Here is a 56,164-nt window from a genome sequence, read left to right on the forward strand (position 1 = left end):
TGATGATTCCTGATTCTCGCCCTACGTCACACGGCGGACTTGCTGTTAGCTACTGGCCTCACCCAACCCTGGCACGTAGGGAAGCACCGATCGAAGTGCCGATGAAACATGCATCGAAGCGCCGAAATCTCGGCGGTCAGACGTCGATCGAGTAGACCAGTTCTTCCTGCAACATGCCCAGCCAGTCGTACAGTTCGCGCAGGAACGGAGTGTCTTCGGTGGCGAGGTGCACCACGCCATCGGGGGAGATCTGCAGTCGGTCGGCCAGCGTCAGCCGCAGGTCGGTGAGGCTGCGCAGCCAGGCTTGCACGGCGTCCGGGGCGAGCCTGATCGTGATCGGCTGGCGATGCTCGGTGTCGGTAGCGGCGGTATCCGTTTCGGCAGCGGCATCTTCTTCGCCAGAACTGAGGCCGAGGGTGTTGATCACGATTTGCGCGTTGAGCGCCTTGCGCTCGAGCAGGTTGACCGAGGTATACCGGCGAAACTCGGCCGCCGCTTCGTCATCGTCGCGGTAGGCGTCAGGCAGCAGCCGGGCGAAGATTCCGTCACTTTCAGCGAGCTCGGGGTCGGCGCTGCCGGAGTCGAGCATTTCCAGAAGCTGTTTGGTGGCCAGGCGCAGCAGGTCGGCCTCGATCGGTTCGAACCGGCCAAGCAGGGCGCCGTCCTCCTGCGCGGTGAACCGCCGCACGGCGTTCATTCCTCGGCCTTGGAAAGCGTGGCCCAGAGGCCGTAGCCGTGCATGGCTTCGACGTGGCGCTCCATCGATTCGCGGTTGCCGGTCGCCACGACGGCCCGCCCGTTGTTGTGTACCTGCAGCATGAGCCGCTCGGCTTCTTCGGGCGTGACGCCGAAGTAGCTGCGAAAAACGTAGGCGACATAGGACATGAGGTTGACCGGGTCGTCCCAGACCAGGGTCACCCAGGGGCGGTCGAGTGCGACCGACTCGCGCAGCTCGGTTTGTTCGGCAGTCTTGGTCACCCGCTAAGCCTCACACGCTCCCAACGCGTTTTCCACCGTTTGGTCACACTTGCACCGCGCGGCGCCCGCGTTCGGGTCGAGGGAATATCCTTGGTGTATGACGTTTATCGCTCCATCGTCCGCAAGCTCCACTGCACAGCACCGCGAAACTGCCCCGCACCGCGAAACTGCCCCGCTGACCAACACCGCAGTGGAGCGCATTCGCAACGATTTTCCGGTGCTGCATCAAAGCGTGAACGGGCATCCGCTCACCTATCTGGATTCCGGCGCGACCTCGCAGAACCCGATCAGCGTGATGGAAGCGGAGCAGGAGTACTACGAGCAGCGCAACGCTGCCGTGCACCGTGGAGCCCACACGCTGGCCGTCGACGCGACCGAGGTGTTCGAAGCGGCCCGCGAGACGGTCGCCGCGTTCGTCGGCGCCCGGGGAGACGAGATCGTCTGGACCTCCAACGCCACCGAGGGCATCAACCTGCTGGCCTACAGCTTCTCCAACGCCTCGCTCGGCCTCGGCGGCCGGGCGGCCCGGCGATTCAGCCTTGGCGCTGGCGACGAGATCGTGGTCACCGAGATGGAACACCACGCCAACCTCATTCCCTGGCAGCAACTCGCGCTGCGCACCGGCGCCACGCTGCGCTTCATTCCCGTTCTCGATGACGGCACTCTCGACCTGCTTTCCGCAGCGGATGTTGTCGGCCCCCACACCAGACTGCTCGCCTTCACGCATGGCTCGAACGTCACCGGAACCCTGAACCCGGTGGCCGAACTCGTCGCCCTGGCCCGTAAGGTCGGCGCGCTTGTCGTGCTCGACGCCTGCCAGACCGTGCCGCACCTGCCGGTCGACGTCAAGGCGCTCGACGTGGACTTCGCGGTCTTCTCGGGTCATAAGATGCTCGGTCCGACCGGTATCGGCGCGCTCTATGGCAAGGCCGACCTGCTCGCCGACATGCCGCCGTTTTTGACCGGGGGGTCGATGATCACGACCGTGAACATGCAGACGGCCGAATTTCTGGCGCCGCCGCAGCGCTTCGAAGCCGGCACCCAGCGCATCTCCCAGGCGATCGCCCTAGCGGCGGCCGTCGACTACCTGCGCGAAACCGGTATGGATCGGGTCGCCGCCTGGGAGGCCCAGCTCGGCCAGCGCCTGGTCGCCGGCCTCGCGGAGATTGACGGCGTACGCCTGCTCGGCCCCGGACTCGGCGTGGAGCGCCTGGGACTTACCGCCGTCGATGTCGCCGGTGTGCACGCCCACGATGTCGGCCAGTTTCTCGACGACGCCGGCATCGCCGTTCGCGTCGGCCACCACTGCGCCCAACCCCTGCACCGCCGACTGGGCGTGACCGCCTCGACCCGGGCTAGCACGTACCTGTACAACACGACCGACGAGGTCGACCTGTTCCTGGCCACCCTCGCCGAGGTCGCGCCGTTCTTCGGCGTGAACGGGGCAGTCAAGCGATGAGCGACCTGCAGACTCTCTACCAGACCATTATTCTGGAGCACTCCAAAGCCAGGCACGGAGCCGTCGACCTCGTGCCGCTGGCCGACGCCGTATCCCGCGGCGCCGCGAGCGGCCTGCGCGTGGCCGAATCGCACCAGATCAACACGACCTGTGGCGACGAGGTGACGCTGCGCGTCTCGCTCGGCGCTGATGCTTCTACCGAGACGGATGCCGTTGACTCGGCCGCTGGCGCTTCAACGGATACCTCGGTGTTCGATCTGGTCTGGGCCGGGGAGGGCTGCTCGATCTCGCAGGCATCCGCTTCGATCCTGACGGATACGCTGCGCGGCCTAAGTGTGACCGAGGCCCGCGCTCTGCTGGACAACTTTCGTGAGATGCTGCGCTCGCGCGGCAAGATCGAGCCCGACGAAGAGATTCTCGGCGACGCCGCGGCCTTTGGGGGAGTCTCGCGCTACCCGGCCAGGGTCAAGTGCGCCATGCTGCCGTGGGTAGCCTTCGAGGCTGCGCTGATCGAGGCGGAGTCGCGCTAGCTGACATCACTACCTAGAAGATGGCATCTCACGCAGAAAGCTCGGCGTGTGGAGCAATTAGGCGGCGAGGGCCCCGAGCTCGGCGCGCAGGGGCCAGTCCTGGCTGTCAAGAATGACCTGGGCGCAGATGCCGGTCAGCGCGTTGACTACGATCGGAGCCATGAGATTCACCGTCGTCGTCTCTTCACCGGGGTTGACCACGACGAGCACGATCGCATCGGCCGGGGCCACGATCGCGAGGGCGTCGGACTGCTCGCTCGAGATCACGGGGGAGTAGTCGGGCAGGTACACTCCGGCGTCGAGCACGAACATGCGCGTCTCGGGCTCGGCTTCCGCCTGCAGTGAGTACAGCCCGGTAGCGCCCTCGATCTCGCTCAGTCGAAAGTCCGTGTGCGGATCGAGCCCGGGCGGCGGAGTGACGAAGCTCAGCAGCGGGCTGACCAACGCAACGCTCGGCGACTCTGTACTTGGCGACACGGGGGGCATCGGAGAAGTGCTCATCGGAGAAAGTCCATCAGTGTGGGCTGCAGCACCTTGGCGGTGACAGCGAGGGCGGATTGGTAGGAAACCTGTTGCAATTGCAGTTCGAGCACAATCTGGGTGAGGTCGACGTCTTCGAGTCCGACGCGTTGGGTCTCAAGCGCTCCGGTCTTGCTCAGCAGATTCTCCTGCGCGCGTTCAATCTGCACCTGGCGGGCACCGATGGTGGCCCACTCGCTCGTCATCTTGCCCATTCGGGTGTCAATGTTCCCGAGGTAGCTGCTGACGTCAGTGCCGTCGCCGCGCAGGCTCGCGATGACATCGTCGAGCAGATCGAAAACGGATTCCCCGGCGCTCCCACCGAAAATCGCCGCACCATCGCCATCCACTCGAACTGTCGTGTCAGCGCTGATGCGCCGTTCGACGGTTCCGGCGACGCCGTTGTAGGTCAGGTTACCGCTCGTGTCGGTGGTAAATGCTGCCCGGGCATTCGAATTGCCCGCGAACACGCTGCGCCCCACATAGGTGGTGTTCGCTTGGGTGAGCAGCTCGGCCTTGAGCCCTTCGAGCTCAACCGCGATGGCTTCCTTGGCGGTGGCGCTGACCGCGCCGTTGGCACCCTGCACCGTGAGGTCGCGCACCCGAATCATAATGTCGCTCGTGGCCGACATGGCGGAGTCGATGGTCGTGAGCCAGTTGTCGCCGTCGTTGGCGTTGCGGCTGTACTGGCCGGTCGCGGCCTGCTCGGCCCGCACCGCGAGAGCGGATGCCGCGGCCGTTGGGTCGTCGGACGACCGGTTGATGCCCTTGAGCGTGCTGGCTTGTTCCTGCAGCTTGGACAACTGCGCCATGTTTTCTTGCAGGTTGCGCTGGGCCGCGCGCATCTGGGTCTGGCCGGTGACACGGGTGATCATGATTTACCTTCCTACCAGTCCGGTGCGGTTGATCAGGGTATCGAGCATTTCGTCTACGGCCGTCAACACCCGGGCGGCGCCCTGGTAAGCGGTCTGGAACATGAGCAGGTTCACGTTCTCCTCATCGAGGTCGACCGAGGAATTGGCGAGCTGCTGGCTGGAAGCGTAGGTGGCGGTGGTGCTGGCCAGGTTGGCCTGCTGCAGCTCGGACTGGGTCGCGACAGCAATGGTCGAGACGAAGTCTGACCACTTGGTATTGGGGGAGGCGACGCTCCCATCAGCGTTGGTAGCCTGGCCAGCGCCCAGCTGGGCGATGGCATCCGCTACGGAACCGTCGTAGGCGCCACCGTTTTCGATGTCGCCAGCGACGACCTCAGAACCTTTCGTGGGAACGACATAGAGGCCGAGGGCGGCAGGCTTACTCGTGTCAGACAAGAAGAACTCGCTCGACGGCGCTCCCGTTGAAGACTTGCCAGTCGTATAGATCTCGTTGACCTTATTCTTAAGGTCCGTCGCGAAATTGTTGTAGCCGGTCGCGGCCGTGACCAGATCGCCACTCGGAGCCAACAACGTCAACGCCCCGGCAATCTCGCCTCCGTCAATCGTCACAGCAGCCGTCCGCGCGAGATCCGCCCAGGCAAGGGTGACCGTGCCGCCGCCCATGGCATCGTCCAGCGTTTCAGCGTCAGAAACCGCGAGCGCACTAGCCGTCCCGCCACTCACGAGCGCATTGCCGCCGATCAGTACGTTGACCGTTCCGTCACTCTGCGCCACAACGGATGCCCCGGTGAGAGCCGAAATCGTCGTCGTGAGCAGTTCGCGCTGGTCGAGCAGTTCGTTGGCGCTGCCGCCGGTGGCGAGGGTCGTGCGAATCTGCACGTTGAGGGCGGCCACCTGGCTCGCCGCGGTGTTGAGCTCGGTGACCATGCTTCCAAGGTCGCCACGCACCGAGGAATACTCGTCACTGACGACCTGGTAGCCCTGCGCGATCATGGTGGTGAATTCTCCGGCGGTAGAGAGGAGCAATGCTGCGGGAGTGGCCGAGTCCGATCCGTTGGCGAGTTCCTGCCAGCCGGCCCAAAACTCGTCGAGCTTGGCCGAGATGCCGTTCTCGCCGGGCTCGTTGAGCGAGGTCTCAATGCTGCTCAGGGAATTGGCGCGCACGGCGGTGTAGCCGGCGGCCGCTGCGGAGTTGCGCACGTGGGCATCCAGCTGGGCATTGCCGAGGCGGGCGATGCCGTCGACGGAGACGCCCTCGCCCACGCGCAGGCCGCTCGTGAGCTGGCCGGTTTCGGCCAGGCTGCCCACGGCCGACGTGGTCACCCGTTGACGGGTATAACCGACCGTGTTGGCGTTGGAGATGTTCTGTCCGACAACGTCAAGACCTTTTCTGGCCGCGACGAGTCCTGAGTAGGCCGTGTTCAGGCCGCTGAAAGTACTCATCGCAACGTCCTCACAGGTTTCGGTCGAAGATGCGGGCGTTCGTCACCGGGGCGCCGGTCGCTCCGCTCGCGTCGTAAGTTTTGGCGCCGATGTTCGCGCTGGCCATGGTCTCCTGGGTAGACCGGGCGGCGTTGCGGATGAAGCGCTCGTTGGAGTCGCGCAGTTCTTTGATCTGTGTAGTGAGATCGCCCATGGCCTTGAGGTGGGCGGCGAAGATTTCACCCCACGGACCGGTCGGGGCGTTGGCGACGAGCTCGCGCAGGGTTGAATCGTCCTGCGTTCCCCACAGGGTAGCCAGGGCGGCCACTTCGACCGAGCGGCCGAGGCCAGCTTCGCGCACCAGGTTCAAGACCTGTTCGACCTCGCGGGTGGCGTGCTGGAGCCAGCGTGACTTGCCGCCCTGCAGCAGTAGTTGCTCTTCTTCGAGCTTGAACACCAGCAGTTCCAGGAGTTCTCGTTCGCGCCAGAGCAACGCTGAGAGTTCATTGGCGCCCAAGAGTCCTCCAACCACCTTTATCGGCCTAGTTCGGCAGCTACCCATGTAGATGCATCGATTCCGTCAATCCCACTCTCGGTCGGTCACCCAAAAGCGTTAGAAAAAGACTTCGCAATTCACGAAAACTCCAACACTTTGCCGCCGCGATGTTGCCTGAATGCCAGACAACAACCTCCGGAACGTGCCAATCCCCCCTTCGAGGGACAGGAAATTGGTCAAATGGGTAAAAAGATACTACCCATTTACCCTTTTCTGGGGTAGATTGGCGGTAACAGGCCGTCGGGTCTATTGCGTGTGGCGCATGAGCGGGCACATTTTGACAGGTAGTGAAATAATTCTGGGGGGCCGGCTTGTGAATAGGACTGAGCGCAATGCCCTCGTTGTCGAGAACCTTCCGCTCGTTGGATACCTTGTGTCCGAGGTCTGGGCCAAGGCTCGTCACCTGTCTCGCGATGATCTCGCTTCCGCTGGCGCCGTCGCCCTCATCACTTCAGCGGATGCCTTCAATCCCGATCTCGGCGTTCCCTTCGGTGCCTTCGCCCGCCGTCGCATCATCGGTGCTTTTGCCGACGAGATGCGTTCCAACGACTGGGCCACCCGCACTGCGCGCCGCCGCATCAAGGAAACGCTCTCCGTGCAGGACACGTTGTCCGCAGCTCTGGGTCGCACGCCCAACGTCGAAGAAGTTGCCGCCGCGCTCGGTGTCGATCGCGAGACCGCCGCTGCTGGCCTCTCCGATGCCGCCCGCACGCTGACCACCCTCGACGACACCACCGCCGAATTTCTCGTGGCTGACACGGCCATGCCCGAATCTTCGTTGCTCTCAGATGAGCGACTGGTCTACCTGCGCGCTGCTATCGCGGCCCTGCCGGAGAAAATGCGCGAGATCGTCAAGCAGGTTTACTTCGACGACCGATCGGTTAAAGAGATTGCAGCCGACCTGGGAACCACCCACTCGGCCGTGTCTCAGACCCGAGCCGAGGCCATCCGCTTGTTGCGTGATGGCCTCAGCACCCACTATGCCGATGACACCGAGGCTGTGTACCAGCCGGAGTCGCGCATTGCACCAGCCCGTCGCAGCGCTTACCTCGCTCGACTCGCCGACCTGGCAGCCGTGGGTATGACCCGCACGGTGCGAGGACCACTCCTAGAAGATGCCATACCCGAGGTCGCCCGCATCGCGTCCTGACCCCCGCAGTACCAATTCACTGCCTAGTTTCACCTCACCAAACAGCATCGGCCCACGGACGGGCCGGCGTGACAATCACATCTCACGGAAGAAAAAATCATGAGCATTCAGGTCAACACTTCGCACTCCGCTTCGACAGCCCTGCGCAACCTGGCAGCGTCGCAAAGCGGTCTCGCTCAGCCAACCGTCGCCCTCTCGGGCGGAATTCGAGACCGCGTCGTCGCCGACACCGTCGAATTCGATGGCAAGCTCTCCCAAGTTGCAACCGAGAACAAGATCGCCGCAAGCACTCCGCTGCGCGACAGCGAGATGGCCGCCGAGATGTCCAAGCACACGCAGGAGAATATTCTCGCGCAGCCGGGCGTCGCCATGTCCGCCCAGGCCAATCAGTCGAACTCTGACGTGCTGCAGCTCCTCGAGCCCGCACGTAAGTAGTCGTCGCAGCCGCTCCAGCGACTGCGGTGTGTTCCCTGCCACTACCCCGTCGACTTCGGTCGGCGGGGTAGTGGTGTTCCTAGGCGAGGTATTTCTGCGTGCTACCGATCGCTGTCGTCTACGCTAAATAATATGGCCGACCTGTCGAAATACCTTCCGCTCAGCCAGCGACGTGTCGGTGACGAATCCGGCGCGAACTCGAACTGGCGCGACTATCTCGCCACCACGCTCACGGCGAGCGCCAATCTGCTCGCGGGGCTCACTGCCGAGCAGTGGGAGTCGTCGAGCCTCTGCAAGGGCTGGCGGGTTCGGGACGTCGCCGGCCACATCGTGTGGCGGGTTGGCAGCTCCAACCGCGAGCTGGTCAGCACTGCGACACGCGCTTATTTTGGTCACTTCATCAATCCCAACCGGGCGATCGATGTGCTCAGTCGTGCCGCAGCAGAAGCGACGCCGGCCGAACTCGTCGCGCAGATCAGGCAGATCGCCGCAAGCAAGGCGGCCGGCTACGGGCGCCACGGCATTACCGAACTCACCGAGGCCGTAGTGCACGGTCTCGACCTGGCGCATCCGCTCGGTCTCACACTGCCGGTGGCGCCGACGGTATCCGGCGCGGTAGCCCTGCGTCAGAGCTTGATCGCGCCGACAGCGATCAAGGCCATACTCCGCGTTCGCACGCTGGTGGCGACGGATGCTGACTGGTGCGTCGGCCGCGGCCCCGAACTCCTCGGAACGGCAGAGGCGCACCTGCTGTTCCTGTTCGGCCGCCCCGGTGGGTTACTTGCAAGGTCGCTCTAGAAGGGTGTTCTGGCCCAGTCGTGGTTGGGGTCAGCGAGTTCGGCCCAGACATCGACCGGTCGCTTCGGGATCTGCTCCGCTGGTGCGCGTTCGCTCGCGGCGGCAGCAGAGTTCGGGCCGAGCCGGGTGGCGGGGTGGGTCGCGTAGTGTTTGCCGGCGGGGCTGGTCCAGTGCATCACCCCGTCGGTGCTTTGCTCGGCGGTCCAGCCGGACTCGGTTTTGAGGCGGTGCCCGCGTTTGCAGAGGTGGGCGAGGTTGTCCCAGCGGGTTTCGCCGTTGTATTGCCAGTCGTGGGTGTGGTCGACTTCGCTGTGTCGGGCTTGCCGGGTGCAGCCGGGGAATCGGCAGGTGCCGTCGCGAATCTCCAGCCACTTCTTCAGGTCGGCTGGGACCTTGTAGCGGGTCTTGCCGACGCTGAGCACTGCGCTGGTCTCCGGGTGGATCAGGATGCGGGTGAAGCTTTTCGCTGTGGCGGCGACTCGGCGGGCGGTCTCGGCGTCGATGGGTCCGAATCCGTCGAGGGTTCCGGGTTCGTCGCTGAGGCCCATGAGGGTCAGCACCGGCACGGTCACGTTTACCAAGCCCTGCACTCCGGCGCCCAGGCCCGTCTCGGTCACTCCGGTCAGCAGGAGGTCGACGGCGACGTCGAGGCGTTGCTGGCCGAGGGTGCGGGTATCGACGGGTTCTTGCTCGGCGGCGTTGTGCAGGCTGCGTGCTAGGGAGTCGACGCGGTCGGTGATCGCGGCGGCGTCTTCTTGCGTGAGGATCATCTCGAGACAGGCCATGCCGTCCTGGGCAGGAATGACGGAGAACCACCGCTCGCTCAGTGCCTTCTTATGGCGTTTCACGATCGACTCGGGGTGGGAAAGTTCCCGCACGGTGATCGCCCGCTTCTTGAGCTGCCCGACCGTGAGGTCTTCCACCCCGGTGAGGGCTTCAACTTCGAAGGCGGCCCAGGCATCATCGGGCAGCGACAGAGCATTGTTGACGATGATCTCCGCGTGGCGGTAGCTGATCGTGCCGTCGGCGAGCTTGGCGCGGGTCGCCGGCAGTTCGTGCTGCAGCATCTTGCTCATGCAGAGCAGATTGCGGGCGGTATTGTCATGCACCCGGAGCAGACAAGCGAGCTCCGCGACGAGGCCTTCCTCGGCGGCCTTCTTCTCCGACCAGCGCTGCAACGGGCGACCAGTCTCGCCAGCGTCTTGCGCTTCGCGTGTCAGCAACATTGCCGGCAGCGGTCGACCAGTCTCCGCCGTGCCAGCCACCCATACGGCGACCCGATCGATTGCGGCCGCGCGGGCGGCGTGGGCACGGTTGATGGCCAGATCGCACTCTCGAACCTCGTCAAGTAGCCGCACCTGTTCCTCGTCGACCGGCCGCGTCCGCCAGTCTTGCAGCGCACCTGCGATCACGTAGTCCAAGGTATCCACTGTGGATCTGCGCTTCGTCTTCGGTTGATTGGGCCTCCGCTGGCCGTTCCCTTCATGCGTCGCTGCAGCTATCTCCTCAGTACCCTGCTGCCCGACGCGAAACGCTCTTGCCAGCGTGGCCGGCGCCGGTTTCGGCGGTGGATCGTCGTTGATCTCCATACATTCATTATCTCACCCATCGAACAAAAAAGCGAGATTTACTCAGATTATAGCTCGGTTTTCGAGCATGAGTCTCGTTCGTAAGTTCGATGCGACTTTCATTCTGCGCGACACTGTTCCGCTGTGAACGTCTCTGACGCCGATGTTGTCATGGCTGTGCAGGCTGACCTGCACTTTGCAAGGGAGATCGGGTCTGATGACGATGCGGTGCGCAGTGATTGGCGCATCCACCGCGCGGCTGCCCTGCAGCGGATGGCTGTGGCTGAGGCTTCTCCCCAGCGCGCGTAGCTGGCCGCCAAGGCTGGCCGCTAGGGCTGGCCGCCTTGGCGTCGCGGCACGTTGTTGAGCTCGTGGCACTTGATCAAACCAGGGCCATGTTTTCAAAGGCGTGCCGCGGCATTTCAGCTGTAGTTGCTGCGCCAAAGAATTTGTCGCGCCCGGCGGATGCTGCCGGGAACCTTCTCAGCGCGCCTGGTTGGCATCGCCAGACGGTAGACAAGGTGTGCCCCGGAGTGGGGCGCGACCGAAACCGCGTAAAACCGGGGATGTGGCGTGTTGCTACATTGCGCGCGGATGATTCTCGAATATTGGGGTAGACAGTGAGTACCCCAGAGTGGGGGCACGCGAATTCGCTCGTAAATGATCATGCGGCGTGTCGTTTTGTTTATCGGAGATTTCTGGCCTCATCTGGCCTTTTATGGGTGGCACCCACTCGGGGGAGGCCACGTCAACCACCAGCGCTACGGGGGAATCGACGTGTCCCGCAAGCGGGGGGTGGGCTGTTTTCGGGGCCGAAGGCCTGGGAAAGGCGGGTCGGTGCGCAGGGCGCGAGAGGCAACATCCGCATAAATACGCGGTTATATCGGGGGTGGACAGGTAAATATGCCGTCGAGTGCGACTCGCGAGCTGTCATATATATAGACGAAAAGCGGCGAAATTAAAGTTAATGAGTTTTAATCGCCGCACTGCTTACCCCCATAGGGGGGCGACCGATAGATGTAGATACTGGCCCATGGATGGGCCAGTGTAACAACACCCACTCACGGAGGAATCATCATGGGCATGCAGGTCAACACAAACATCGCGGCAAACAACGCATACCGCAACCTCGCAACAACGCAGAACGACCTGTCGAAGTCGCTGGAGAAACTTTCCAGTGGCCTGCGCATCAACCGCGCCGCGGATGACGCAGCTGGTCTCGCAATCTCGGAAGGACTGAAGTCCCAGGTCGGTGGCCTCACGGTTGCCGCTCGTAACGCTCAGGACGGCATCTCGGTCATCCAGACCGCTGAAGGTTCGCTCAACGAGGTCACCTCGATCCTTCAGCGCATGCGCGACCTGGCTGTTCAGGCCGGTAACGACTCGAACAACGTGGCATCTCGTGGTGCGATCACCACTGAGGTGAGCTCCCTGCGCCAAGAGCTCACGCGTATCTCAGACGCCACTAACTTCAACGGCACGAAGTTGCTCGGTGGCGACGTAGATTCGGTTACGGCAGGCAACCAGACGTCGTTGTCGTTTCAGGTCGGTGCAAACGGCGATGCCAGCAGCAAGATTTCTGTGAACCTCGCTGGCGCGAACGTAAGTTCTATTGTCACCGCGCTGACCTTCGGCACGACGGCGGTCAAGTCGGCCTCAGCAGCAACCGTCAACTACGCCAAGGGCTACGAGTTCACCCAGGGAAGCACCGTTGTTACGGTTGCTGCTCCGGGAACCGCTCCGACCAGCAACGCGGGCGTTGCCACCAACCTCAACGCCGATGCCGGGTTTGCTCAGAACTTCACCGCATCGACCGATGAGGCCGGCAAGTTGGTCGTAACGTCCAAGTCGGGCAGCGCGTCCGCCATCACCATCGACCAGGACGTCACGACTGCCGGTACCTACGCACAGGCGGTCACGGTCGTTGCCGGATCAACCACCCTGGGATTTGACTCGTCCGCGGCTGCTCAGGCATCCATCACGGCGATCGACGCCCAGATTCAGAACGTTTCAACGGCTCGCGCTGAACTCGGTGCAAACCAGAACCGCTTCGAAAGCGTCATCAAGAACCTGGCCGTCTCGAAGGAGAACCTCACCGCTGCCGGTTCGCGTATTCGCGACACCGACATGGCCGAAGAAATGGTCAAGTACACCCGGGCGAACATCCTGTCGCAGGCCGGTACCGCCATGCTCGCGCAGGCCAACCAGAGCAACTCGGGGGTGCTGCAGCTGCTCCAGTAACACCTGAAGTAGGCGTCACCAGCGAGATCGACCGCTGATCTAAGCCAGGTGGCATCCGCTCATGAATGCAAATTTGTGAAGCGGATGCCGCCGGGCTTATTCGTCGTGCCACAAAGTTTTTCGTGATTTCTTCTAACCCCGTTGTCTACCCCCGCCGATAGCTCTGGGTGCTGGCCCATGGATGGGCCGGTGAAGTTAGACCCAATCACGGAGGATTACTCATGGGCATGCAGGTAAACACAAACATTGCGGCGAACAACGCGTACCGCAACCTCGCAACAACGCAGAATGACCTGTCCAAGTCGCTGGAAAAGCTCTCCAGTGGCTTGCGCATCAACCGCGCCGCGGATGACGCAGCTGGTCTCGCAATCTCCGAAGGCCTGAAGTCGCAGGTCGGTGGCCTCACGGTCGCCGCCCGCAACGCTCAGGATGCGGTCAGCGTTCTCCAGACCGCAGAAGGTTCACTCAACGAGGTGCAGTCAATTCTGCAGCGCGTTCGTGACCTCGCCGTTCAGGCCGGTAACGACTCGAACAACAAGGAATCACGCCAGGCTATCCAGACTGAAGTTACGGCACTGAGCAAGGAACTAACTCGCATCAGCGAGTCGACAAACTTCAACGGCACCCAGCTTCTCGACGGCACTAAGTCGATGCTGAGCTTCCAGATCGGCGCCAACGCCGAGGCCAGCAGCCGCATTGAGGTTGACCTCGGCAAGTCCAACGTTGCTACGGTCGCCAACGCCATCGGCGGCGGTACGAACGTCAAGGCAGTGACCACCATCGCCGATGGAGCCGTTCAGCTCAGCGGCGTCGCCTTTGACGCCACGACTGTGACCGGCGACGTCAACATCAAGCAGGCCGGCGGGCTCAGCTTCACAGCGAGCTTCGGTGCGGCCGACAGCACTCGTACGGATGCCGATGTGCTCGCCAAGCTGAAGTTAGCTGCAACGTCGTCCGGGGGCAATTTCACCGTGACGGCAAATGCCACCGACCCCAGCAAGTACACCATCCAGTCGCAGGATGCTTCGCTCGCCAGCGGCGCGACGAACGCGATCACGGTCTCCACCACAAGCGCCGGCACGGTGTCGACCTCAGGCGTGGCCATCAACAAAGCCACCGTATCCGGCATTGTGACAATTACGCAGGCAAACGGCGATTCGATTAGCCATGACTTTGGCGGGGCAACTAGCACGCTCACTAATGCTCAAATCGTGACTGCGTTCAACACCGACACCAGCAACGGTGGCAACGCTAGCAAGTTCACGATCAGTGAGCACGCAACAACGGCCGGTTTGTTCACCATCACCTCGGCGAACAAGACTCTCACGGACCCGACGAACGATGGCATCACGGTTTCTGGAAACACGGCTGGTGCGGTGTCGACCAAGGGTTCGACGTACACAATCGCGACTGGCAACAAGTTGACCTTCGCCCAGGGTGGCGGACAAACTGCGGAGTTCACCATCACCGCTGACGAGACTGACATTGACACGCTTGTGATTGCGTTGAACAAGACCACCGGTACTGGTATCGGAGCAACGTTCCTTGCCAGCAATGATGGCGGAGCGTTGAAGATCACGTCGGTGGATGCCACCAAGAACAATGCAACGACTAACGCGATTACCGTTAGTGCTACGACTGCGACCGGTGGAACGGCCGTGTCTTCTGTGGCGCTAACGGCTTTCAGCGCAGCAGGCACAGCCGTGGGCTCTGCAGGCCCCGAGGTCGCCTCGACCGGTGTGACCGATGGTACCGACGCCTATGAGCAGGTTTCGACGACGGCCAACGTTACGACCGTCGTTGCGGCCCTGGACTTCTCGTCTGCGGCCAACGCGGCACTTGCGCTGACGGAAATCGACGCCCAGATCACCCAGGTGTCGAGCGCCCGCGCCGAGCTCGGTGCCAACCAGAACCGGTTCGAGAGCGTCATCAAGAACCTGGCCGTCTCGAAGGAGAACCTCACCGCTGCCGGTTCGCGTATTCGCGACACCGACATGGCCGAGGAAATGGTCAAATACACCCGGGCGAACATCCTGTCGCAGGCCGGAACCGCCATGCTCGCGCAGGCCAACCAGTCCAACTCGGGCGTTCTGCAACTGCTCCAGTAACACCGGTACAACCAAACAAACAGGTCGATCCTGACCTGAGCCTGGCCGCAGTCAAAGAGCGAATTGGACGTCGCTCTTCAGCTGCGGCCAGGCTATTTTCATGTCGTGACCTCCGTTTCGTAGGCCTGGTCGCGTAGGTCAATGGCGATCTCGGCGGGCTCGATCAGCGGATTGGTCGGGCTGCAGAGGTAAGCGCGAGCCAGTCTCGGATACGTCCCCATCCCGTTGGTCGAGCCTGCCGAGACCCGCGTGGACTGGCGGGGTCGGTGTCGGGAAGCCAGCCATTCCGCATCCGCTACCCGGCCTGTGGGTAACTTTTACGGGCTGGGCGGCACGGTGCCACTCTGGTGGCCATGCCGTATACATACATGGTGAAGTGCTTCGACGGGTCGTTCTATATTGGCAGTACGTGGAGCCTGGAGCGGCGGATCTGGCAGCACAATCACGGCAAGGAGGAGGGCGGTTCCAGCTACACGGCCGCCCGCCGGCCCGTCGTACTCGTCTACTTCGTGGAGTACGAGCTCATGATCGATGCCTACGGACGCGAGAAGCAGCTGCAGAACTGGGGCCGAAAGAAGCGGGTCGCGCTCATGGAAGGGCGGATTGCGGATCTGGTCAAGCGGATGCCCCCGGGCGGTGGCGTGGACGGCGTCGGCGACGCGGCTACCTGAGACGGGTCGCGTTGGTCGATGGAGATCTCGGCGAGTTCGATCAACGGCAAGGGGGATTGTCGAACAGGGTGGGGACGGCAGAATGCACGTGCACCCCGTTGCCTCATGTCAATACCTCTGGCAAGGTTTTTCATTGCCTCAAATGAGAACCTCCGCGGACTTAGCGATTGAACGAGTGGTTGACGGCCGGTTTGGACGGCGCGGGCTTCTTGGCCCAGTGACAAGGTCTCGAGTTCGCCGGTGAGGGCCAGGATTTTCCTGGATAGGGCCGCGGGCTTGAGCTGTTTGAACTGCGCATTCATATGAATGATCGGTCGCTTCCGCACCGTCTCGTCCTTGATCGCGCGTTGGTGCGGGGTCGTCGCCGTGTCGTACTTCTTGGTCACCTTCGCCCCGTGCCGCTGCTTGAACACCAGCTTCTGTTGGGGCAGGAGGTAATTGGTGAAGATGCGGTCCAGTTCCCAAATCTCGTTGAGTTTGGCCAACTCGGACGGAGTGTCGTAACGGAGGTAACCCACCAATTCACGGACATGGGTCCAGTTCTTTTGCTCAACGTGCGCCCCGTCGTTGCTGTGCTGCGACCGGGACCTCGTGAAGGTGATCTCATGGTCGAGGCAGTACCGGTAGAGATGCTCGTTGATAAATTCCGAGCCGTTGTCCGAGTCGATCCCGATGATCGGGAAAGGGAACACCTCCATCACATGCTGCAACGCTTCAAACACCCACCTCGATGCCTTGTTTTTCACGGACCGGTTTACTGTCCACCCGGTCGAGATGTCAGTGACAGTCAGGGTGAAACAGAATTCGCCGGACGCGTTGCCACCCTCATGACCGACTAGATCGATCTCCACAAAACCCGGAACAGCGTCATCCCAATCGGCCCAGGTTCGGATCGGGATCTGCGACTTCAACAACGTCCCTGGCTTCGTATGCGAGCGCCCGCGTGACATCATCTTTGCCCGCTCCGGCGCCAACCGGCGGTCAATCGTCGCGGCGCTCATCCGCACCAGCAAGGCCGCGTCCTCGTCGCTGAGGTCGAGCTCACCATCGCGACGCAGCATCGGCACCAACACCCCCAGCATCGGCGCGAGTCGCTTCCCTGCCGGCGCACGTAACACCGCCCTACACTTCACCAAGGCCTTCGTCACGGCCGACCCATAGGTCGGAGCTCGCCCCGGCCGCGGCCTCACGATCTTCAACGCCGCAGCCCCGCGCAACGCCGCACGCGCGTAGTCGCGATGCCAGCCCGTCAACTCGACCAGCTCGTCCAGAATGCGGGACTTACCCGCTCGGTCCGCGCTCCGATACGCGAGCGCTTTCTTCTGCGTCACAGCCTGCCGCTGCGTCATTGTCAGCTCCATAGAAACGGGCGTAACGCACATCCATCACCAAGTCAGAAACCACGCCGCAAAGCGGAGGTTTTCTACTGAGGCAACGAATCCACCTACGCGTAGGTTTTCTATGAGTCAACGCGTGCACTTGCGGATGACGAGTTGTCGGCGTAATCTAATCGGAGCGCGGGGCAATAGTTCCGCGAAGTGAACTCGGTAGCCTTCCGGACGGTTGGTGTACCGAGTTTCGCGCGTTAAGCGATCAGCCTACGCACGTTGATGATCATAGGGTCCGCGCGTCGACGCCAATCGCCGCCGCGGACGAAACTCCATGCGACCGCGTCGGGGACCCATAGCAGGGGTTCGGCGACCGACCGCTCGTGCGCATAGGACACGTTCTTATGCAAGGCCCGCGCGAACAGTTCGTCACGGAGAACTTTCTTGTCGAAGGCGACAACAGAGTCGTCCTGCTCCAGCACGATGCGGCTTGCCCCGAGCACGGTAATATACTCGACCACTGCAGCCAGACACAACGCTCGAGCCTGCGCTTCAGGCATGCCGGCCGCCTCATACACATACGTTTGAATGCCCAGGTCACAGAGAGTCGAAAGGATGAGCCGGCGTCGAGAATCGCTTTCGCTCACGAAATGGATGCGTCGCTGGTCTTTCATACGCAGCTGCATGAGTGTTTTCCGCACGATCGGACTGTCCTGGGTGCGCAGGGCCACTGAAACAATGGTGTAGGCCTTGCTCTTGCTCTCGTCGAGGTACAAGGTCGTCACTTGTCGCCTTGCGCCTCTCAGAAATTGATAGGTTCGGCATTCTTCGGTCGCGTCTTCATGACAGACGTCCTCGCCACTGTCGAGCAGACAGAGAGGGTCGTGAAAGGGCGGACATCGTTGCATCCGGTTGGCGAATTAAGTTATACCGCTTAACGCGACTCTACCCACAAAGATTCGAGCCAGGCGAGATTGCTGTGACCACGTTTCCCGCTCGATCCGGGTGCGGCCGCGCTTGTGACCGGCCGAGGTCGTCGGGAATGTGTGCAGAGTACCCTGCGTGATCCTCATATGGTCAAGGGGGATGAGCGGTGGGTTTTGACGCTGGTATCCACGCCCTAGACGTGGTTGAAAACTTATGAGATCACGGTCACGACCCGCGGAAGATTGACGCTGGCTGGCCTCGAAAACTGGTCATGCAGCATCCGTTGTGTGAACTCGCTTGTAGAGGGCAGCTCAAATGGGGCGGGTTCATCCGATGAAGGCGAAGGCGCGCGCGGCAGCCACAACTGCCGGACCTGCGGTAGCCAACGGTTGATCGCGGAGCATGAGCGCTGGTGCCTGATCATCTAGCTGCGGGTTCATGCCCTTGAACCACGACTGCACCGTAGCAGCCCCCTCGCGCTCGCGCAGTAGCGCGGCCACAAAATACGCGGTGCGGAGTCGATCGAGTTTGTCCTCAGATAGCTTGGTCTGCCCGGTCGCCCATTCATTTACTTGGCGGGTCGAGGTGACCCGGCCCATGTACGCGACAAGCCGCGCGCCGAGAATCTCGCGAAGGCCCGATGCGATTTCGGCCGGTGTGAACCGCACTGATTCTTCGTGCGCGCGAAGCCCTGGACGTTGCGTTGTGGTGGGTCTCATGTTCCTATTACAGTCGCAATTTCAAGGAAAAGCAAGTATAAAGCACCCAAGAGTGCAGTCTATTCCGCAGCCCGAAGTGCATGTATTTTGCTTGGATGTAGGGTCGACGCCAATGCCTGGTCTCGGGGACGCCCCATTTCGATGGCCGAGCCGGTCTCGGGAAGCCGGCCATCCCGCATCCGCCAGTGGATAACTTTTGCGGGCCGGCCGGCATGGTGCCACTCTGGTCGCCATGCCTTATGCATACATGGTGAAGTGCTTCGACGGGACGTTCTATATCGGCAGCAGGTAGAGCCTGGAGCGGCGAATCGCCGATTTGGTGAAGCGGATGCCACCGGAGGTGGGCTGCCCGGCGGGTACCTGAGACAGATCGCGTTGGTCGATGGCGATCGCGGCAAGCTCGATCAGCGAGATGGGTGGGTTGTCGAGACTGCTCAAGTCTGCGCGATGCTGGCCTTCCACGTCGCGCTGGCGTGCGCCGCCGCGCCCGATACGGGCGCGCTATGCCGGTTACCGTAACGCGAGCCAGTATTGGGCGCGGTCAACGCGCTGGGCCAACCGCCGGGCCGGGAACCGCGCCGAATCCACGGTCCCGCGAGCGGTGTGCCAGCGTTCGACAGGGGCGGGCGGCGACCGCGCATCCCATCGGGCACCACACGGCAAAATGCACAGTATTCCTTATGTTATCTTTCAGTGAGCACTCAGACAGGTGCCGATTTCACTGGGGGAATTTCTTGGCGCGCAACGGCAGCTTCGCTGGCTAAACCGGCACACCGACGCCCGACGGTGTCGTAACAGACCCACCTACATCTTTCATCGCGTCGCCGCCACGAGAAGCACCACTTTCGTGACCGACGCCCTGCGCAGCGGAGTGACCACGTGAACCAAACCACAGCGAAAGCCCCAAGAAGACGATTGCGCCGAGCCTTGCACGCCATCGTCGCGGTTGCGACAGCGCTCGTTTTGACCGGATGCGGCGCGCTGATCGACACGACGATGATCGTCGCGAGCGACGGCAGCGGCTCGCGCGTCATGACGCTGACGCTTGCGGCCGACGATGCGGCCAATCTGGTCGGGGGAGCAGCGGCGGTTGACGCATCCGTTCAAAAGTATCTGCCGGCCGAACTGAGCTATAGCGGTGTTCAGGTAGCGCCCGACGGCGGCATCGTGCTCTCGCTCACGATGGCCTTTGCCGACTCTGCGGACTATCAGAAGAAGGCGCAGGCGCTGCTCGCGGGCGGCGGAGACACCACGTCGGAGGTCAACTTCTCGGTGACCGATTCCCTGCTGGTTAAGGGCATCACGCTCGATGAGGACTTCACGAGTTATAGCCTGCTCAAGTGGATGTTCGATGGCTTGCTCGCCGACGGCGTTGTTGCCGGCACCGACTCCTCGAACATGTACGAGGTCGGCGTGACCGTGCTGGACTTTGCCGGCACCAGCGTCACACAAGGCAGCACCTACGACTACTCGAGCGTCATCGACAACGGCTTCACCGAGGTCTCGATGGCCACGGACATCACCGATATCGACCAGATCGAGCGCCGGATTTTCTTCTCGGTTGCAGCGGCGCAATACGCCGCAAACGAGGCCGTCTACGATGAGTACTTCAGCCAGTCGACTCCGACCGGCGCCGACCTGACGATGGTGTCGCCCGGCACCTGGGACCTGCTGTTCAGCGGCGACGCTGCAGTTATCGCCAGCGCCACCGACCAGGCGCTGGGCACAACCGGCAGCACGTTCGAGGTGAAATCGGGCGCCGACACCAACGACGCGGCCACGCTAACTAAATCGGTCACCGAGTTCGCCAGTTGCGCGAACATCTGTGCCACCGGTGGCGATGGCGCCATTCACGACGCGGTCAGCGCCGGAACCGACTACCAGCCGCAGGTCATCGACGTCGACCTGTCGGCCGACACCCCGGTGCGGTTCGACAATTCCCCACCCATCACGTCCGTTGCCGCGGACTTCACCTTCGCAGCCTTCGGCTCCGTCACGGCGACCATGGCGTTCACGGTGGACAACACCGATGTAACCCTCGTCGGCGACGGCTTCACGAAGCTGTTTACCCCGGCCACAGGTTCCCTCACGTCGAAGAAGGGTGCCTCTGACACCACCTTCACGGCCGTCATTACCGGGAAAGACGCCGAGGCCTTCGCATCCGCTTATGCGAAGTGGTCGCCGGGTGCGACGGTATCGGCGACCGAGAGCGCCGACTCCGGTTTCTTCGCTCGCGACTACAGCTACACGATCGACGCGGGCCTCGGCAAGATCACCGGAAACCACGAGGTCACGGGAGACACGACGACAACGATCAGCCTGCCGCTCGGCCAGCGCATGACCGCGGCGACGTCAGAGCCAGACGAGGCCACTGGGCTCATCGGAACGACACTGAAATATTCGAGCGCGGACACCCGCGTGTCGATTCAGAGCAGTGGCCCCACGGTCGCCGGATTCTTTGTTCTCGCCAGCCTTGCCCTCGCCGTCATCGCCGGAATCATTGTGCTCGTGAAGTATCGACGCCTGGTACTGACGAAGCTGCAGGCCGCGCGGGTGCGGTTCGACCAGGGAAGAGTACCGAGCACGCTCGGCACCACGTTCCCGGCTGCGCCGCCGCGCACGAGTGGGTCGGGATCGCTCTTCGGTCTGCCGGCCATTGCACTACGGCCGCGGCCGAATCAGTCCATGCTCGACTGGCCGATGCAGCGACATCCGTTGCGGCCGCCGGGCGCCCTGATACACCTGGCGAAGTCTGGGAAGCGGGTCACGGTGAAACTGCCGTCCCTGTTCAGTCAGCCGGCGACGCCACGGCCGCGAACGAGTGGCGCCAACCTCTTTGACCTTTCTGACGCGCTCGGCACCAGCCGTCCGCGCAGCACCACCTCCAACTGACGCAAGGACAACCACATGTTTGAATCCGAATCAACCACCACCGCCCCGGGTTTCGGCCCGCCCAGCACCACCGCCGCGACCGACACTCTCGCGTCGCCCACCGCAGCCATGGTCGACTACCCGTTCCGCCTGCTCGCCGACGAGATCGTGCTCGGCACCTACCCCATCACGCGCAAGCGCCGCCCGCTCGGCTCGCTCGTGAGCTACCTCTTCGTCACCGACTCCCGGGTGGTTTACTCCGCCGAAGGCAAGACGTTCTGCTCCTCCTCGATTCAGACCAAGGAGTATCAGGTTCCAAAAATTGAGGGCATCGAGATTGGCCGTCACCGTGGGCTCAACGCCCTCGGAGTCGCCGTCAGCATCGGGGTCGTCCTCAACTTTCTCGGAATGGTCATGCTCGCGGTTCTCGCGGGTACCAGCGACTATGTCCCTGCGGAATTCGGTCTCGGAGGCGCATTTCTCGCAATCGCGTCCCTGGTCGTGGGCATAATCGTGATTGCAATCCTGCGCCGGTCGACAGCCACACTCAAGGTGGTCGGACCGCAGAACTCGCAGACCCTGGCCAACGAGACCGACCTGCTGAAGCTTTTCATGATGATCTTGCTCTTTCTGATCTTCGGCGTCTTCATCGGCTTCACGGTTGTAGTCTGGGCTCTCATTCGCGAACTCGGCGTGTTCAAAGCCGACGACGCCCAGTCCTACGCCGACGCCGACAACATCGACCGCATCGCGCACGAGGTCGGCGCGCTGATCCTCGACGTGCAGGCACGCGGCAAGCTCGCCGGTCGGGACTGATTACAATAATGCGACTCACGAACGGATGCCTGCCCGCTGACGGTTCGCAGACGCGTGCCGTCACCACGACGCCAGGGCACGTGGCCCGGTGATCGACGCGGTGAAAGACGCGGTGAGCGGCCTGGAGAGCGCGGTCGAGCTGTTGACGAACGTGGCCGGAGCCCTGCAGGAGGCATCCGACTTGGTGACGGACACCGCCGAGTTGGTGGGGAACGTCAGCGAAACGCTGCAAAACCCCAGTGCAGTTATCACGGAGGTCCTCGCCGGGCTGCTCGGGGGAGCTGCGTCTGCGTCACCGGAGGCTGCGGCGGGGGCGGCCGTACCGGCAGCTGCCGAGGCGGCAGACGCAGCCGGCGTTCCGCCCGTGGTCGCACTCGATCCACTCAGCGCCCTTGATGGGGCTATCGACACGGTCAACGGTGTTCTCGACGTGCTGGAGAAGGCGCTCGGGCTGCTGGAACGAGTCGATGCGCTCTTCGACAGCCCGGCGCCCGAGCCCTCAAGTGCACCGTCGAGTCAGTCTTCTAGTCAGTCTACCAGTCAGGCGTCGAGTCAGTCTTCTAGTCAGGCATCGAGCCAGCCCTCCAGCCAGCAATCCAGTGCAGCCGTTGCTGCTTCTGCGGGAGCGGCGTCAGCGACGGCCGGAGTCGGACAATCACAGGGTGATGTCAACCAGACTGGGGACACTGTCACCTACGGGGACACCAACCAGACCATCAACAATTCGGTCAATGCCCCCAGCAACACCAGCAACGCGGTGACCAACACCACTACGTCCGCACCCAACGCTTCGATCTCGGTCATCAATAACCAGTCCATAACGGTGGAGGCTGCCGCGGCCGCGCCGGCCCCGACCCAGCAGGCTCCGACCCAGCAGACACAGGGTCCGGCTCCTGTGCAGCAAACTTCGGCTCCAGGTCCTGCCGCGGTACAGGCTCCGACGCAGCAGGCGCCGGCTCCGGGAATGACTCCGGTTCCGGCACAACCGGCTGCGGCGCCGGACCCAGCGCAGGCCGTGACGCCGGACCCAACGCAGGCACCTGCGCCTGACCCAACGCAGGCCGTGACGCCGGACCCAACGCAGGCCGTGACGCCGGACCCAACGCAGGCCGTGACGCCGGACCAAGCGCAGGCAGCGACGCCCGACCAAGCGCAGGCAGTGACGCCCGACGCAACACAGGCACCCTCGCCTGAGCCAACGCAGGCACCGGCGCCTGAACCGACTCCCGCCCCGGTAGAGGCCCCGACTCCGCCGCCCCAGGACGCCACACCGAGCCCGGAACCAGACAACGACCCTGAAATGGACTGGTGAGCCGTGGCCTTCACTGAAGAAGTGGTCAGCGGCGACGTACTGACCGATGCCTGCGGTTACATCGGTGCGAACCCGGCCGAATTCGGCGTTCACGGCGTTGGTGGAACGGGGATCGCGCTCAATGACCCGATGATGGGACGGCACGTTCTCTACATCGGCGGCATCGGAACGGGAAAGACCGTGGGGCTCTCTGCTCTGATCAAAACGATCCGTGGCGGGCTCAAGCCGGATGACGTCATGGTGTTCTTCGATACCAAGGGCGATTACTACGAGGCCTTCCACCAGCCGGGTGACGCCGTGATCGCGGCGACAACGGCCGCTGAGTATGAGGGCCAGGTTTCCTGGAACCTGTTCGAAGAATTCCGTGATGTGCCACTCGGGCGCGAGGTCGATGACGAGATTCTGGAGGTGTGCAACGGACTGTTCTCCTCTCTGATGGAGAACGCCGGTGATAACGCCTACTTTGCCAATGCGGCACGGGACGTCTTCGTTGCTTTGGTCACCGCGATGTACCGAGAGTCGGCCGATCGGTCGAATCAAGACATTCGCATGCTCGTCGGCGGCATGACGATCCCAGAAATGCACGAGCTGCTCGACAAGCCGGAAAACGGCGACCTGCGCGGAGCGAAACACTACATTGCCAAGGAAGGCGCCAACTCCACCATGGCGACCATGGCCTTCATGCAGCAGGTGATTCAGGAGTCATTCCGTTCCTCCTTCGGCCGGGTGGGCGACTTCTCCATTCGCCGGTTCGTGCGCGCCAAGGGTGCCCGTGCGCTCTTTCTGGAGTACGACATTGCCTCCGGCACCATGCTGGCGCCAATTTACAAGACGATGATCGACGTGGCCATGAAAGAGGCGATGTCGCGTTCCCGCGCCGGCGGCCGCGTGTTCTTCGTACTCGATGAGTTTGCTCTGCTGCCGGAGCTGACCCACCTGTCTAACGGGTTGAACTTCGGAAGGTCGCTCGGTCTCAGGTTCATCGTCGGGACGCAGAATATCAAGCAGGTTCAGAACATGTACGGAGAGCAGATGGCGGCATCGGTTCTCTCATCGTTTGGAACGGTGTTCGCATTTCGCCTCTATGACGGCGATTCACGGGCATTCGTGCGCGACCGGTTCGGCAAGAACAAGAAGGTTTCGCGGTTCGAGTCTGTGGTGCGAAACACCGGCATGATCGAAAAGGCTGACGACGGTTATGTCGTCGAAGACTGGGATCTGTCTCGACTGCCGGTGGGAACCTGCATCGCGGCGATCCCCGACCATGCTCCGTTGAGATTCACCTTCGCCTTCGAGCACTAGCACGACCCGGCGTGAGGCCGGTGCAACCCCGGCCTCACGCCCAGATTCTCGCCGGGTTTTCTAACCGCCGAGCATGCGCGGTCGATAGCTTATGATGCTGGCCCATGGATGGGCCGGAGCAGCATCATTTGTTCATGGAGGACACACCATCAGCGTGCAAACAGACACACGAAGTGCGGCGACTCACGCTTACCGCCAGGGCGCACGGCATTCGCCGAACCCCAGCCGCGGTGTTGCCCTGATCAAAATGGATGCCGCCTCCACGTTCACGACGCCGCATCCCTCCCAGCCGGTGCTCCACCCTCAGCCCTCTCATTAGCGCAGCTGACCCTCAATCTTGTATGGCGGTAGCGAACCGGCGAACTGGACCTCGCTCAACACTGCCGTCATACAGACCCCGTACTACATGATCAATCGAGCACCAGGAGAGGCATCCCATGTCGATGGCAGTCGATGGGCTCATCAGCGGTCTGGACACGACGTCCCTCATCAACTCCCTGATGACCCTCGAGGCTGGTCCCCAGAACCAGCTCAAAGCCAAGGTCACGAGCACGAACACGCTCATGGCCGCGCTGCAGGGACTGAATAGCTCGATCGCGTCCCTCGCGACGCTCGCCGGCAAGGCGACGGCGACCGATGCGCTGGACCTGTACTCGGCGAAGAGCAGCTCGACCGGTGTATCGGTGACGGCCGGGGCATCCGCTACGGCCGGCTCGATCGACATTGTTGTCGACCAGCTGGCCAAGGCTCAGGTCTCTGTTTCCAGTGCGGTCTCCGCCTGGCCCGGATCAACCTTTTCGATCACCAACACGGCGTCGGGGGTAGCAACGACGATTTCGGCCGGAACAACGAACCTCGACGATATCGTCACCGCGGTGAACGCCTCGGAATCCGGCGTCAAGGCTGTCAAGGTTGCTGCTGGCACAGACGCGAGCGGTAACCCGCTCTATCGCCTGCAGTTCACGGCGACAGCGACCGGCGCCGACAGTGCATTTTCGTTCTCTTTCGACCCGGCCGACGCGGGGGATCCCGCGATGACGCAGATCACGGCCGCTCAGGACGCCAAAGTGCGGCTCTGGGCCGGCAGCGACGCCGAGCAGATCATCACCTCGTCGACCAACACCTTCAGCGACCTGCTTCCGGGAGTGTCGGTGACGGCATCCGCTGTGGCAACCGAAGCCGTGACCATCAGCGTGTCGCGCAACGATGCCGCGGTGAGCACGATCGCCTCCGACCTGGTGAGCGCCCTCAACGGGGTGTTCGCGCTGATCTCGACCAAGAGCGCCGTGGTGAACAGCACCGACTCGAGCGGCAAGGCCGTGTTGTCGGCCGGTGTATTCAGCGGCGACAGCACGGTGCGCGATGTGAAGCAGCAGATTCTAAACGCTGCCAGCCAGCCGATCGACGGGCGCTCTCCGTCGGAGATCGGCATCAGCATCACCAAGAGCGGCACGATGGAGTTCGACTCGGCCAAGTTCGCCACGGCCATGGCCGAAGACCCGGAATATGTGAAAGGCGTGCTCGCCACGATCGCCTCCCGAGTCGAGGCCGTCGCCGAGAACGCGTCGGACAAGTACGACGGCATGATCACCTCGCGAATCACCGGGCAGGAATCGCTCGTGAAGAGCCTCGGCACCCAGATCGACAGCTGGGACGTGAGACTGGCCTCGCGGCGCTCAACCCTCGAGCGCACCTACTCGGCCATGGAAGTACAGCTCAGCAATATGAACGCACAATCCGCATGGCTCACCGCCCAGGTGAGTTCACTGACCAACTCGACGAAGTGACGACGATGACAGCAGCGACCCAGGCCCAGCGCTCGCGCTACAACCGCGACGCGGTGCTTTCGGCGACGCCGGTGCGCCTGCTCACCATGCTGTACGACCGTCTGCTGCTCGACCTGAACCGGGCCGAAGCCGCGCAGCTGCGCCAGGACTGGCAGATCGCGTCGGATAACCTGCTGCACGCCCAGGCCATTGTGTCTGAGCTGAGCACCTCGCTCAATGTTGAGGCGTGGGACGGCGGCGAGGGATTGTTCTCCTTGTATACGTATGCGTCGACGGCCATGATGAGCGCGAACACGAGCCGCAATTCGGAGCGCACGCGGGAGTGCATCGCGCTGCTCGAGCCGCTGCGGCAGACCTGGCACGAAGCGGCCGGGATGCTGCCGGCCACGCCGGCCCCGGCGGCTCGAGTCGGCGGAGTGCTCGGCATTGGCTAACCTGTCGGCTTGGGAGGCGGTGCTCGAGGACCTCGAGCTGCGAGTGGATGCTGCGGCTCGGTCGATTACGGGCGTCACCGATAGCGGGCGGGCGGGTTCCGTTTCTGGGGTGGCGGTCTCGGCAGGCTCGACCAACGACATGTGGGTGGTGCCACGGGGGCTCGGGGCCATTCCGGCGCAACTCGCTGAACGCGTACGGGACCTGCTACAGAACCAACAGAAGCTCATTGGCGAGCTCGAGACGGCGCGCAATCTGACTGCGAAGCACCTTGCCGCGGTGCGGGCGGTGCCGCCGAAGCGCGACGCGCGGGCATCCGTTTATCTCGACGTTGATGGCTGACCGGTCTCTCTGGGTCACCTCACGCCACGCGCTACGACGTGTCATATATTTGCCGGTTTACCCTGCGGCGACGGCCGGGAAACGGGCCTAAATTCGGCTCCACGCGGCCCAACCGGCTGTATCGCCACAATTTTTGAAATCTTTCTGCAAAACTCCTAACGCAGCATCTACCCCAGCCGATAGGTACTATCGAGCACGGATTGCTCACCATCGGGCCAAGGATTGGCCGTTTATGTCTTTCGTCGACGAAACGGGTAGTTGTGCTTGATTCCGTGACCTCTGTGGCCCTCACCAGCGCACTGGATGGCCTCGCGCTACGCCAGCGCACCATCGCGAACAACATCGCCAACATCAATACGCCGAACTATCACGCCAAGGTTGTCTCGTTCGAGAACGCCCTGGCCCAGTCGGTGCAGGCCGGCGAAGGTAACGTCACCGCGGCCACGACGCGTTCCACCGAGGCGACGAACCTCAACGGCAACAACGTGAACCTCGACACCGAGACCCTCGCCAACATCGACGCTCTGCTGCGCTACCAGTTCGCGGCGAAGGCCGTTGAAGGCCCGGCGACGGCCATGCGTACCGCCCTACGGACCAACTGATGACCGACGCGATCAGCATCTCCGGCAGCGGCATGACGATGCACCGCAAGTGGCTCGACGCCATTGCCGACAACCTGGCCAACGCGAACACGGTCAAGGCCACCAACGGTCCAGCCTTTCAGGAGCGCTTCATCATGGCTCAAGAAGGTCAGGGTACCTCCGGGGTCGCCGCGTCTGCCGCTTTCGGAGACGCGGCTGGAACTCTCGTCTATGAGCCGACGCATCCGCTCGCTGATGAGGCCGGCTACGTGCGTTACCCCGACATTGACATGGCCGAGCAGATGGCACACCTCATCATGGCCCAGCGTGGATACCAGGCCAACGCTGCCGTGGTTGACCGGGCCAAGACCGCTTACGAAGCAGCATTACAGATCGGACGTGGCTGATGCCTATTGGCGCAATCGGCTTTCCCCCCGCCATCATTGGCGCCAGCACCACTGGCGGGGTCATGGGCTCTTCGAGCACCACCGCGACCGATGGGGCCGGCTTCGGCAACGCGCTGTCCGGCGCCGTCGACAACCTGCAGGGCCTGTCGTCCGCATCCAACGAACTTTCCATTCAGGCCGTCAACGGCAGCCTCGATGACATTCACACCGCCACCATCGCCAGTACCCGTGCACAGCTCACGATGGAACTCGTCGCTGCCATTCGTAACAAAGGCGTCGACGCATTCAACGAGATCATGAGGATGCAGGCATAATGCCCCGTCAGGTAAGTTCGATATTTCGCCGCTTCGGCAATGCCGTTCGCGAATTCACCGTCGCCCAGCGCACGGTGGCCATCATTGGCATCGCCGTGCTCGTGCTCGGCGCATCCGCGCTCGGCATGTTCCTCACCAAGCCTGCCTACACCCCCCTATTCACCGGTCTCGGCGGCGCGGACGCCAGCAGCATCGTCGACCAGCTCACCGCAGACGGCATCAGCTATGAACTCGCCGATGGCGGTGCCAGCATCCTTGTTCCCGAAGCGGATGTCTACAGCCAGCGCATCAAGGCTTCTGCGGCCGGCCTGCCCTCCTCGAGCACCGGGGGATACTCGCTGCTTGACACCATGGGTGTCACATCGAGCGAGTTTCAGCAGTCGGTGACCTACAAACGTGCCCTCGAGGGCGAACTAGCCCAGACCATCGGAGCGATGGACGGCGTGCAGACCGCGTCGGTACAGCTGGCAATCCCGGAAGACAGCGTCTTTGTATCTGAGAAGCACGCGCCGACGGCATCCGTTTTCGTGCAGGCCCGCAACGGTGTCACCCTGTCGAGCGACCAGGTTCAGGCGATTGTGCACCTGACGAGCGCCTCCATTGACGGCATGAAGGCCTCGGATGTGGCCGTCGTAGACTCGACCGGCACCGTACTTTCGGCTGTCGGAATTGGCGCCACCGGCTCCGCCGACAAGCAGGTTTCCGACTATGAATTCGGCGTACAGAGCGCCGTGCAGGCCATGCTCGACAAGGTCGTCGGTGTCGGCAACGCCACCGTCGTCGTCGCCGCTGACCTGAGCACCGAATCAGCCTCCCGCGTCGAAGAGTCCTTCACCTCCCCGACCGAAGCGCTCACCCTGAACGACTCGGTCGACACCGAGACCTACACCGGCACCGGCGGCGCGGCGGCCGGCGTGCTCGGCACCGACACGGCGGCCACGACAGAAGGAACCGACGGTACCTTCACCTCCGAATCCACGACCCGCAACAATGCCGTGAACAAGGTCACCGAGAACCGCACCATTCCGGCCGGATCGATCACTCGGCAGACGGTATCCGTCGCCCTCAACGCCGACGCTGCCGGTGACATCAACGTTGCCGATGTCACCTCGCTGGTCACCTCGGCGGCCGGCATCGACGCCGTGCGCGGCGACGCCGTGACCGTTGAGGTCGTGGCCTTCAGCACCGCTGGCGCGACCGCAGCGGCCGCCGCGCTCAAAGCGTCGACGGATGCCGCCTCAGCAGCGGCCACCGCCGAAATCATTCGCGTCGCCGTCATCACGCTCGGCATCGTGGCCGCCATCGTCGTCAGCCTCGTGTTCTACGCCAGGCGGTCACGCCGTCAGCGCCGCGAATCGGTCGAGATCGGCGAACTCAGCGAGACGCAGGGCATGCTCGGCGGCGTTGGCGGTGTCGGCGCTCTCACCGGACCCGGCGCCAACCCTTCGAACTCTGCCATGGCCGGTCCTGGCTCCCTGTTCTTCAACCCGACCGACCTGCCGACCCAGGTCATTCGTACGGTTCACTTTGAACCGACGGAAGCAGACATCCGTCGTGGAGAAATCGACGCACTGGCTCAGAACGACCCCCGCGGCATGGCTGAGCAGCTGCGCGGCCTGATGGATGACCGGCAGAGCGCATGACCGAGACCGTAGCGATCCCCACGGTCGCCCGAACGGATACTCCCCTCACCGGCACCCAAAAAGTCGCCGTCGTGCTCATGAACATGGATCGCCAGCGCGCGACCGAGGTCATGAAGGAATTCACCGAGGTCGAGGCCGAGGATATCGTCTCCGAGATCGTGCAGCTACGCAAGGTCGACTCCAGCATCGCCGAGGCGATTCTGACCGAGTTTCACGAGATGACCCAGCGCGGTGGGCGTCACGCCCGCGGTGGCCACGACTTCGCGATGGGCCTGCTCGAAGCCTCCTTCGGCGCCGAGCGTTCGGCTGGCATGATGACCCGCGTGGCGACCTCGATGGCCAGCAAGGCGTTCGAGTTTCTCGACTCCTCCGAACCCACCGATGTGCTCAACCTGCTCGACGGCGAAATGCCGCAGACCATCGCCCTCGTACTCGCGCACCTGCGCCGCGACCAGGCTTCCGGTGTGCTCACCGGCATGGACCCGGCCCTGCGCACCGATGTGGCACGCTGCATCGCCACGATGGGCAGCGCCACCCCCGAATCCATCCGCGTCGTGACCGAGTCCCTCAAGCAGCGGGCGGGTTCCCTCGCCTCTCGCGAGGTCACCGAAGTCGTTGGCGGAATTCAGCCGCTCGTCGATATTCTCAATCAAGCCGATGCCGCCACCGAGCGCGCCTTGCTGGAAGGCCTCGAAGAGAGCGACCCCGCTCTGGCCGAAGAAGTGCGCTCGCGCATGCTGACTTTCAACGACATCGTCAAGCTCGAAAGCCGGGACGTGCAGCAGGTTCTGCGCGGAATCGACACCACGGTTCTCGCGATGGCGATGAAGAGCACCACCCTCGCGGTCTCCGAAGTCATTCGTGCGAACCTATCCGAGCGCAATCGCGACGTGCTCGACGACGAGATCCGCAGCCTAGGCCCGGTTCGCATGAGCCAAGTCGAGGATGCCCGTGCAAGTGTTGTGCGCGCCATTCGCGACATGGAAGCCCAGGGAATCATCACTGTGCAGCGCGGATCGGACGACGAATATGTCAGCTGACACCGTTTTCGGTCGAATCTCCTTTCCCCGCCTGCACAACGACGAGCGCATCCGCGCCGACGAAACCGCGCGCGCTCAGGGGCACGCTGCCGGCTACGCCGAGGGCCTGCGGGCAGCGACGGTCGAGATCGATCGCGTCAAGCTCGACCTTCAATCGGAAAGCGAAGAGGGCGCGCGTCTCGTAGCGGCGAAAATGGATCGCGGAGTGCGCGTGCTGAATGCCGCAGCAGCCGCCCTCGACCAGCGCAGCCTGCCGGTGCTGGGCGACGCCGAAAACACTCTTTTGGCCTGCGCGCTGCAGCTGGCCGAGGCCATTATCGGCAACGAGCTCAGCCGCACCGAGCCATCCGCTCGGCGGGCCCTCGACCGCGCCATGCGCGCCGTTGATGCCGGCGACCGCACGTCGGCCCACAGCATCCGCATGAATCCCGAAGATCTGCCGCTTCTCGACGCGGCGACCGTGCGCCTCAGTGGCGTAACCTTCATTTCCGACGCGGAAATCAATCGCGGGGATGCCATCGCCGAATTCAACGACGGAATTCTCGATGCCCGTATCGAGACCGCCCTGGCGCGCGCGAAAGAGATTCTGCTTGCCGATGTCGCGGGGCAGACCCCATGACCGCGACGACAACGTGGCGCCCGCACGCCGACGCCTTCGCCTCGGCTCTGCGTGTCGCACACCCCGAGCGTATCGGCGTCGTGTCGTCGATCGTCGGCCTCGGCGTCGAGGTGCGGGGCCTGCGTTCCGCCATCGGTGACCTCGTCGTTCTCGGCGGTGAAACGGATGCCCCCGGCGTCGACGCGGAGGTCGTCGCGACCACTCGGGACATCATCCGCTGCATGCCGCTCGGACGCATGACCGGACTCCGCGCCGGTGCCCCCGCGCGCGCCGCGCACAGCCCCCTTCTCGTTCCTACCGGTTCTGGATTGTTCGGCCGCGTCATCGACGGACTCGGTCGCCCGATCGACGGCAAGGGCCCGCTGGTCTCTGACGGTGCCGTATCGCTCGAAAACGACAGCCCCTCGGCCATGCACCGCGCCCGCATCACCACTCCGCTGCACTTGGGAGTGCGCGTTCTTGACACCCTCACCACGGTCGGTCGCGGCCAGCGCATGGGCCTGTTCGCCGGCAGTGGCGTCGGCAAGTCCTCGCTGCTGTCGATGATCGCCCGCGGAACGGATGCCGAAGTTTCAGTCATCGCCCTGGTAGGGGAGCGGGGCCGTGAGGTTCGCGAATTTCTCGAGGATGACCTCGGGGCCGAGGGGCTGGCCCGCTCCATTGTTGTGATCTCCACGTCTGACGAACCCGCCATGATGCGGATGCGGGCGGCCTTCACCGCCACCCGCATTGCCGAATCGTTTCGCGCGCGCGGCGCCGACGTCATGCTCATGATGGATTCGCTCACCCGCGTGGCCATGGCCCAGCGCGAAATCGGCTTGTCGGTCGGCGAACCGCCGGCCACCCGCGGTTACCCGCCGTCGACCTTCTCCGTGCTGGCTCGCCTGCTCGAACGCGCCGGCACCGACGAAGTCGGCTCGATCACGGGCATGTACACCGTGCTCGTCGACGGTGACGACCACAACGAACCCATCACTGACGCTGCCAGGTCCATTCTCGACGGCCACGTCGTTCTCGACCGTAAACTCGCCATCACCGGCCATTTTCCCTCCGTCGACGTACTCGGCTCGATCTCGCGCGTGGCGTCGCGGGTGAACTCGCCGGAACAAAACGCCATCGCGACCACCCTGCGCAAGGTGCTCGCCGCGCGGTCGGGCGCTCAGGACCTGCTCGACGTCGGTGCCTACCGCACCGGCACCAACCCGCTGGTCGACGCTGCCGTCGCGCACGATGCCGCCATTAAGTCGTTCCTGCAGCAGCGGATGGATGACCAGACTCCCTCAGACGCGGCCTGGCAGCAGCTCGCCGGACTCACCAGCAAGCTGGGTGGCGTGCAATGATTCGTCATTTTCCGTTGGCGGGCCTGCTCCGCTTGCGCCACCTGCAGCAGGACCAGGCGGCGAGCGACCTTGCCGAAGCGAATGCGCGAGTAGCCGCGAATGAAGCGCGTCGCGGCCGGGCACGGTCGGCCCTCAGTGCCACGGCGATCACGCCGGACACCGTCGCAGCCATGAACGCCATGGCCGCCGCACGATCGTCGTCCCGCAGCATGCTGGCCGACCTCGACGCCCTGGGCCGCAACAACGCCGCGTCGCTCGCAGAGGCGCAGGCGGCCTTCGATGCGGCTCGCGCCGAAGCGATCGCCCTGGAGAAGCTCGAGGTTCGTCACCACGAAACCGCCCGGGCCGAAGACCTTCGCGCCGAACAAATCGTGCTCGATGAAATCGCTTCGACGCGTTGGCACCGAGACCGCACCGACACTCCAACCTCGCCCCAGAAAGGTGATTCAGAATGACCATGATTGCCGCTATGGGACGCATCGAGCAGATCCAGTCGATGATGCAGCAGCTCGCCTTCGGGCCGCGCGCGGCGACGATCACTGCTGCGGCAGCCACGGCGACCGCCGCAACAGCTTCGGCCGACAGCTTCGCCGCTTCCATGGCTGCGGCAGTGGGCACGGCCGGCGGGGCATCCGCTGCCGGGACATCTGCTATTGGAGCGACGAGCGGAGCGACCGGAACCAACGTCGTCGACGCCGCCAAGAAGTACCTCGGTGTCCCCTACGTCTTCGGTGGTGAGGACGCGAGCGGAATGGACTGCTCCGGCCTCGTGCAAAAGGTATATTCCGATGTTGGAATAGCTATGCCCCGACTGGTTTCCGGCCAGATGCAGATGGGCACCGAGGTGGCATCGCTTGCCGAAGCCCTGCCCGGCGACCTCATCGTCACCGGCGGCGGCGACCACATTCTCATCTACGCCGGCGACAACAAGATTATCCACGCACCATACCCCGGGCGCGACGTGTGCCTGCGGGACGTCTATATGTCAGATTCGGAGATCACGACCATTCGTCGCATTATTCCCAGCATCACGGCGGGAACCACGGGCGCTGCCAGCGCAACAGTGCCTACGACAGAAATGTTGAGCGCCGCCTTCGCTGCCATTGCCAAGGGCGGCGCAGCATGAGCCTCGCACTGAACCACCTCCGTTCCGGCGGAGCAGTCGGCCTGACCGGCGCCCCCCGGACGGGCGCTGCCACCGGCACTCCGGCGGCCGGAGCCAACGGTTTCGCCTCGGCCATGGCCGATTCCGTCGCTGACCTCCAGGCCGCTCGCCGTTCAGCCACAGCGGATGCTGACCGCGCCCGTTCCGCCCACGAGGCTCACGCCGACGACCGTGCTGCTGCGCGAACCGCCGATCGTGCGAGCGAATCTACCTTTGCAGGCTCGATCACGTCTTCGGCCAACGATTCGTCGGCCAACGATTCAGTGGCCGCCGACTCAGTCGCCGCCGAATCCGCTGCTGACCGGGCCGCCGCCCGAAGCGCGAATGATGAGCAGTCGTCGATCGAGCAGGATCCCAGCTCGACCGAATCGACATCTGCTGTGAAGTCCGGCGACACCGCAGCCGCTGGCGCTACTCCGATGCAACTCGGCGCTGTCGCTGTGGACAAGTTGGGCTTCGAAACAGCCCACGCTGCCGCCGGAGCGCGCGGCGCTGCCCTTACCTCCGGTGTGTCGGTGGCCAGTGAAGTCGCCACCAGACCAACTGCTGCCGGTCCCGCCGACGTTGATGCTCTTGACGTCAACACCGCAGCAACGAGCGCGACCACCGGTGCAGCCGCCGTTAGCGCAGCTTCGAGCCAGGCCGGTGCACTAGCCGCGCTGTCCGTACCCTTGAACGGGTTCGCCGCCCGCACAGCCTCGACCCCGGCTGCGGCGTCCGTTACCGGCACCGACGCATTGGCATTGCCGGGCAGCGCGACCGTTGCCGGCATCGCGCCGACCGCGCCGGGCGCGCCAGCAGGGTCGGCCGCAGGGTCGGCCGCAGCGCAGACACCGTCCACGGCACCGACGGCCGCTGCAGCCACGACCCTGACAGCAATGGCGAACGAAGCCGGTCGCGGCCCGAAGCTCGGCGCCGTGCGCATCGTCACGACGGATGCTCCAGCTTCGTCCCCGACACCCAGCCTGGCCGCGCCGGCGGTACCAACGGCCAACCTGACGCCGGTCGCGGCACCCGCGCCCGTCGCATCCGCTTTGCCGGTGCCTTTGGCCGCGCAGATTGCCAAGCCGCTGTTCTCGCTGGCCAATGTGGCACCCGGCCAGCACACGCTGACCATCACAGTGAACCCCGACAACCTCGGCCCGGTCACCGTGCGTGCGCACGTATCGCTCGACAATATTCGGGTGGAACTGTTTGCTCCCACCGATCTGGCCCGCGAAGCCTTGCGCGCCATCATGCCCGACCTGCGCCGCGACCTGGCCGGCGGGGGACTGAGCGCACAACTCAATCTTTCGTCACAGAACCAGGCGGGCGATCTGGCGGGAGACTCGGCGGGCACCAAGCAGCCGCGGCCCGAGCAAGCGCCCGAAAACCTGCTGGCGCGCGGGCGCGACATTGCTAGCGGCGAGCAACCCCTTCGCCCCTTCACATTCGGATCCGCGTCGACTATCGACGTAATGGCTTAGAAAGAGAGATCAACCATGCCAGTAGACGCAGTAGCCGCCGGGGCCGCCGGGTTGTATTCCGGCGCGACCACCCGCACGCCGAACCAGTCGATGGACTCGGAGGTGTTCATGAACTTGCTGGTTACCCAGCTGCAGAACCAGGACCCCTCCTCGCCGATGGACACCAACCAGATGATCGCCCAGACCACCCAGCTGGCGATGATGGAGAAAATCGCCGAGATGGCCACGGCCAGCCAGGAGAGCTTTTCGCTGCAGAGGCGCTCATCCGCTGCCGCGCTCGTCGGCCAAACCGTCACCTACACGATGGATGACGGCACCGAGGCGATCGGAATCGCTTCCTCGGTCTCGTTCAAGGACGCAGTTCCGCAGGTCACGATCGGAGGCAAATCGATTGCCCTCGACGCCGTCTCCGGTGTGACCACGGCCGCTTCCTCCTCTTAACGTCGCGACACCCACACTTTTTACCTTCATTCGCTTTCTTGAAAGGAACATTCTCATGCTTCGTTCTCTCTACTCCGGCATTTCTGGTCTTCGCTCGCACCAGGCCATGCTCGACGTCACCGGCAACAACATCGCCAACGTCAACACCACCGGCTTCAAGGCCTCGGCCGCTCAGTTTCAGGACACGCTCTCGCAGCTGACTTCTGGCGCCGGCGCTCCCCAGGGCGAGGTCGGTGGCACCAACCCGGCCCAGATCGGCCTCGGCGTGCAGGTTGCCGGTATCTCCACCAACTTCTCGCAGGGCTCCTCGCAGGCCACCGGCAAGTCCACCGACCTACTGATCTCCGGCGACGGCTTGTTCATCACCAAAATGGGCGGCGAAACCCTCTACACCCGCGCCGGCTCCTTCGACTTCGACTCCGCCGGCCGCCTGGTCACGCCCGACGGCGCCATCGTGCAGGGCTGGGGTGCCAACAACGGCGTTGTTGCCGACGGTGGTCCGACCAGCAACATTACCCTGCCGGTCGGCGCGATCATCGGGGCGACGGCCACGACCACTGCGGCATTCGGCGGTAACCTGCCCTCCGATGCTGAAGACGGCACGGTTCTGAAGCGCGACTTCACGGTCTACGACGAGCTTGGTGCGACAAGCACTGTGACGCTTACGTTCACGCGTTCACTCGGGGCCACATCTGATCCGACGGACGGCTGGACAGTCACTGATACAGCGACGGGCAACTCCCAGACGCTCACTGCCTCTGGAACAGGTACCTTGACGGCGTCCGGAAACCTTATGGTCAAGGGCGGAGATATCGCCATTGACCTGAGCAACCTCGAAGGCTACGCCGACCTCACTAGCGTCTCCGGCGCTGCGGACGACGGCAACGCCGCCGGAACCCTCAACTCCTACACGCTCAGTGCCGACGGAACACTGGTCGGGCTGTTCAGCAACGGTGAGCAGCTCGCCATCGGCCGCATCGCCCTCGCCAACTTCGTCAACCCCGGCGGACTCGAGAAGGCCGGCGGCTCCGCCTACCGCGCCACGTTCAACTCGGGCGAACCTGCCGTGGGTACCGCTGGCACCAACGGCCTCGGCTCGCTTTCGAGCGGCGCCCTCGAAATGTCAAACGTCGACCTGTCGCAGGAATTCACCAACCTCATCGTCGCGCAGCGTGGTTTCCAGGCCAACGCCCGCATCATCACCACCTCCGACGAGGTCCTCCAGGAGCTCACCAACCTGAAGCGCTAACCCCGCCTCCGGAGGGCCAAAGGGGCACCCTTCAATTCCGACGGGTGCCCCCTTTCTTTCCCTGCCCTCAGCCTCAGTGGACAACTTCGGGTGGTTCCGGACCGCCCGCACCCCACAAAGTTGTCCACTCACCCCAAGCCTGTGCATAACCTCAACGGGCGAGCACGGAATGCGTCATCCTCTTGTCGTGAACGAACGACGCAACCTCCCGCCGCACCTGCAAACCCACCCCTTTACCGTGGCTCGCGGCACGGAAAACGGGCTCTCCACCGGGCGCATGCGCGCCATCGACCTGGCCCGCCCATTCTGGGGCGTGCGCACACCGGCATCCGTTTCGCTGAGCGTGCGCACCCGGTGCTCCGCCCTCGCCACACGTATGCCGGTGGGCAGCTTCTTCAGTCACGACACGGCAGCCCTGCTGCTGGGTGCACCGCTCCCGCTCCATCGCTCCGGCGTTTCCACCTCCCTGCACGTGGGTGTTCCCCTGCCCGGCCGCGCCCTGCGGCTGAATGGCGTCACCGGACACTCCTTGGGCGTGCACGACACCGACCTGATCGACTGGTTCGGCCTCAGCATCACGAGTCCGGCACGCACTTGGTGCGATATCGCTGACACCCTGAACCTGCGCCAGCTGGTCGCGGTGGGCGACTTTCTGATCCACTGGAAATCGCCCCTGGCCACCTTCGACGAGCTCGCCCACGCCGTCGACGGCCATCGGCGCGGAAAGCTGCTCCTGCACAAGGCTCTCCTGCTGCTGAGCGACCGCGCCGAATCCTCGCCGGAGTCTGAGCTGCGGGTCGTCGTGGTGACGAACGGTCTGCCGCGCCCACTTGTCAATGAGAACGTCTTCTCCGCCTCCGGACGGTTTCTGGCGCGCGCGGACCTGTACTTCAAGGACTACGGCGAGCTCCTCGAGTATGAGGGCGACCAGCACCGAACCGACCAGCTGCAGTGGCGCCGAGATCTCACCCGCACCGCCGAGCTGGAGTCTGAGGGACTGCACGTCACCCGGGTCAATGCCGAGGACCTGCGACACGAGGCTGCGCTCGTGGCGCGGATCGCCCGCAACCTGCAGCGTCGCGGGTGGCTCGGGTCTCCCCGGCCCGTTCAGTAGACAACTTCGGCGGGTGATCGGGGCGCGCACCCACCGAAGTTGTCCGCTGAACTGATGCGGCTGGACACGGGCACCTAAGCGACCTAACGCCAGTCGCGCAATGACCGACAGTAGCGGTTGACACCTCGTCTGGGGGTGCCAAAAACCAGGGAAGAGCTCATGATCGTACTCACGCGGCTGAATGAGAGCCACTTTGCGATCAATCCCGACCTGATCGAACGCATCCACGCCAACCCGGACACGACGCTCGTCATGGTCGATGGTGCCAACTTCATCGTGACCGAATCCATGGACGAAGTCATCGAAAAGATCGCGAGCTATCGGGCTCACGTCATCGCCCTCGCCTATGACCCGACGGCCAGTGACCTGCCGCGGGGCCCACGGGCCATCTAGTGGATCCTGCAACACTGATCGGTATCGCGCTGGCCTTCGGCTCGCTCGTTGCCATGATCACCCTCGAGCACGCGTCGGTGATGTCCATTCTTCTTCCCGCCCCGATGATCCTTGTCTTCGGAGCGACCATCGCCGTCGGTATCGCCGGCGGAACAGTGCGAGACAGCATCACCGCATTCAAGGCTCTCCCCGGAGCGTTTCGAGGCAAGACCACACCGCCGGTGCAGGTTATCGACCAGGTGGTCGGCATCGCCGAGACCGCCCGCAAATCGGGCCTGCTAGCCCTCGAGCAGGAAGCCGACAACGTGTCGGACCCGTTTCTGCGTGGCGCCCTGCAGAGCATTGCCGATGGCACCGACGGTGACGAGCTGCGCATGCAGCTCGAAGACGAAATCGCCACCAAGGCTAGATCGGGGCGAAGCGCCTCGAAGTTCTTTACGAGCCTCGGCGGCTACGCCCCGACCGTCGGCATCGTCGGTACCGTCGTGTCGCTGACTCACGTGCTGGAGAACCTGTCCACCCCCGAGACCCTCGGACCAATGATCGCCACCGCGTTCGTCGCCACCCTGTGGGGCCTGCTCTCGGCCAACTTTCTCTGGCTTCCCATTGGCGCGCGGTTGCGCCGCCTGTCGGACATTGAAATCGACCGCCTCACGCTCCTGATGGAGGGAGTTCTCGCCGTGCAAGCCGGCAGTCAGCCGCGTCTGCTCGGCGAACGCCTGCGTGCCATGGTTCCGCTCGAAGACCTGCCCAAGGGTGAGGCGAAGGCGAAAGCTGCTGGAGCGGCGGGCGAGGTGCCCGCCAGCAAAATCAAAACGAAGTCCAAGGGCAAGAAGTCCGCGGCTGAAGACAACGCCGAAGCAGCATGAGCGCGCGCGGACGTAGACGCAAGGGCCACGACGACGAGCCCGAGTTCCACGACGAGCGGTGGATGGCCTCGTACATGGACATGGTCACCGTGCTGATGTGTATGTTCATCGTGCTGTTTGCCATGTCAACGGTCGACCAGAGCAAGTTTGAAAAGCTCGCCAATTCGCTCGCCACCGGTTTCGGTGCCGTCGAGGTCGGCAGCATCGACACCGCTGAAGGCGTCGTCGTCCCCGCCGAAATGGTCGACGACGTGGCCGAAGGGTTCATCGACAAGACCCTCACCGATGCCCAACAGGCCGTGGCCGAGGTTGCCTCATTGAAAGCGACCGAAGAAAGCATCAATGCCAACCTGTCGGCCGCCGGTATGGCTGAGCGGGTGGAATTCTTTATCGACGAGCGTGGGCTGACTATGGGGCTGGTGGGAACAGACTCCTTCTTCGCCCCGGACAGCACCGCGCTTAGCGCCGTTGCCGTGGCCGTGCTGGATGCTGCCGCACCGGCCATCATCCACTCCGCACTGCAGATATCCGTTGAAGGCCATGCCGACAAGCACGGACAGTCGGCGACCTTCGCCACAGACTGGGAGCTCTCCTCCGGGCGGGCAACCCAGGTGCTTCGGCGTCTGGTCGAGCAGGGTGGTGTCAATCCCGCCCTTATCGGCGCCGTCGGTTACGGATCGGCCAGGCCGGTGTCCCAGGGAAGCAGTCTCTCGGAGATGGCCCAGAACCGGCGCGTCGATATTGTGCTGCTCTCCACCCTGCCCGATAGCGTGCGAGATCTGATTCCCGCGGCCGTCGATGGCACACTGTCGCAGGACACCAGCGAAACGGAAGACAGCGCCCCAGTTACATCGGGGCATTAGGCAGCATAAACGACCTTTCCTCAACTTCTAACATTTCGACGCCCATGACCGATAGTGCAAACGTGACGGTCCAGGAACAGATTCAAACAGGTGCGCCTATTAGAGCGGCCAAGTCGGTGGAGTTGTATGACTTTCGCCGGCCGACGACATTGGCGCGCGATCATGCCCGCGTCCTTGAACTCGCCTTCGAGACATTTGCCCGCCAGTGGGGCACTCAGATCACCGCACGGGTTCGTGCGCTCTGCACGATCACCTGTGATCAGGTGCTGATGCAGACCTACGACGAATATGCCGGATCCCTGCCGTCCAAAACGGCCATGGTGCTCTGCACGATCGCCGCGCTGGAGGCCAGGTCGGTCATTCAACTGCCGACAGTGACCGGACTGACCTGGGTGAACCACATGCTTGGCGGCAACGGTTCCCAGGTGATTCCGGCCGAGCGCAACTTCACCCCGATCGAACTCGCACTCATGCGCCAGATGATGACCGAGGCGCTCGAAGATCTGCGCTACTCATTCGGCCCGCTGCTGGTCAACGACTTCGCCGTCGAGGGTATCCAGTACAACTCGCAGTTCGCCCAGGCTGCGGCCCCGGCCGACCTGATGATCGTTGCGACCTTCTCGATTCGTATCGAACGCAACACGACAACGGCGACACTGGCCATCCCCGCCGCGGCACTCATGCCGCAGATGGGGGAGGCCAACCCGGTGCGCATCACCACGAACTCGGCCGAATACCTGCAGGCACAGCTCGCTGCCGTTCCGGTCGATGTCGCACTTCGGCTGACCCCGGCTCGAGTGTTGCCCAGCAGAATTCTCTCCCTCATGGTCGGCGACGTGCTCCCCATCCCGCACCCTAAGCATCGCCCGCTTGATCTCGCCGTCGGAGGCCAAGCCCTGGCCCGGGCCGCCGTCGGAGCCAACGGCTCCCGCCTCGCCTGCATCGTCATCGACACCGAAGAAAGCACCTCATGATCTCCAACCAGTCAGTCTCCGAAGCCGCCGTCGACGCACTGCTGCGCGTTCTCCCCACGGCCGTGCCTCTGCACGCCACCGTGCATAGTGGCAGCGCCGCCCTGACCGCCAGGTTCGGCTCCAGTGTGGTGGCCTCCTTCGTTGGGTCCAGCTCAGCCGACCTGGCCGTCGTACTCATGGATGCGTCCTCGCTCGACGCCGCGTCCGGCGCTGCTCCATCTCTCGTCTCCAGCCAGGACGTGCTACGGCCCGCGCTGGAGAGCGCGGCGAGCGTGCTCGGCATCGGTGTGCTCGGCGATTCCCGCGTCGAAGACGCCTCCGCTCTGTTTCTCGCCGACGACACCCAGGTATTCGAGCTCAGCGCCGGCGGCGTCGTGACCGGCTGGTTCGCGATTCGGCTGCGCTCCAACGGCACCATCGGCGGGGGAACGGCCACCATCAACAAGGCCGTGCTCGGCAACCTCGGCCGCATCAACAACGTCGAAATGACCCTGACCGTGGAGATCGGCCGCACCCGCATGGCCGTTCGTGACGTACTCTCGCTCGAACCCGGTGCGGTCATTGAACTGGACCGTTCCGCCGGCGCCCCCGCCGACATTCTGCTCAATGGTCGTCTCATCGCCCATGGCGAAATCGTTGTCGTCGACCAGGACTACGCCGTACGCATCACCCAGATTCTCGACGTCGTCGAAGGCTTGTAATACATGGACACCCTCATCGTCGCCCTGCGGGTCGTCCTCTCGCTCGGCGTGGTGTTCGGGCTGCTCTGGTACCTGCAGCGTCGCCTGGTCCAGGGCGGTCGAGCCAAGCTCTCCGCAAACCTCGTCACCGTCGTCGGCCGCGCCAACGTCGGCCAGAAGGCATCCGTAGTTGTCGTCGACGTTGACGGCCAACGTCTCATTCTTGGCGTCACCGAGCACGCCGTCAGCGTGCTGCACGGCAGCCCCGCCTCCATCGACGATGTCAGTGAAGCGGATGCCGCCGCCACGCTCACCGAGACCACTACCGTCCCAGCTCAGTCACCAGCCGAATCCTCCGCCACCATTTTCGCCCGATCCCTCGATTCGGCCGCGTCGGATGACACCTCGACCCTCGCATTCCGCCCGCGTCGCACGGGAACACCGGCACCGAAAACCACACCTCCCTCACGCCTGGCCGGCTCGATCCTGTCCCCGGCCACCTGGACCCAGACTGCCGCCGCCCTTCGGAACGGCCGGTGAGCGCCGTACTCTCGCGGTCGACCAACCGCGGCAACGTCGCGCGCGTCGGCATCCTGATTCTCTTCGCCATCGTGATCACGGCCGTCTTCCTCTGGCTCGGCGCTCACCCGTCCCACGCCGTGACGGTCGACCCGACCGCACCGACCGCACCGACCGACCCGACCGACCCGACCAACCCCGACGACAACGGCGGCGGCGGCCTGAGCGTCGACATCAACGGCCCCAACGGCGCGCCGTCCTCGGCCATCGTCACCCTGCTCGGAATTACGTTGCTCTCGGTCGCCCCGGCGTTACTGCTCATGATGACGAGTTTCACCAAGATCTTCGTCGTACTCGCGATGACCCGCAACGCCCTGGCCCTGCCGTCGATCCCGCCGAACCAGGTGCTCGCTGGACTGGCTCTGTTCCTGTCGCTGTTCATCATGTCGCCGGTGCTCACCGACATCAACAGCGTCGCCCTGCAGCCCTACCTCGACGGCACCATGACCTTCACCGATGCCCTCAACCTCGGCTCCGAGCCGCTGCGGCAATTCATGTTGGCCAACACCCGCGGTGAAGACCTCGCGCTAATGACCAGGGCGGCCGACCAGCCGAACCCGGACAACCCCGATGACGTGACCCTGTTGACGCTCATCCCGGCGTTCATGATCTCCGAGCTGCGCGCTGCCTTCATCATCGGCTTCGTCATCTTCATCCCGTTCCTGGTCATCGACATCGTGGTCTCGGCCGCTCTCATGTCTATGGGCATGATGATGCTCCCACCGGTCATGATCTCGCTGCCTTTCAAAATTTTGCTGTTCATTCTCGTCGACGGTTGGGGGCTCATCATCACCTCGCTCATCGGCAGTTATCAGATGGTCACATGAATACCAATGCGGTTCTCGACATCGGCCTGCAGGCCCTCATTCTCGCCGCCAAGCTATCGGCGCCGATGCTCATCACCGCGCTGGTCGTCGGCTTCGCCATCTCGCTGCTGCAGTCGATCACCCAGATCCAGGAAGTCACCCTCTCCTTCGTGCCCAAGGCCATCGCGGTCTCCTTCGCGCTGCTGATCTGCGGGCACTGGATGATTGCAGAGTCCATAGCCTTCACCAACCAGATGTTTGAGAAGATCCCCTCCCTCCTCGGGGGTGGCTGAGTGGAATTCGTTCTCAACTACGCCTGGATCGAAGCGGTCATGCTGTCCGGTGTGCGCATGGTGGCGTTCATCGTCATTGCGCCGCCGTTCTCCTACAACGCGATTCCGTTGCGCATTAAAGGGATGCTCGCGGTCGCGTTCGCCCTGGCCATGTCCTCGCGCGTCGCCGATGGCTACGTGTCGCAGAACACGGCGGGCTTCATGGGCGCCCTCGTGCTCGAAATCGTGGTTGGCGCGTTGCTCGGCTTTCTGGTCTACCTCGTCTTCGCCGCCGTGCAGTCCGCCGGTGGCCTCATTGACATGTTCAGCGGATTCCAGATGGCCCAGGGCTTCGACCCTCAGGCCATGGTCAACGGCGCCCAGTTCACCCGACTGTTTCAGATGACCGCCCTCGCCCTCATGTTCGCCTCCGGCGCCTACCAACTCATCATCGGCGGCCTCGCCCGCAGCTTCACCGCCATTCCGCTCGGCGGCGGCATCGACTTCGCCGACCCTGCGCAGGCGCTCGTCGCGGCCGTCACCCAAATGTTCCTCGCGTCCGTGCAGATCGCCGGCCCGCTGCTCGTGGTGCTTTTTCTAGCGGATGCCGGCCTCGGCTTGCTCACGCGCGTCGCCCCGGCGCTCAACGCCTTCGCCCTCGGCTTTCCGCTCAAGATTCTCATCACCCTGACCCTCGCGGCGACCGTGTTCGTTGCCCTCCCGCAGATCGTGTCCTCGCTCACCGGCGAGGCGCTCGATGCACTCATGGGGGTGCAATAAATGGCTGAGGACTCCGGCGAAAAGACCGAACTAGCCACCCCCAAGCGCATGAAGGAGGTGCGCGAAAAGGGGCAGCTCTCCAAATCTCAGGACATCACGGCTTGGCTTGGCGTCGGCGCGGCCGCCCTCATGCTACCCACCACGATCGAGCGGGGCGCGGCAGCGGGCACCGACCAGATGTTCATGATCGGCACCCTCGCGGCCACCCCGAACACCGACGTGGCCGTGCAGGCGCTCGGCAGCGGGCTGGTCTCGATGGCCGAGGTGCTGACCCCGTTCTTCGTCGTGGTCCTGGTGGTCGTGCTCGGCGGAGCAGCGCTGCAGGGCGGCATCCACTTTAAGAAGTTCACGGGAAAATACGAGCAGTTCAACGTCATCACCGGCATGAAGCGGGTATTCGGCGGCCAGGCACTGTGGGAAGGCGTCAAGGTTCTGGCCAAGACCGCCGTCGTCGGCTTCGTGCTGTACATGGTCATTCAGGGCCTTATGCCGGTGCTGATGACTGCGGGCGGACTCCCCGTGTCGGATCTTATGAAAGCAGCGTCGGACGGCGCGGCAGCACTCCTGCAGGCCGCCGTCGTTGCCGGTCTCGTGCTTGCCGCCGCCGACGTCTTCGTGGTCATGCGGCGCAACCGCAAGAAAACCCGTATGTCCGTGAAAGAGGTCAAGGATGAGAGCAAGGCCGCCGAGGGCGACCCGCTGATCAAATCCCAGCGTCGGTCTCGTCAGATCATGATGAGCCGCAACCGTATGATTTCTGCGGTAGCGGATGCTGATGTCGTGTTGGTCAACCCGACTCACGTTGCCGTCGCGCTCAAGTACGAACCGGGCCGGTCAGCGCCGCGGGTTGTCGCCAAGGGACTCGGCCACGTGGCCGCCCGCATCCGTGAGCAGGCCGACACCGACCGGGTGCCGATCGTGCAGGACATCCCCCTGGCCAGGGCCCTGCACGCGGCCTGCGAGATCGGCGAGGAGATTCCCGCCGATATGTACAACGCTGTGGCCCGAGTGCTTGCCTTCGTGATGGCCCTGAAAGCCCGCGGCAGTACCGGGGCCGGCGTACACACCATGTCCTCGCCGTTCGGCGGCGCCCGCCCGATGCCCTCAAGCCAGACTCAGACCAACCAGACTCAGACCAACCAGACTCAGACCAACCAGACTCAGACAGCCGGAGGCCGTTGACGTGAATAAGAACCTCGCAAAACTCGCCGTTCCAGTCGGCGTGGTCGGCATCATTTTGCTGTTGGTCGTCCCCATCCCGGCGATTCTGCTCGACATTCTGATCATCGTCAACATCATGCTCGGCCTGGTCACCCTGCTCACGACCATGTTCGTCAAGAAGCCCCTGGAATTCTCGGTCTTCCCGTCGCTGCTGCTCGTGGCGACCCTGTTTCGACTCGGTCTCAACGTCGCATCCACCCGTCTGGTGCTCGGCGACGCGTACGCCGGGCAGGTTATCGAGGCCTTCGGTCACGTCGCCGTCGGCGGCTCGATCATCATCGGCTCGGTCATCTTTCTCATCCTCGTGGTCATTCAGTTCGTCGTGGTCACCAAGGGTGCTGAGCGCGTCGCCGAGGTCGGTGCCCGATTCACCCTCGATGCCATGCCGGGCAAGCAGATGGCGATCGACGCCGACCTGAGCGCCGGCCTGATCACCGATGCCGAGGCCAAGGCCCGCCGCGCCGAGGTCTCCGCCGAAGCCGACTTCTACGGCGCCATGGATGGCGCATCGAAGTTCGTCAAGGGTGACGCCATCGCCGGCATCATCATCATCATCATCAACCTGGTCGGTGGCATCGCTATCGGCATGCTGCAGCGCGGCATGGAAATCGGCGACGCCCTCAACACCTATGCGCTGCTCACCATCGGTGACGGCCTGGTCACCCAGATTCCCGCACTCCTGATGGCCGTCTCCACCGGCATGATCGTCACCCGGTCCAATGCAGAGACCGACATCGGGTCGACGGCATCCGCTCAGCTGACACAGTCGCGCGTGGCCCTGGTCATCGCCGGCGGCGCTGCCATTCTGATGGCGATCATTCCCGGCATGCCGGTGCTGCCGTTTCTGATCGTCGGTGGAACCCTCATCGTGGTGGCGCAGCGACTGAAGGTGCGTGAGGCGAGTACCGTCGCCACTGCGGCCGCGAGTGAAGCGGCAGAGAAGAGCGTGGCCAAGACCGACACGACCGAGGACTTAATCGAGCAAATGCGGGTGCATGCGCTGGAGATTATGCTCGCCCCTGACCTCGTCGATATCGTCTCGGGAGCCTCGGACGACCTGCTCGCCCGGGTGCGCGGCCTGCGGCGCAAAATCGCCATGGACCTCGGCGTTGTCGTGCCGCCGGTGCGCACCAGGGACAGCGTCGACCTGCCCTCGTCAACCTATGTCATTCGCATCGCCGGCGTCGAATACGGCCGTGGAATTGCCCCGGCCGGCAAAGTGCTCGCGCTCGGTGACTTTCTCGACACCCTGCCCGGCGTCGAAACCGTGGAGCCCGTCTTCGGACTGTCCGGCAAATGGGTGCCGAGCGAGATGCGGCACAGCGCCGAGATGACCGGCGCCACCGTGATCGACCGGGTGTCCGTCGTGGTGACCCACCTGTCCTCGATCATCACGATCAATGCGGCCCGGCTGCTCACCCGCGAAGACGTACGGGTGCTCACCGACGGCGTCAAGCAGGTCAACCCTTCATCGGTCGACGATCTGATTCCCGGCCTGCTGTCCCTCGCCGAGGTGCAGCGGGTACTCCAGGGACTGCTGATCGAGCAGATCCCCATCAACGACCTGCCCCGCATCTACGAGGCCCTGTCCCTGCGCGCAAAAACCTCGAACGACCCGGAAGGCCTGATCGAGGCCGCCCGCATGGCCCTCGGACCGGCGCTGACCGCGCAATACCTCGACGGCGCCGTGCTGCGCGTGATCATGATCGAGCCGACTCTGGAGCAAAGCATGCTCGAGGGAATGCGCCCCTCCGATCAGGGAACCCAGATACTCATGGACCCGGCCCGCATCGAAACTGTGCTCTCCTCGGTGCGAGCCTCGGTGGCCACGGTCGAAGCGAGCGGAGTGTCGGCCGTGCTGGTCTGCGCTCCAGCACTGCGCCCAGCCATCCGCCGGCTGGTCTCCACCCAGACCGGCGGACTTCCGGTGCTATCTTACCAGGAAGTCACCTCCGCGAACGTCACCATTGAGACGGTAGGTGTGGTTCGTGGAACCGACTCGATTTCTGCTTGAGGGAGCGACCATGCGCGAGGTGCAGGAGCGGGTCCTGCTCGTGCACGGTCGGCACGCGGTCATCATCGCGGCCGAACGGGTCACCGTCGGTGGCATTCGCGGCTTCTTCGCGCGCCAACACTATGAGGTCACCGTCGAGGTGCCCGCGCCGGAATCGCAACGACGCTCGGCCCATTCCGGGCTCGATCTGAACAAGCGCCTCGGAATCGCCGCGCTGCTCGACGACGCCGACGATGCCGAATACGAAATCGCCCGCACCGGCCCGCAGCTGTCAACGGCTTCGGACGGCTTCGCGGCCCTCATGGACGAGCTGACCTTTGCGACGACGCGTCCGTCAGCGATGCCGGCCAGCGCCGAGTACGCGGGCGGCGGGCCCCCGTCAGCGCCCGGTCCCAGCCTGGTCAGCATCCTCCCGGTTCCCGCGCCGCTCACTCGACCGGGCGATCTCGTACTGATTCTTGGGCTTGGTGAGGACCCGTTCACCATTGCGCGCCTGATGCAACGGCTCGCCGGGGGTGGTGATGTGTTGGCCAGCGGTACCGTCGTCGGTCCCGATCGAGTGGATGACCGGCGCAGCGCTCGCGCGGCCCGTGCCCGCGGGGTCGAAACGGGCTGCAGCGCCTTCATCGCTTTCGGCATCGACCCGGCCTCCGACGCGGAGGCCCGTGCAGCCGACCTCGAGGCGATCGGCGCCGACCAGATCTGGGTCGTTGTGGACGCCGGACGCAAGAGCGAGGACAGCACGCGCTGGGTGAACATGGTCAACGCGGTCGTTCCGATCGACGCCGTCGCGGCCATCGGCCGACACTTCACGACCACACCGACCTCCGTTGAATCGTTCGGGCTTCCCGTGGAATGGATGGACGGCCGCGTAACCGCGCCGCCGAGTGGACGACGGGCGGCACGTCCGGGGCAGGCCTAAAGGATAGGCTTGAACAATGCTGGTCCTGACACGCAAACCCGGGGAGAAAATCCTCATCGGTGACGACATCGTCGTCACCGTGCTTGACGCGCGCGGAGACAGCGTGCGCATCGGAATCGACGCCCCGCGCGGGGTGAAGATTCAACGCGACGAGGTGCTGCGTGCAGTCATCGAAGCCAACATGGCGGCGAGCCACGTCGACGCGAACGCCGAGGACCGCATCAAACGCTCGCTCGGCATGCTCGCTGCCCTGCAATCGGCGCAGTCACATCAGTCCCAGGCTGAGGCGCGACCCAAGCCGCCGCAACCCCAGGCCGTTCCCGCAGCCGCCGCCACACCCGTGGCAGCCCAGCCACCGGTTCCGCAGCCGCCCGCGCAGTCGTAGCCGTAGGCTCTGCGGGTCACTCGGTGATGTGCCCGCGCAGCTCGTCGATTTCCCGGCGTTCGCGCTTGGTCGGTCGCCCCGCACCGCGATCGCGCATCGGCACCAGAGCGACCTCCTCGCGCGGCGGTGGCGGGGGAGTGTGGTCGACGTAGCACTCGGCGGCGACCACTGCCCCGACCCGCTTGACCACGAGGCGCGACACGATCAGCACCCGGTCGAACCCGGCCGTGCGCACGCGCACCTTATCGCCGACATGCAGCGCCTGCGCGGCCTTGGCCTTGTCACCGTTGACCTTGACGTGTCCCGCGCGGCAAGCAGTCGTGGCCATGGAACGCGTCTTGAACAGGCGAACGCCCCAGCTCCAGCTGTCGACTCGGGCAGAAGTAAGCTCCATCACAAGACTCTACCTGGCTTCGGCCTGCGTCACGCGGCCAGCCTGATGGAATAGATCAGCAGCATGGTCACGAGAAATCCGCTCAGAAAATTGAGCCGGAGAAAACGCTTCCAGCCTCGGTTGGCGCGGCCCGACTTGGCATCACTGACCGTCCAAAACGGCCGAGCAGCGAGAATATACGGCACGACGAGCACAACGGCCAGCGGCCCGGGCCAGGGTGTGAACAGCAAAAGCAGGCCGGCCAGAGCCCAGAAGGTGATCGCGAGGCGCACCGTCGGCCAGGCACCGAGTGCCGTCGCGATCGACGCGATTCCGGCGTGGCGATCGGGTTCGACGTCCTGCACTGCGCCGAAGGCATGGCTGGCCAAACCCCACAGAAAAAACGCCGCAAGCAGGGCCAGCAATCCAGGAGTGATCGTGGCGCCGGCCACGACGAGGCCGTAGACGGCCGGGCTGACGAAGTGCGTGCTCGAGGTGATCGAATCCAGAACGGGGCGTTCCTTGAACCGCAGTCCGCGCACCGAGTAGGCGACGACGGCGAACAGGCTCCCGGCGAGGACCACCCAGGACAACGGATGCTCCGCGCGCGCCAGCAGCACCATCGCCGCCCCCACAATCCCCACGCTCACTACGCCGGCGCCAATAACCAGGTGATGCAGAGCTGGGTGCAGCAGGGCCCCCTCCGCGCCGCCCTTCCGAGGATTGCGCAGATCGGACTCGTAGTCGAAAACATCGTTGATGCCGTACATCAGCAAGTTGTACGGAACGAGAAAGAACAGGGTACCCACGATCAGCAGTGCGTCGATGCGCCCGGTGGTCACGATATAGGCCGCGGCAAACGGAAAAGCGGTATTGATCCAGCTGAGCGGGCGCGACGACAGCACCACCTGACGGGTCTTCCATGACACCGTGCCGAGCTGCTCAGTCATCCGTTCGTCCTATCTTGGTACGGCCCAGGAGAACCCACAGTGCAGGCAGCAAAATCGCGGCGGCGAGTGGGTAGGCAAAATCTTCGATCGGAGCGAGACCAACGAACAGACCCGAAATGTGCGCCGGGTCGTAGCTGAAGAGTCCAGCCCCGATCATCAGGTTATCGAAAACGGCCGTGAGTAGCAGGGTCAACACGAGGGCCAACGTCACGGACAGCACGAATCGGCCGCAAATCAACCGGCGCGCCAGCGCCAGCACAGCAATCGCGGCGGCCGCTGCCAGAAAGATCGTGTTCAGGATGAGATAGGTCACGCGCGGGTTCGCCGCTGCAGAACGAGCTGAGCCCCCCGCACCAGATTCATGGTCAGATAGCAGAGAAAGGTGAGAAAGACGAGCTCCTCGAGCGGTAGTTCCGGTGCCAGCTGCAGCCCGGTCATCAGGGTGGTTTCTCCGCGGTAGAAGATACCCAGGCCGATGCCGAACAGGTCCCAGGTCAGAAAGAACAGTACGCCGATGCCGAGCACGAGCGCGGCTCGAACGGGTGAGTGCCAGAAGAACAGCCGAAACCGCCAGTCCAGTACGACCATTCCGCCGAGCGAGACCAGCAGGGTGAGCAGGTACAGCAGGGTCACGAAACGACCATCACTATTTTCCCGTCATGACCGCATTGTGCCGTCATGACTGCTGCGGCTCGGACTGCACCGGGTCGCCGGAAGCGCCGGCCGGTCCAAAAACCCCGGCGGGGCGCACTGGACGTGCGGGCAGCGGTTCGGCGAGTGGTCCCGTGGTCGTGTCGTGACGCATCCGCTTGAGCAGAATTTCGGCACTGATCAGGCACATTGGCAATCCAATTCCGGGAATGGTTGTGCCGCCGGCGTAGTACAGCCCCGAGATCTTCTTGGACATGTTCGACCCGCGCAGAAAGGCGCTCTGTCGCAGGGTGTGCGCGGGGCCGAGGGCGCCGCCCTTCCAACTGTTCAGGTCAGTGGCGAAGTCGGCCGGGCCGACGGTGCGGCGTACAACGACCCGGTCGGCCAGGTCGGGGATTCCGGCCCAGCGCGAGATCTGCTCGATGGCGGCATCGGCGATCAGCTCGATCGTCTGCGAGCCGGCGCCGTTGATGCCGCCGTGGCCGAGGGTCACATCGGGCGGTACCGGCACCAGCACGAACAGGTTGCTGCTTCCGGCCGGGGCCACCGAATTGTCGGTGGCGCTCGGCATGCAGACGTAGAGTGAGGCCGGTGACGGCACCGAGGGGCGCTTGCCGAAAATTTGCCCGAAGTTCTTGCCCCAGTCCGTGGTGAAGAACAGTGAGTGGTGCTGCAGCTGGGGGAGTTCATCGGTTACGCCGAGCATGACCAGCACGGCCCCGGGGCCCGACACCCGCTTGTCCCACCAGCGCTGGGGATAGGTTTGCAGTTCGGCCGGTACCAGCTCGGTCTCCGTGTGGTGCAGGTCAGCCGACGACACGACAGTGTCGGCGGGCAGGTACTGCATCTGGTCCCCGGCGTCCAGGTAGCTCACCCCGGCGATGGCCTTGTGATCGCTGACTCGAATCGCGGTGACGCGCGCGCCGGTGACGATCTGCACGCCCTCGACGCGGGCGAGCGCGGAAATACTGTCGATCAGGGTTTCGAAACCGCCCTGTGGGTAGAGCACGCCGTCGGCCAGGTCGAGATGGCTCATGAGGTGGTACATCGACGGTGTCAGGTTCGGCGCCGATCCGAGAAAGACTGCAGGATAACCGAGAATCTGTCGCAGTCGGGGGTCGCTGACATAGCCGGCGACAAACTTATTCAGCGGTTGCAGCAGCAGGCGGGCCAGCCGTCCGAGCCGCCGCAGTACGTCGGGTACCAGAAACGGGCGAAACGATTCGAAGCTGGAGTACAGAAAGCGCTGCACGGCCAGGTCGTAGGTCTCGGTGGCCGAGTCAAGATAGCGGCCGAGCGCCGCCCCGGCTCCCGGTTGCAGCTTTTCAAATAAGCGCATGTTGGCGGCGCGGCCAGCGAGAATATCCACCGGCGTCGGGTCCCCTTCAAAATGCACCCGATAGCCGGGGTTCAGTTTGACAAGGTCGAGTTGCTCGGCCGCCGTGGTGCCGAACAGGCGATAGAAATGCTCGAACACCTCGGGCATGAGGTACCACGACGGCCCGGTGTCGAAGCGAAAACCGTCGGTGCTCCACACGCCAGCCCGCCCGCCGAGCTCAGCACGGGCCTCGAGCAGCGTCACCTCATGGCCCTCGCGAGCGAGCAGCGCTGCGCTCGCGAGGCCGGCGATACCACCGCCGATCACGATCGTGCGGGTTCGCCCGGTTCTCGTGCGGGCTGCGCCGGTCATCGCTTCCACGCGCCGGGTCCGAGGCTGGCGGTCAGAGCAATCATGAATTTCTCCCCATCCGGCACCCGAACGCGGGCACGCAGTAATTGATCGGCCGGTGTCGACCGGAGCCGATTCGACAATCGGGTGAATAGGCCCTGAGCTGCGGCCACGGCGCGCCGGCAACCGGCGGGCAGCAAGGGCAGCACGGCGCTGGCGATCAAAAGGTCGACATCGATGTCGTCGAGGATCGCATTCTTCTGTTGGTCACTGAGGTTCAGCGGGTCGATTCCCGGAAAGTAGTTGCGGCCGAGCAACTCCCGATCGCAGGACAGGTCGCGCAGAAAGTTGATCTTCTGAAAGGCCGCGCCGAGATGGCGCGCACCGTCTTCGAGCACGCCGACTTCGGCTGCAGTGCGTGGTGAATGCTGCAGAAAACAGCGCAGGCACATGAGTCCGATCACCTCGGCCGAGCCGTAGATGTAGTTTGCGACACCCTCGGCGGTGAACGGTGCCGGGTCGAGATCCCGGCGCATCGACGCAAAGAAGGGGGCAATCAGGCTGGAGTCGATGCCCGATTGGCGGGCCGTCGCGGCAAAGGCGTGCACGACCAGGTTCGTGCTGTAGCCGCGCACGATCGCCCGCTCGGTCTCGAGTTCGAGCTCGTCGAGCAGCTGCCGCTGTTCCTCGGTGGAGACTCCCGCTTCGGCGGCGGCTCCGTCTACGATCTCGTCGGCGATGCGCACGAGGGCGTAGATGGTGCGCACCGGCGTGCGCACCCGGGTGTCAAGCAGTCGGGCGGCCAGTCCGAACGAGGTGGAATAGTGCCCGATGACCGTCGTCGAACTCGCCCGGGCCGTCTCGGCGTACTTATTCAGGTTGGTGGTCGTACTGCCGGTTCGAACCGACGCCCGCAACGGGCTCATCAGCGTGCCCGATTCACGGCGGCCTCGGCAAGTTCAATCAGGCTGGCGCGCAGCTCGGCCGGAACGATCGCGGGGTCGAGGGCCTCGACGGCCAGTCGGGAGTGGTCGTAGGCCAGGCCTTCGGCCGCTTCTTTCGCTCCGCAGGCGCGCAGATGTTCCCTGGCGCGCTCGGCTTCGTCGTCGTTCAGGTCGATCTTACCGAGATAGGGTGCGATCAGCGACCAGCTGGCGGTGCTGCCGGCGTGGGCGATCAGAGCCGTCTGCTTGCCCTCGCGCAGGTCGGCCGTCACGCTCTTGCCGGTTTTCAGCGGGTCGCCGAAGACGCCGAGCAGATCGTCGGTGAGTTGGAAGGCTACTCCAACGAGGCGTCCGTAGCGGCCGAGAATGCGAATCGCGTCGTCCCCGGCCCCGGCCAGTACCGCTCCGGCCTGCAACGGGGCTTCGAAGGAATACACGGCGGTCTTATTCTCCAGGGTGGTGATGACCTCGGTCACGGTGAGCGGATGCCGAGCCGAGCTGTTGGTGACATCGGCCAGCTCCCCGGCGGCCGAGACGAAAACCGCCCGGTCGAGCAGGTCGAGCAGACGCAGCCGGGTGGGGACATCGACCGGCAGCTTCGCCAGTGCGCGGTGGGCCTCGCTCAGGGCGAGGTCGCCGGCGAGAATTGCCGCCGCCGTAGCCCAGACCCCGGCCTGATCGGCCGCCGCGCCGTGGGCGAGCGCGCGGTCATTGAAACGACCCGCAATGTTGGCCACCCCGCGGCGGGCTAGGTCGCGGTCGATGACGTCGTCATGAATGAGGAAGGCCGTGTGCAGCAGCTCGAAGCTGACCGCTACCGGAGCAACGAGACCTTGATCGCGCCCGCCGAAACCGGCATACGCCGCCAGAACCAGAGCCGGACGCACCCGCTTGCCGCCGCTGCTGGCCTGTGCCAGGGAATCCCAGAGGGCGACGTAGTGCTCGCCGTAGTCACTCGCTCGCAGGCGAGCGGCGGCGAAGAATCGAGCCAGCTCAATTTCCACTCCGGCCGGAACCGTGTCAAGCATGAACATTGTCCACACGTCGTACCTGGACCGGCAGTGGTGACACTGACCGGTTGGGCTGGTTTGCCGTGCCGCCGTACTTGTGCGCATCAGTAAGCAGAATTTCGTTTTTATTCAAAGTAGTGGCGGTGTGCACGTGTGCCCTCCTTCTTGCGTCAACCCGATCCTTGCACGAATAACTAACCAAGTTAGCGACAACTGACGTTAGCATGGTCACATGGCCCAAGATGAGAGTAGCCTCCCACAACATGGGGCGTACTGGTATGACCTCGAGAATCAGGGTGTACCTTCCGCGACCGAGGTTCTGCGGGCCGTGCGTCGGTTTCGGGTAGCCGATGCCGCCATGCGTCATCGTGCGCAGGCCGAGATGAACGTCAACGAAACCGATCTGATGGCGCTGCGTCATCTCATCGCCTGCGAACGGCAGGACCGGGTCGCCAGTCCAAAGGATCTCAGCGAATTCCTGAACATCTCCTCGGCGGCAACGGCAAAACTTCTCGCAAGATTGTCGGCATCCGGTCATATTCGCCGCGAGGTGAACCCGGCAGACGCGCGCGCGCAGCGGCTGTTCGCCACGCAGTCGTCGCACCAGGAGATGCGCGACTCGCTCGCTGTCACCCACGAGCAGATGATGCGGGTCGCCCTGGAGCTCACCGGCGACCAGCAGATCGCCGTCGTACACTTTCTGGATTCGATGAGCGCGATAGCGGCGGTGCCGCGCGCTCCGAAGGTATCTGCCGAAGAACTGGCCCCGGAGCGCTCGAAACCCTGACCCAGGCCGCGATGTCTGCGTACGGCTGCGGGCAGCGCCGCTTAAGATGAATCAGTGACTCACTTTTCTGCGCCCACTTCGCCGTCCCCCGCCGCCAGCTACGTCGAGGCGCTGCTGGCTTCGTATCCCGATTTTCCCCAGCCTGGCATCGTGTTCCGCGATCTGAACCCGGTTTTCGCTGATGCCCGCGCCTTCCGCGCGATCGTCGATGACCTCGCCGATCAGCATCGCGGCCAGTTCGATGCCGTGGCCGGCATTGAGGCGCGCGGTTTTCTCCTGGCGGCCGCTGTCGGGTACGCAGCGCGCACATCCGTTTTGGCCGTGCGTAAGGGCGGCAAACTGCCCGGTACCGTGCTGACCGAGGAATATGACCTCGAGTACGGCTCTGCACGCCTGGAACTCGAGGTCGGCCAGTTGCCCGCCGGTACCCGCGTCTTGATCCTCGACGACGTGTTGGCCACGGGAGGCACCATCGCCGCGACGAGCCGACTGATCGA

Annotated in this window: 61 protein-coding genes and 3 pseudogenes (1 of these 64 cut by a window edge); 45 read left to right on the forward strand and 19 right to left on the reverse strand. The window is 63.9% G+C overall.

From position 1 onward, the window contains the following. Positions 1-136 precede the first annotated feature (136 nt). Positions 137-697, reverse strand: coding sequence for a DUF2017 family protein (locus tag CXY71_RS18365; RefSeq protein ID WP_104138910.1), 561 nt, complete (start codon positions 695-697; stop codon positions 137-139). Continuing rightward, a complete protein-coding gene (gene clpS / locus CXY71_RS18370; RefSeq protein ID WP_104138913.1) occupies positions 694-978 on the reverse strand; it encodes an ATP-dependent Clp protease adapter ClpS in 285 nt (94 codons plus the stop codon). The genes CXY71_RS18365 and clpS overlap by 4 nt, the downstream gene beginning before the upstream one ends. Positions 979-1,075: 97 nt before the next feature. On the opposite strand from clpS, the gene CXY71_RS18375 reads away from it, so the two are divergent. Further along, entirely contained in the window at positions 1,076-2,437 is a 1,362-nt protein-coding gene (locus tag CXY71_RS18375) for an aminotransferase class V-fold PLP-dependent enzyme (RefSeq protein WP_104138916.1), read from the forward strand. Continuing rightward, positions 2,434-2,967 (forward strand): Fe-S cluster assembly sulfur transfer protein SufU, encoded by a 534-nt coding sequence (gene sufU, locus CXY71_RS18380; protein WP_104138919.1) that lies wholly within the window; start codon positions 2,434-2,436, stop codon positions 2,965-2,967. Before CXY71_RS18375 ends, sufU begins: the two co-directional genes overlap by 4 nt. Positions 2,968-3,024: 57 nt before the next feature. On the opposite strand, the gene CXY71_RS18385 is transcribed toward sufU, so the two are convergent. From CXY71_RS18385 to CXY71_RS18400, 4 genes are read right to left on the reverse strand one after another with little or no spacing between them, the layout of a single operon-like run. Further along, positions 3,025-3,468 (reverse strand): flagellar assembly protein FliW, encoded by a 444-nt coding sequence (locus tag CXY71_RS18385; RefSeq protein ID WP_233198475.1) that lies wholly within the window; start codon positions 3,466-3,468, stop codon positions 3,025-3,027. Continuing rightward, positions 3,465-4,361: a flagellar hook-associated protein FlgL gene (gene flgL / locus CXY71_RS18390; RefSeq protein WP_104138922.1), complete on the reverse strand. Its 897-nt coding sequence runs from the start codon at positions 4,359-4,361 to the stop codon at positions 3,465-3,467. The genes CXY71_RS18385 and flgL overlap by 4 nt, the downstream gene beginning before the upstream one ends. Positions 4,362-4,364: 3 nt before the next feature. Further along, the gene (gene flgK, locus CXY71_RS18395; RefSeq protein ID WP_104138925.1) at positions 4,365-5,804 is read right to left on the reverse strand and encodes a flagellar hook-associated protein FlgK; all 1,440 of its coding nucleotides are present in this window, start codon (positions 5,802-5,804) and stop codon (positions 4,365-4,367) included. A 10-nt stretch (positions 5,805-5,814) separates the two neighbouring features. Next, positions 5,815-6,300 carry a flagellar protein FlgN gene (locus CXY71_RS18400; RefSeq protein WP_104138928.1) on the reverse strand — a complete coding sequence of 162 codons (486 nt, stop codon included), beginning with the start codon at positions 6,298-6,300 and terminating at the stop codon, positions 5,815-5,817. Between the two features lie 352 nt (positions 6,301-6,652). Between CXY71_RS18400 and CXY71_RS18405 the strand changes: the two genes are divergently transcribed. The 3 genes from CXY71_RS18405 (at position 6,653) to CXY71_RS18415 (ending at position 8,722) form a co-directional block, all read left to right on the forward strand. Beyond that, the gene (locus tag CXY71_RS18405) at positions 6,653-7,489 is read left to right on the forward strand and encodes a sigma-70 family RNA polymerase sigma factor (RefSeq protein WP_104138931.1); all 837 of its coding nucleotides are present in this window, start codon (positions 6,653-6,655) and stop codon (positions 7,487-7,489) included. Positions 7,490-7,588: 99 nt separating this feature from the next. After that, positions 7,589-7,924: a flagellin gene (locus CXY71_RS18410; protein WP_104138933.1), complete on the forward strand. Its 336-nt coding sequence runs from the start codon at positions 7,589-7,591 to the stop codon at positions 7,922-7,924. Between the two features lie 132 nt (positions 7,925-8,056). Then, positions 8,057-8,722, forward strand: coding sequence for a maleylpyruvate isomerase family mycothiol-dependent enzyme (locus CXY71_RS18415; protein ID WP_104138936.1), 666 nt, complete (start codon positions 8,057-8,059; stop codon positions 8,720-8,722). On the opposite strand, the gene CXY71_RS18420 is transcribed toward CXY71_RS18415, so the two are convergent. Next, on the reverse strand, positions 8,719-10,134 hold the full coding sequence (locus tag CXY71_RS18420) for an HNH endonuclease signature motif containing protein (protein WP_233204727.1): 1,416 nt from the start codon (positions 10,132-10,134) through the stop codon (positions 8,719-8,721). The two genes, CXY71_RS18415 and CXY71_RS18420, sit on opposite strands and share 4 nt — an antisense overlap. A 300-nt stretch (positions 10,135-10,434) precedes the next feature. On the opposite strand from CXY71_RS18420, the gene CXY71_RS21280 reads away from it, so the two are divergent. From CXY71_RS21280 to CXY71_RS22230, 4 genes and pseudogenes are all read left to right on the forward strand, one after another. Continuing rightward, positions 10,435-10,599 (forward strand): hypothetical protein, encoded by a 165-nt coding sequence (locus CXY71_RS21280; protein ID WP_158253155.1) that lies wholly within the window; start codon positions 10,435-10,437, stop codon positions 10,597-10,599. A gap of 774 nt (positions 10,600-11,373) precedes the next feature. Next, positions 11,374-12,531, forward strand: a complete 1,158-nt coding sequence (locus CXY71_RS18425) for a flagellin (RefSeq protein WP_368665908.1) — start codon at positions 11,374-11,376, stop codon at positions 12,529-12,531. A gap of 221 nt (positions 12,532-12,752) precedes the next feature. Beyond that, a pseudogene (locus CXY71_RS21540) lies at positions 12,753-13,262 on the forward strand (flagellin); the annotation flags it as partial. 1,089 nt (positions 13,263-14,351) lie between these two features. Next, a pseudogene (locus CXY71_RS22230) lies at positions 14,352-14,639 on the forward strand (flagellin); the annotation flags it as partial. Between the two features lie 98 nt (positions 14,640-14,737). Here CXY71_RS22230 and CXY71_RS22420 read toward each other — a convergent pair. Next, positions 14,738-14,860, reverse strand: coding sequence for a hypothetical protein (locus CXY71_RS22420; protein ID WP_255412647.1), 123 nt, complete (start codon positions 14,858-14,860; stop codon positions 14,738-14,740). 147 nt (positions 14,861-15,007) lie between these two features. Here CXY71_RS22420 and CXY71_RS22235 point away from each other — a divergent pair. After that, positions 15,008-15,157, forward strand: a pseudogene (locus CXY71_RS22235) (GIY-YIG nuclease family protein); the annotation flags it as partial. Positions 15,158-15,174: 17 nt separating this feature from the next. On the opposite strand, the gene CXY71_RS18440 reads toward CXY71_RS22235, so the two are convergent. The 4 genes from CXY71_RS18440 to CXY71_RS21285 form a co-directional block, all read right to left on the reverse strand. Further along, positions 15,175-16,659: a DDE-type integrase/transposase/recombinase gene (locus tag CXY71_RS18440; RefSeq protein ID WP_199184369.1), complete on the reverse strand. Its 1,485-nt coding sequence runs from the start codon at positions 16,657-16,659 to the stop codon at positions 15,175-15,177. A gap of 236 nt (positions 16,660-16,895) precedes the next feature. After that, positions 16,896-17,423 carry a hypothetical protein gene (locus CXY71_RS18445; RefSeq protein WP_104138947.1) on the reverse strand — a complete coding sequence of 176 codons (528 nt, stop codon included), beginning with the start codon at positions 17,421-17,423 and terminating at the stop codon, positions 16,896-16,898. 468 nt (positions 17,424-17,891) lie between these two features. Beyond that, a complete protein-coding gene (locus CXY71_RS18450) occupies positions 17,892-18,233 on the reverse strand; it encodes a hypothetical protein (RefSeq protein WP_199184370.1) in 342 nt (113 codons plus the stop codon). A gap of 324 nt (positions 18,234-18,557) precedes the next feature. After that, entirely contained in the window at positions 18,558-18,722 is a 165-nt protein-coding gene (locus CXY71_RS21285) for a hypothetical protein (protein WP_158253157.1), read from the reverse strand. 441 nt (positions 18,723-19,163) lie between these two features. On the opposite strand from CXY71_RS21285, the gene CXY71_RS18455 reads away from it, so the two are divergent. The 33 genes from CXY71_RS18455 (at position 19,164) to csrA (ending at position 49,283) form a co-directional block, all read left to right on the forward strand. Then, positions 19,164-21,176 carry a hypothetical protein gene (locus CXY71_RS18455; RefSeq protein WP_146072876.1) on the forward strand — a complete coding sequence of 671 codons (2,013 nt, stop codon included), beginning with the start codon at positions 19,164-19,166 and terminating at the stop codon, positions 21,174-21,176. A gap of 15 nt (positions 21,177-21,191) precedes the next feature. Then, positions 21,192-21,971: a hypothetical protein gene (locus CXY71_RS18460; protein ID WP_104138957.1), complete on the forward strand. Its 780-nt coding sequence runs from the start codon at positions 21,192-21,194 to the stop codon at positions 21,969-21,971. An 88-nt stretch (positions 21,972-22,059) separates the two neighbouring features. Further along, positions 22,060-23,283: a hypothetical protein gene (locus CXY71_RS18465; RefSeq protein WP_104138960.1), complete on the forward strand. Its 1,224-nt coding sequence runs from the start codon at positions 22,060-22,062 to the stop codon at positions 23,281-23,283. Between the two features lie 3 nt (positions 23,284-23,286). Beyond that, on the forward strand, positions 23,287-24,585 hold the full coding sequence (locus CXY71_RS18470) for a type IV secretory system conjugative DNA transfer family protein (protein WP_104138963.1): 1,299 nt from the start codon (positions 23,287-23,289) through the stop codon (positions 24,583-24,585). A 437-nt stretch (positions 24,586-25,022) separates the two neighbouring features. Continuing rightward, positions 25,023-26,372, forward strand: coding sequence for a flagellar filament capping protein FliD (gene fliD, locus CXY71_RS18475; protein WP_104138965.1), 1,350 nt, complete (start codon positions 25,023-25,025; stop codon positions 26,370-26,372). Positions 26,373-26,377: 5 nt separating this feature from the next. After that, positions 26,378-26,806 carry a flagellar export chaperone FliS gene (gene fliS, locus CXY71_RS18480; RefSeq protein ID WP_199184377.1) on the forward strand — a complete coding sequence of 143 codons (429 nt, stop codon included), beginning with the start codon at positions 26,378-26,380 and terminating at the stop codon, positions 26,804-26,806. Further along, entirely contained in the window at positions 26,799-27,146 is a 348-nt protein-coding gene (locus CXY71_RS18485) for a hypothetical protein (RefSeq protein ID WP_104138968.1), read from the forward strand. The genes fliS and CXY71_RS18485 overlap by 8 nt, the downstream gene beginning before the upstream one ends. Before the next feature lie 260 nt (positions 27,147-27,406). Continuing rightward, positions 27,407-27,748: a flagellar basal body protein gene (locus CXY71_RS18490; RefSeq protein WP_104138971.1), complete on the forward strand. Its 342-nt coding sequence runs from the start codon at positions 27,407-27,409 to the stop codon at positions 27,746-27,748. Then, positions 27,745-28,134 (forward strand): flagellar basal body rod protein FlgC, encoded by a 390-nt coding sequence (locus CXY71_RS18495; RefSeq protein ID WP_104138974.1) that lies wholly within the window; start codon positions 27,745-27,747, stop codon positions 28,132-28,134. Before CXY71_RS18490 ends, CXY71_RS18495 begins: the two co-directional genes overlap by 4 nt. Next, positions 28,134-28,448, forward strand: a complete 315-nt coding sequence (locus tag CXY71_RS18500) for a flagellar hook-basal body complex protein FliE (RefSeq protein WP_104138977.1) — start codon at positions 28,134-28,136, stop codon at positions 28,446-28,448. Before CXY71_RS18495 ends, CXY71_RS18500 begins: the two co-directional genes overlap by 1 nt. Continuing rightward, complete coding sequence (fliF, locus tag CXY71_RS18505; RefSeq protein WP_104138979.1) at positions 28,448-30,091, forward strand: flagellar basal-body MS-ring/collar protein FliF; 1,644 nt, start codon at positions 28,448-28,450, stop codon at positions 30,089-30,091. Before CXY71_RS18500 ends, fliF begins: the two co-directional genes overlap by 1 nt. Beyond that, a complete protein-coding gene (gene fliG, locus CXY71_RS18510) occupies positions 30,088-31,131 on the forward strand; it encodes a flagellar motor switch protein FliG (protein ID WP_104138982.1) in 1,044 nt (347 codons plus the stop codon). Before fliF ends, fliG begins: the two co-directional genes overlap by 4 nt. After that, positions 31,121-31,750, forward strand: coding sequence for a FliH/SctL family protein (locus tag CXY71_RS18515; RefSeq protein WP_158253158.1), 630 nt, complete (start codon positions 31,121-31,123; stop codon positions 31,748-31,750). Before fliG ends, CXY71_RS18515 begins: the two co-directional genes overlap by 11 nt. Continuing rightward, complete coding sequence (locus CXY71_RS18520) at positions 31,747-33,090, forward strand: FliI/YscN family ATPase (RefSeq protein WP_104138987.1); 1,344 nt, start codon at positions 31,747-31,749, stop codon at positions 33,088-33,090. The genes CXY71_RS18515 and CXY71_RS18520 overlap by 4 nt, the downstream gene beginning before the upstream one ends. After that, complete coding sequence (locus tag CXY71_RS18525) at positions 33,087-33,545, forward strand: flagellar export protein FliJ (RefSeq protein WP_104138990.1); 459 nt, start codon at positions 33,087-33,089, stop codon at positions 33,543-33,545. The genes CXY71_RS18520 and CXY71_RS18525 overlap by 4 nt, the downstream gene beginning before the upstream one ends. Then, positions 33,542-34,216 (forward strand): C40 family peptidase, encoded by a 675-nt coding sequence (locus CXY71_RS18530; protein ID WP_104138993.1) that lies wholly within the window; start codon positions 33,542-33,544, stop codon positions 34,214-34,216. Before CXY71_RS18525 ends, CXY71_RS18530 begins: the two co-directional genes overlap by 4 nt. Further along, a complete protein-coding gene (locus CXY71_RS18535) occupies positions 34,213-35,721 on the forward strand; it encodes a flagellar hook-length control protein FliK (protein WP_104138996.1) in 1,509 nt (502 codons plus the stop codon). Before CXY71_RS18530 ends, CXY71_RS18535 begins: the two co-directional genes overlap by 4 nt. Positions 35,722-35,736: 15 nt before the next feature. Then, positions 35,737-36,162, forward strand: a complete 426-nt coding sequence (locus tag CXY71_RS18540; protein WP_104138999.1) for a flagellar hook assembly protein FlgD — start codon at positions 35,737-35,739, stop codon at positions 36,160-36,162. A gap of 55 nt (positions 36,163-36,217) precedes the next feature. Then, positions 36,218-37,411: a flagellar hook protein FlgE gene (locus CXY71_RS18545; RefSeq protein WP_104139001.1), complete on the forward strand. Its 1,194-nt coding sequence runs from the start codon at positions 36,218-36,220 to the stop codon at positions 37,409-37,411. Positions 37,412-37,598: 187 nt separating this feature from the next. Continuing rightward, complete coding sequence (locus CXY71_RS18550; protein WP_104139004.1) at positions 37,599-38,525, forward strand: hypothetical protein; 927 nt, start codon at positions 37,599-37,601, stop codon at positions 38,523-38,525. Positions 38,526-38,684: 159 nt separating this feature from the next. Further along, a complete protein-coding gene (locus CXY71_RS18555) occupies positions 38,685-38,918 on the forward strand; it encodes a flagellar FlbD family protein (RefSeq protein WP_092450621.1) in 234 nt (77 codons plus the stop codon). Further along, positions 38,918-39,787, forward strand: a complete 870-nt coding sequence (locus CXY71_RS18560) for a motility protein A (RefSeq protein WP_104139007.1) — start codon at positions 38,918-38,920, stop codon at positions 39,785-39,787. Before CXY71_RS18555 ends, CXY71_RS18560 begins: the two co-directional genes overlap by 1 nt. Next, the gene (locus tag CXY71_RS18565; RefSeq protein ID WP_104139011.1) at positions 39,784-40,650 is read left to right on the forward strand and encodes a flagellar motor protein MotB; all 867 of its coding nucleotides are present in this window, start codon (positions 39,784-39,786) and stop codon (positions 40,648-40,650) included. Before CXY71_RS18560 ends, CXY71_RS18565 begins: the two co-directional genes overlap by 4 nt. 44 nt (positions 40,651-40,694) lie before the next feature. Beyond that, positions 40,695-41,624, forward strand: a complete 930-nt coding sequence (locus CXY71_RS18570) for a flagellar motor switch protein FliM (protein ID WP_104139014.1) — start codon at positions 40,695-40,697, stop codon at positions 41,622-41,624. Further along, positions 41,621-42,325, forward strand: coding sequence for a flagellar motor switch protein FliN (fliN, locus tag CXY71_RS18575; protein WP_104139017.1), 705 nt, complete (start codon positions 41,621-41,623; stop codon positions 42,323-42,325). The genes CXY71_RS18570 and fliN overlap by 4 nt, the downstream gene beginning before the upstream one ends. A 3-nt stretch (positions 42,326-42,328) precedes the next feature. After that, the gene (locus CXY71_RS18580) at positions 42,329-42,844 is read left to right on the forward strand and encodes a flagellar biosynthetic protein FliO (RefSeq protein WP_104139020.1); all 516 of its coding nucleotides are present in this window, start codon (positions 42,329-42,331) and stop codon (positions 42,842-42,844) included. Next, positions 42,841-43,710, forward strand: a complete 870-nt coding sequence (gene fliP, locus CXY71_RS18585; protein ID WP_233198476.1) for a flagellar type III secretion system pore protein FliP — start codon at positions 42,841-42,843, stop codon at positions 43,708-43,710. The genes CXY71_RS18580 and fliP overlap by 4 nt, the downstream gene beginning before the upstream one ends. Next, complete coding sequence (gene fliQ, locus CXY71_RS18590; RefSeq protein WP_104139023.1) at positions 43,707-43,982, forward strand: flagellar biosynthesis protein FliQ; 276 nt, start codon at positions 43,707-43,709, stop codon at positions 43,980-43,982. The genes fliP and fliQ overlap by 4 nt, the downstream gene beginning before the upstream one ends. Next, positions 43,983-44,741 carry a flagellar biosynthetic protein FliR gene (locus CXY71_RS18595; protein ID WP_104139026.1) on the forward strand — a complete coding sequence of 253 codons (759 nt, stop codon included), beginning with the start codon at positions 43,983-43,985 and terminating at the stop codon, positions 44,739-44,741. After that, on the forward strand, positions 44,742-45,923 hold the full coding sequence (locus CXY71_RS18600) for a flagellar biosynthesis protein FlhB (protein WP_104139029.1): 1,182 nt from the start codon (positions 44,742-44,744) through the stop codon (positions 45,921-45,923). Between the two features lies 1 nt (position 45,924). Further along, positions 45,925-47,976 (forward strand): flagellar biosynthesis protein FlhA, encoded by a 2,052-nt coding sequence (locus CXY71_RS18605; RefSeq protein WP_104139032.1) that lies wholly within the window; start codon positions 45,925-45,927, stop codon positions 47,974-47,976. Beyond that, complete coding sequence (locus CXY71_RS18610; RefSeq protein ID WP_146072877.1) at positions 47,951-48,898, forward strand: hypothetical protein; 948 nt, start codon at positions 47,951-47,953, stop codon at positions 48,896-48,898. Before CXY71_RS18605 ends, CXY71_RS18610 begins: the two co-directional genes overlap by 26 nt. Before the next feature lie 16 nt (positions 48,899-48,914). After that, positions 48,915-49,283 carry a carbon storage regulator CsrA gene (csrA, locus tag CXY71_RS18615; protein ID WP_104139038.1) on the forward strand — a complete coding sequence of 123 codons (369 nt, stop codon included), beginning with the start codon at positions 48,915-48,917 and terminating at the stop codon, positions 49,281-49,283. Positions 49,284-49,299: 16 nt separating this feature from the next. On the opposite strand, the gene CXY71_RS18620 is transcribed toward csrA, so the two are convergent. From CXY71_RS18620 to CXY71_RS18650, 7 genes are read right to left on the reverse strand one after another with little or no spacing between them, the layout of a single operon-like run. Continuing rightward, a complete protein-coding gene (locus CXY71_RS18620) occupies positions 49,300-49,677 on the reverse strand; it encodes an RNA-binding S4 domain-containing protein (RefSeq protein WP_104139046.1) in 378 nt (125 codons plus the stop codon). A gap of 29 nt (positions 49,678-49,706) precedes the next feature. Next, complete coding sequence (locus CXY71_RS18625) at positions 49,707-50,606, reverse strand: prenyltransferase (RefSeq protein WP_104139049.1); 900 nt, start codon at positions 50,604-50,606, stop codon at positions 49,707-49,709. After that, entirely contained in the window at positions 50,599-50,919 is a 321-nt protein-coding gene (locus CXY71_RS18630) for a lycopene cyclase domain-containing protein (protein ID WP_104139052.1), read from the reverse strand. The genes CXY71_RS18625 and CXY71_RS18630 overlap by 8 nt, the downstream gene beginning before the upstream one ends. Continuing rightward, positions 50,916-51,239, reverse strand: a complete 324-nt coding sequence (locus tag CXY71_RS18635) for a lycopene cyclase domain-containing protein (RefSeq protein WP_104139055.1) — start codon at positions 51,237-51,239, stop codon at positions 50,916-50,918. The genes CXY71_RS18630 and CXY71_RS18635 overlap by 4 nt, the downstream gene beginning before the upstream one ends. Before the next feature lie 43 nt (positions 51,240-51,282). Then, entirely contained in the window at positions 51,283-52,947 is a 1,665-nt protein-coding gene (gene crtI / locus CXY71_RS18640) for a phytoene desaturase family protein (RefSeq protein ID WP_104139058.1), read from the reverse strand. Next, positions 52,944-53,852: a squalene/phytoene synthase family protein gene (locus tag CXY71_RS18645; RefSeq protein WP_104139061.1), complete on the reverse strand. Its 909-nt coding sequence runs from the start codon at positions 53,850-53,852 to the stop codon at positions 52,944-52,946. Before CXY71_RS18645 ends, crtI begins: the two co-directional genes overlap by 4 nt. Next, the gene (locus CXY71_RS18650) at positions 53,852-54,898 is read right to left on the reverse strand and encodes a polyprenyl synthetase family protein (RefSeq protein ID WP_158253160.1); all 1,047 of its coding nucleotides are present in this window, start codon (positions 54,896-54,898) and stop codon (positions 53,852-53,854) included. The genes CXY71_RS18645 and CXY71_RS18650 overlap by 1 nt, the downstream gene beginning before the upstream one ends. 214 nt (positions 54,899-55,112) lie before the next feature. Between CXY71_RS18650 and CXY71_RS18655 the strand changes: the two genes are divergently transcribed. Next, positions 55,113-55,667, forward strand: a complete 555-nt coding sequence (locus CXY71_RS18655) for a MarR family winged helix-turn-helix transcriptional regulator (RefSeq protein ID WP_104139067.1) — start codon at positions 55,113-55,115, stop codon at positions 55,665-55,667. A gap of 54 nt (positions 55,668-55,721) precedes the next feature. Further along, on the forward strand, positions 55,722-56,164 hold the 5' portion of the coding sequence (locus CXY71_RS18660; RefSeq protein WP_104139070.1) for an adenine phosphoribosyltransferase. 109 nt of this gene lie beyond the right edge of the window; 443 of the gene's 552 nt are visible here — the first part of the coding sequence; its start codon is at positions 55,722-55,724; its stop codon lies off the right edge, out of view.

Source organism: Cryobacterium sp. Y62 (assembly GCF_002929785.1).
Taxonomy (GTDB): Bacteria; Actinomycetota; Actinomycetes; order Actinomycetales; family Microbacteriaceae; genus Cryobacterium.

What these genes read in the sequence shown, in the direction of transcription:
- CXY71_RS18655 (WP_104139067.1), top strand. Translation starts at nt 55,113, where the DNA reads ATGGCCCAAGATGAGAGTAGCCTCCCACAACATGGGGCGTACTGGTAT.
- CXY71_RS18540 (WP_104138999.1), top strand. Translation starts at nt 35,737, where the DNA reads ATGCCAGTAGACGCAGTAGCCGCCGGGGCCGCCGGGTTGTATTCCGGC.
- CXY71_RS18365 (WP_104138910.1), bottom strand. Translation starts at nt 697, where the DNA reads ATGAACGCCGTGCGGCGGTTCACCGCGCAGGAGGACGGCGCCCTGCTT.
- CXY71_RS18545 (WP_104139001.1), top strand. Translation starts at nt 36,218, where the DNA reads ATGCTTCGTTCTCTCTACTCCGGCATTTCTGGTCTTCGCTCGCACCAG.
- CXY71_RS18460 (WP_104138957.1), top strand. Translation starts at nt 21,192, where the DNA reads ATGTTTGAATCCGAATCAACCACCACCGCCCCGGGTTTCGGCCCGCCC.
- flgL (WP_104138922.1), bottom strand. Translation starts at nt 4,361, where the DNA reads ATGATCACCCGTGTCACCGGCCAGACCCAGATGCGCGCGGCCCAGCGC.
- crtI (WP_104139058.1), bottom strand. Translation starts at nt 52,947, where the DNA reads ATGACCGGCGCAGCCCGCACGAGAACCGGGCGAACCCGCACGATCGTG.
- CXY71_RS18375 (WP_104138916.1), top strand. Translation starts at nt 1,076, where the DNA reads ATGACGTTTATCGCTCCATCGTCCGCAAGCTCCACTGCACAGCACCGC.
- CXY71_RS18520 (WP_104138987.1), top strand. Translation starts at nt 31,747, where the DNA reads ATGACCGCGACGACAACGTGGCGCCCGCACGCCGACGCCTTCGCCTCG.
- fliN (WP_104139017.1), top strand. Translation starts at nt 41,621, where the DNA reads ATGATCTCCAACCAGTCAGTCTCCGAAGCCGCCGTCGACGCACTGCTG.
- CXY71_RS18515 (WP_158253158.1), top strand. Translation starts at nt 31,121, where the DNA reads ATGTCAGCTGACACCGTTTTCGGTCGAATCTCCTTTCCCCGCCTGCAC.
- CXY71_RS18525 (WP_104138990.1), top strand. Translation starts at nt 33,087, where the DNA reads ATGATTCGTCATTTTCCGTTGGCGGGCCTGCTCCGCTTGCGCCACCTG.
- CXY71_RS18410 (WP_104138933.1), top strand. Translation starts at nt 7,589, where the DNA reads ATGAGCATTCAGGTCAACACTTCGCACTCCGCTTCGACAGCCCTGCGC.
- CXY71_RS18500 (WP_104138977.1), top strand. Translation starts at nt 28,134, where the DNA reads ATGCCTATTGGCGCAATCGGCTTTCCCCCCGCCATCATTGGCGCCAGC.
- CXY71_RS18565 (WP_104139011.1), top strand. Translation starts at nt 39,784, where the DNA reads ATGAGCGCGCGCGGACGTAGACGCAAGGGCCACGACGACGAGCCCGAG.
- CXY71_RS18385 (WP_233198475.1), bottom strand. Translation starts at nt 3,468, where the DNA reads ATGAGCACTTCTCCGATGCCCCCCGTGTCGCCAAGTACAGAGTCGCCG.
- fliG (WP_104138982.1), top strand. Translation starts at nt 30,088, where the DNA reads ATGACCGAGACCGTAGCGATCCCCACGGTCGCCCGAACGGATACTCCC.
- CXY71_RS18415 (WP_104138936.1), top strand. Translation starts at nt 8,057, where the DNA reads ATGGCCGACCTGTCGAAATACCTTCCGCTCAGCCAGCGACGTGTCGGT.
- fliF (WP_104138979.1), top strand. Translation starts at nt 28,448, where the DNA reads ATGCCCCGTCAGGTAAGTTCGATATTTCGCCGCTTCGGCAATGCCGTT.
- CXY71_RS18620 (WP_104139046.1), bottom strand. Translation starts at nt 49,677, where the DNA reads ATGGAGCTTACTTCTGCCCGAGTCGACAGCTGGAGCTGGGGCGTTCGC.
- CXY71_RS18535 (WP_104138996.1), top strand. Translation starts at nt 34,213, where the DNA reads ATGAGCCTCGCACTGAACCACCTCCGTTCCGGCGGAGCAGTCGGCCTG.
- CXY71_RS18425 (WP_368665908.1), top strand. Translation starts at nt 11,374, where the DNA reads ATGCAGGTCAACACAAACATCGCGGCAAACAACGCATACCGCAACCTC.
- fliS (WP_199184377.1), top strand. Translation starts at nt 26,378, where the DNA reads ATGACAGCAGCGACCCAGGCCCAGCGCTCGCGCTACAACCGCGACGCG.
- CXY71_RS18600 (WP_104139029.1), top strand. Translation starts at nt 44,742, where the DNA reads ATGGCTGAGGACTCCGGCGAAAAGACCGAACTAGCCACCCCCAAGCGC.
- CXY71_RS22420 (WP_255412647.1), bottom strand. Translation starts at nt 14,860, where the DNA reads ATGGGGACGTATCCGAGACTGGCTCGCGCTTACCTCTGCAGCCCGACC.
- fliD (WP_104138965.1), top strand. Translation starts at nt 25,023, where the DNA reads ATGTCGATGGCAGTCGATGGGCTCATCAGCGGTCTGGACACGACGTCC.
- CXY71_RS18645 (WP_104139061.1), bottom strand. Translation starts at nt 53,852, where the DNA reads ATGAGCCCGTTGCGGGCGTCGGTTCGAACCGGCAGTACGACCACCAAC.
- CXY71_RS18530 (WP_104138993.1), top strand. Translation starts at nt 33,542, where the DNA reads ATGACCATGATTGCCGCTATGGGACGCATCGAGCAGATCCAGTCGATG.
- csrA (WP_104139038.1), top strand. Translation starts at nt 48,915, where the DNA reads ATGCTGGTCCTGACACGCAAACCCGGGGAGAAAATCCTCATCGGTGAC.
- sufU (WP_104138919.1), top strand. Translation starts at nt 2,434, where the DNA reads ATGAGCGACCTGCAGACTCTCTACCAGACCATTATTCTGGAGCACTCC.
- CXY71_RS18440 (WP_199184369.1), bottom strand. Translation starts at nt 16,659, where the DNA reads ATGACGCAGCGGCAGGCTGTGACGCAGAAGAAAGCGCTCGCGTATCGG.
- CXY71_RS18555 (WP_092450621.1), top strand. Translation starts at nt 38,685, where the DNA reads ATGATCGTACTCACGCGGCTGAATGAGAGCCACTTTGCGATCAATCCC.
- fliQ (WP_104139023.1), top strand. Translation starts at nt 43,707, where the DNA reads ATGAATACCAATGCGGTTCTCGACATCGGCCTGCAGGCCCTCATTCTC.
- CXY71_RS18625 (WP_104139049.1), bottom strand. Translation starts at nt 50,606, where the DNA reads ATGACTGAGCAGCTCGGCACGGTGTCATGGAAGACCCGTCAGGTGGTG.
- flgK (WP_104138925.1), bottom strand. Translation starts at nt 5,804, where the DNA reads ATGAGTACTTTCAGCGGCCTGAACACGGCCTACTCAGGACTCGTCGCG.
- CXY71_RS18580 (WP_104139020.1), top strand. Translation starts at nt 42,329, where the DNA reads ATGGACACCCTCATCGTCGCCCTGCGGGTCGTCCTCTCGCTCGGCGTG.
- CXY71_RS18650 (WP_158253160.1), bottom strand. Translation starts at nt 54,898, where the DNA reads ATGCTTGACACGGTTCCGGCCGGAGTGGAAATTGAGCTGGCTCGATTC.
- CXY71_RS18570 (WP_104139014.1), top strand. Translation starts at nt 40,695, where the DNA reads ATGACCGATAGTGCAAACGTGACGGTCCAGGAACAGATTCAAACAGGT.